The 56,694-nt window shown below is 71.5% G+C and carries 54 protein-coding genes, 1 tRNA gene and 1 other RNA gene (1 of these 56 only partly in view); 36 read left to right on the top strand and 20 right to left on the bottom strand.

The genetic code is table 11. The features are described from left to right. The 3 genes in view from C1A17_RS08000 to C1A17_RS07990 are tightly spaced (at most 7 nt apart) and all read left to right on the top strand, a layout consistent with a single transcriptional unit that may run on beyond the window. Window positions 1–529, top strand: partial view of a recombinase family protein gene (locus C1A17_RS08000; protein WP_101652504.1) — the 3' portion only. It extends 68 nt beyond the left edge of the window; 529 of the gene's 597 nt are visible here — the last part of the coding sequence; the start codon falls outside the window, past its left edge; its stop codon occupies window positions 527–529. Between the two features lie 7 nt (window positions 530–536). After that, a complete protein-coding gene (locus tag C1A17_RS07995; protein ID WP_101652502.1) occupies window positions 537–1,934 on the top strand; it encodes a Mu transposase C-terminal domain-containing protein in 1,398 nt (465 codons plus the stop codon). Beyond that, window positions 1,931–2,749: an AAA family ATPase gene (locus tag C1A17_RS07990; protein WP_037161208.1), complete on the top strand. Its 819-nt coding sequence runs from the start codon at window positions 1,931–1,933 to the stop codon at window positions 2,747–2,749. Before C1A17_RS07995 ends, C1A17_RS07990 begins: the two co-directional genes overlap by 4 nt. 172 nt (window positions 2,750–2,921) lie before the next feature. Here C1A17_RS07990 and C1A17_RS07985 read toward each other — a convergent pair. After that, a protein-coding gene (locus C1A17_RS07985; protein WP_245873581.1) for an IS5 family transposase occupies window positions 2,922–3,807 on the bottom strand; the annotation gives its coding sequence in 2 pieces (ribosomal slippage) (window positions 2,922–3,458 and window positions 3,460–3,807; 885 coding nt in all). 208 nt (window positions 3,808–4,015) lie between these two features. On the opposite strand from C1A17_RS07985, the gene tgt reads away from it, so the two are divergent. After that, a complete protein-coding gene (gene tgt, locus C1A17_RS07980) occupies window positions 4,016–5,233 on the top strand; it encodes a tRNA guanosine(34) transglycosylase Tgt (protein WP_245873805.1) in 1,218 nt (405 codons plus the stop codon). A 33-nt stretch (window positions 5,234–5,266) separates the two neighbouring features. Here the strand turns inward: tgt and C1A17_RS07975 are convergent, their stop codons facing one another. The 3 genes from C1A17_RS07975 to C1A17_RS07965 form a co-directional block, all read right to left on the bottom strand. Then, the gene (locus tag C1A17_RS07975; RefSeq protein WP_245873580.1) at window positions 5,267–5,890 is read right to left on the bottom strand and encodes a queuosine precursor transporter; all 624 of its coding nucleotides are present in this window, start codon (window positions 5,888–5,890) and stop codon (window positions 5,267–5,269) included. Between the two features lie 167 nt (window positions 5,891–6,057). Next, entirely contained in the window at window positions 6,058–6,528 is a 471-nt protein-coding gene (locus C1A17_RS07970; protein ID WP_101652498.1) for a YbaK/EbsC family protein, read from the bottom strand. A gap of 1 nt (window position 6,529) precedes the next feature. After that, on the bottom strand, window positions 6,530–8,701 hold the full coding sequence (locus tag C1A17_RS07965) for a M3 family metallopeptidase (protein WP_101652496.1): 2,172 nt from the start codon (window positions 8,699–8,701) through the stop codon (window positions 6,530–6,532). Between the two features lie 50 nt (window positions 8,702–8,751). Here C1A17_RS07965 and C1A17_RS07960 point away from each other — a divergent pair, with 50 nt between their 5' ends. From C1A17_RS07960 to C1A17_RS07945, 4 genes are all read left to right on the top strand, one after another. Beyond that, a complete protein-coding gene (locus tag C1A17_RS07960; RefSeq protein WP_101652494.1) occupies window positions 8,752–9,996 on the top strand; it encodes an MFS transporter in 1,245 nt (414 codons plus the stop codon). A gap of 321 nt (window positions 9,997–10,317) precedes the next feature. Then, complete coding sequence (locus C1A17_RS07955; protein WP_245873579.1) at window positions 10,318–11,709, top strand: APC family permease; 1,392 nt, start codon at window positions 10,318–10,320, stop codon at window positions 11,707–11,709. A 96-nt stretch (window positions 11,710–11,805) separates the two neighbouring features. Next, a complete protein-coding gene (locus C1A17_RS07950; RefSeq protein WP_101652489.1) occupies window positions 11,806–12,387 on the top strand; it encodes a peroxidase-related enzyme in 582 nt (193 codons plus the stop codon). A 458-nt stretch (window positions 12,388–12,845) separates the two neighbouring features. Beyond that, window positions 12,846–13,253 carry a DUF779 domain-containing protein gene (locus tag C1A17_RS07945; RefSeq protein ID WP_101652487.1) on the top strand — a complete coding sequence of 136 codons (408 nt, stop codon included), beginning with the start codon at window positions 12,846–12,848 and terminating at the stop codon, window positions 13,251–13,253. An 81-nt stretch (window positions 13,254–13,334) separates the two neighbouring features. Here C1A17_RS07945 and C1A17_RS07940 read toward each other — a convergent pair whose 3' ends face one another. The 4 genes from C1A17_RS07940 to C1A17_RS07925 form a co-directional block, all read right to left on the bottom strand. Then, window positions 13,335–14,702, bottom strand: coding sequence for a L,D-transpeptidase (locus C1A17_RS07940; protein ID WP_101652485.1), 1,368 nt, complete (start codon window positions 14,700–14,702; stop codon window positions 13,335–13,337). 253 nt (window positions 14,703–14,955) lie between these two features. Then, window positions 14,956–16,371: an MFS transporter gene (locus C1A17_RS07935; protein ID WP_101652483.1), complete on the bottom strand. Its 1,416-nt coding sequence runs from the start codon at window positions 16,369–16,371 to the stop codon at window positions 14,956–14,958. 81 nt (window positions 16,372–16,452) lie between these two features. Further along, window positions 16,453–16,547: signal recognition particle sRNA small type (gene ffs / locus C1A17_RS07930), an RNA gene on the bottom strand. Between the two features lie 103 nt (window positions 16,548–16,650). Further along, window positions 16,651–17,184 carry a type 1 glutamine amidotransferase domain-containing protein gene (locus C1A17_RS07925; protein ID WP_101652481.1) on the bottom strand — a complete coding sequence of 178 codons (534 nt, stop codon included), beginning with the start codon at window positions 17,182–17,184 and terminating at the stop codon, window positions 16,651–16,653. Window positions 17,185–17,324: 140 nt separating this feature from the next. Here C1A17_RS07925 and C1A17_RS07920 point away from each other — a divergent pair. The 3 genes from C1A17_RS07920 to C1A17_RS07910 all read left to right on the top strand — a co-directional run bounded on the left by C1A17_RS07920 (window position 17,325) and on the right by C1A17_RS07910 (window position 19,555). Continuing rightward, a tRNA-Ser gene (locus tag C1A17_RS07920) sits at window positions 17,325–17,409 on the top strand. A 261-nt stretch (window positions 17,410–17,670) separates the two neighbouring features. Further along, the gene (locus tag C1A17_RS07915) at window positions 17,671–18,051 is read left to right on the top strand and encodes a DUF4190 domain-containing protein (RefSeq protein ID WP_101652479.1); all 381 of its coding nucleotides are present in this window, start codon (window positions 17,671–17,673) and stop codon (window positions 18,049–18,051) included. Between the two features lie 265 nt (window positions 18,052–18,316). Beyond that, window positions 18,317–19,555, top strand: a complete 1,239-nt coding sequence (locus C1A17_RS07910) for an FAD-dependent oxidoreductase (RefSeq protein ID WP_101652477.1) — start codon at window positions 18,317–18,319, stop codon at window positions 19,553–19,555. 76 nt (window positions 19,556–19,631) lie between these two features. Here the strand turns inward: C1A17_RS07910 and C1A17_RS07905 are convergent, their stop codons facing one another. The 7 genes from C1A17_RS07905 to C1A17_RS07875 form a co-directional block, all read right to left on the bottom strand. Further along, window positions 19,632–20,084: a flavodoxin family protein gene (locus C1A17_RS07905; RefSeq protein ID WP_101652475.1), complete on the bottom strand. Its 453-nt coding sequence runs from the start codon at window positions 20,082–20,084 to the stop codon at window positions 19,632–19,634. A gap of 95 nt (window positions 20,085–20,179) precedes the next feature. Beyond that, the gene (locus C1A17_RS07900; protein ID WP_101652473.1) at window positions 20,180–21,898 is read right to left on the bottom strand and encodes a SpoIID/LytB domain-containing protein; all 1,719 of its coding nucleotides are present in this window, start codon (window positions 21,896–21,898) and stop codon (window positions 20,180–20,182) included. A 78-nt stretch (window positions 21,899–21,976) separates the two neighbouring features. Further along, the gene (locus C1A17_RS07895; RefSeq protein ID WP_101652471.1) at window positions 21,977–23,560 is read right to left on the bottom strand and encodes a polyamine aminopropyltransferase; all 1,584 of its coding nucleotides are present in this window, start codon (window positions 23,558–23,560) and stop codon (window positions 21,977–21,979) included. 20 nt (window positions 23,561–23,580) lie between these two features. Then, window positions 23,581–24,006, bottom strand: coding sequence for a DUF350 domain-containing protein (locus tag C1A17_RS07890; RefSeq protein ID WP_180953247.1), 426 nt, complete (start codon window positions 24,004–24,006; stop codon window positions 23,581–23,583). An 80-nt stretch (window positions 24,007–24,086) separates the two neighbouring features. Then, window positions 24,087–24,668 (bottom strand): hypothetical protein, encoded by a 582-nt coding sequence (locus C1A17_RS14365; RefSeq protein ID WP_219618260.1) that lies wholly within the window; start codon window positions 24,666–24,668, stop codon window positions 24,087–24,089. Beyond that, window positions 24,665–25,333, bottom strand: coding sequence for a DUF2617 family protein (locus C1A17_RS07880; protein ID WP_101652469.1), 669 nt, complete (start codon window positions 25,331–25,333; stop codon window positions 24,665–24,667). Before C1A17_RS07880 ends, C1A17_RS14365 begins: the two co-directional genes overlap by 4 nt. A 1-nt stretch (window position 25,334) precedes the next feature. Then, window positions 25,335–25,952, bottom strand: a complete 618-nt coding sequence (locus tag C1A17_RS07875) for a DUF4178 domain-containing protein (protein ID WP_101652467.1) — start codon at window positions 25,950–25,952, stop codon at window positions 25,335–25,337. A gap of 191 nt (window positions 25,953–26,143) precedes the next feature. On the opposite strand from C1A17_RS07875, the gene C1A17_RS07870 reads away from it, so the two are divergent. Beyond that, window positions 26,144–27,022, top strand: coding sequence for a Sir2 family NAD-dependent protein deacetylase (locus tag C1A17_RS07870; RefSeq protein WP_101652465.1), 879 nt, complete (start codon window positions 26,144–26,146; stop codon window positions 27,020–27,022). A gap of 52 nt (window positions 27,023–27,074) precedes the next feature. Next, on the top strand, window positions 27,075–27,707 hold the full coding sequence (locus tag C1A17_RS07865; RefSeq protein ID WP_101652463.1) for a TIGR03085 family metal-binding protein: 633 nt from the start codon (window positions 27,075–27,077) through the stop codon (window positions 27,705–27,707). 95 nt (window positions 27,708–27,802) lie between these two features. Here the strand turns inward: C1A17_RS07865 and C1A17_RS07860 are convergent, their stop codons facing one another. Next, on the bottom strand, window positions 27,803–28,057 hold the full coding sequence (locus C1A17_RS07860; protein WP_101652461.1) for a hypothetical protein: 255 nt from the start codon (window positions 28,055–28,057) through the stop codon (window positions 27,803–27,805). Beyond that, complete coding sequence (locus C1A17_RS07855) at window positions 28,050–28,844, bottom strand: DUF1707 SHOCT-like domain-containing protein (protein WP_101652459.1); 795 nt, start codon at window positions 28,842–28,844, stop codon at window positions 28,050–28,052. The genes C1A17_RS07860 and C1A17_RS07855 overlap by 8 nt, the downstream gene beginning before the upstream one ends. Before the next feature lie 91 nt (window positions 28,845–28,935). On the opposite strand from C1A17_RS07855, the gene C1A17_RS07850 reads away from it, so the two are divergent. The 12 genes from C1A17_RS07850 to C1A17_RS07800 all read left to right on the top strand — a co-directional run bounded on the left by C1A17_RS07850 (window position 28,936) and on the right by C1A17_RS07800 (window position 42,213). Continuing rightward, complete coding sequence (locus C1A17_RS07850) at window positions 28,936–32,028, top strand: DNA polymerase III subunit gamma and tau (RefSeq protein WP_101652457.1); 3,093 nt, start codon at window positions 28,936–28,938, stop codon at window positions 32,026–32,028. 5 nt (window positions 32,029–32,033) lie between these two features. Continuing rightward, window positions 32,034–32,630 (top strand): recombination mediator RecR, encoded by a 597-nt coding sequence (gene recR / locus C1A17_RS07845; protein ID WP_101653583.1) that lies wholly within the window; start codon window positions 32,034–32,036, stop codon window positions 32,628–32,630. A gap of 290 nt (window positions 32,631–32,920) precedes the next feature. Next, window positions 32,921–33,550: a hypothetical protein gene (locus tag C1A17_RS07840; protein ID WP_146000603.1), complete on the top strand. Its 630-nt coding sequence runs from the start codon at window positions 32,921–32,923 to the stop codon at window positions 33,548–33,550. A 1-nt stretch (window position 33,551) separates the two neighbouring features. Beyond that, a complete protein-coding gene (locus C1A17_RS07835) occupies window positions 33,552–33,773 on the top strand; it encodes a helix-turn-helix domain-containing protein (RefSeq protein ID WP_101652453.1) in 222 nt (73 codons plus the stop codon). Window positions 33,774–33,994: 221 nt separating this feature from the next. Continuing rightward, complete coding sequence (locus C1A17_RS07830; protein WP_101652451.1) at window positions 33,995–35,296, top strand: aspartate kinase; 1,302 nt, start codon at window positions 33,995–33,997, stop codon at window positions 35,294–35,296. Continuing rightward, on the top strand, window positions 35,293–36,348 hold the full coding sequence (locus C1A17_RS07825; protein WP_101652449.1) for an aspartate-semialdehyde dehydrogenase: 1,056 nt from the start codon (window positions 35,293–35,295) through the stop codon (window positions 36,346–36,348). The genes C1A17_RS07830 and C1A17_RS07825 overlap by 4 nt, the downstream gene beginning before the upstream one ends. A gap of 98 nt (window positions 36,349–36,446) precedes the next feature. Next, window positions 36,447–37,274 carry a metallophosphoesterase gene (locus tag C1A17_RS07820; RefSeq protein WP_101652447.1) on the top strand — a complete coding sequence of 276 codons (828 nt, stop codon included), beginning with the start codon at window positions 36,447–36,449 and terminating at the stop codon, window positions 37,272–37,274. Between the two features lie 88 nt (window positions 37,275–37,362). Continuing rightward, window positions 37,363–39,702, top strand: a complete 2,340-nt coding sequence (locus C1A17_RS07815; RefSeq protein ID WP_101652445.1) for a transglycosylase domain-containing protein — start codon at window positions 37,363–37,365, stop codon at window positions 39,700–39,702. A 65-nt stretch (window positions 39,703–39,767) separates the two neighbouring features. Continuing rightward, window positions 39,768–39,923, top strand: a complete 156-nt coding sequence (gene sp36, locus C1A17_RS14170; protein WP_175406797.1) for a Sp36 family protein — start codon at window positions 39,768–39,770, stop codon at window positions 39,921–39,923. Between the two features lie 22 nt (window positions 39,924–39,945). Then, on the top strand, window positions 39,946–40,425 hold the full coding sequence (locus tag C1A17_RS07810) for a RidA family protein (protein ID WP_101652443.1): 480 nt from the start codon (window positions 39,946–39,948) through the stop codon (window positions 40,423–40,425). After that, window positions 40,412–41,383, top strand: coding sequence for an NUDIX hydrolase (locus tag C1A17_RS14165; RefSeq protein WP_180953246.1), 972 nt, complete (start codon window positions 40,412–40,414; stop codon window positions 41,381–41,383). The genes C1A17_RS07810 and C1A17_RS14165 overlap by 14 nt, the downstream gene beginning before the upstream one ends. Before the next feature lie 104 nt (window positions 41,384–41,487). Continuing rightward, window positions 41,488–42,213 (top strand): MBL fold metallo-hydrolase, encoded by a 726-nt coding sequence (locus C1A17_RS07800; RefSeq protein ID WP_245873578.1) that lies wholly within the window; start codon window positions 41,488–41,490, stop codon window positions 42,211–42,213. A 252-nt stretch (window positions 42,214–42,465) separates the two neighbouring features. Here the strand turns inward: C1A17_RS07800 and C1A17_RS07795 are convergent, their stop codons facing one another. Further along, window positions 42,466–43,143 (bottom strand): Crp/Fnr family transcriptional regulator, encoded by a 678-nt coding sequence (locus tag C1A17_RS07795; RefSeq protein WP_101652439.1) that lies wholly within the window; start codon window positions 43,141–43,143, stop codon window positions 42,466–42,468. Between the two features lie 191 nt (window positions 43,144–43,334). Here C1A17_RS07795 and nth point away from each other — a divergent pair, with 191 nt between their 5' ends. Together nth and C1A17_RS07785 are read left to right on the top strand one after the other, a co-directional pair. Then, window positions 43,335–44,117, top strand: coding sequence for an endonuclease III (nth, locus tag C1A17_RS07790; protein ID WP_101652437.1), 783 nt, complete (start codon window positions 43,335–43,337; stop codon window positions 44,115–44,117). Further along, window positions 44,114–44,818: an NUDIX hydrolase gene (locus C1A17_RS07785; RefSeq protein ID WP_101652435.1), complete on the top strand. Its 705-nt coding sequence runs from the start codon at window positions 44,114–44,116 to the stop codon at window positions 44,816–44,818. The genes nth and C1A17_RS07785 overlap by 4 nt, the downstream gene beginning before the upstream one ends. 81 nt (window positions 44,819–44,899) lie before the next feature. Here the strand turns inward: C1A17_RS07785 and C1A17_RS07780 are convergent, their stop codons facing one another. Both C1A17_RS07780 and acs read right to left on the bottom strand, forming a co-directional pair. Continuing rightward, window positions 44,900–45,307, bottom strand: a complete 408-nt coding sequence (locus tag C1A17_RS07780; RefSeq protein ID WP_101652433.1) for a phage holin family protein — start codon at window positions 45,305–45,307, stop codon at window positions 44,900–44,902. Window positions 45,308–45,442: 135 nt separating this feature from the next. Next, the gene (acs, locus tag C1A17_RS07775) at window positions 45,443–47,413 is read right to left on the bottom strand and encodes an acetate--CoA ligase (RefSeq protein WP_101652432.1); all 1,971 of its coding nucleotides are present in this window, start codon (window positions 47,411–47,413) and stop codon (window positions 45,443–45,445) included. Window positions 47,414–47,832: 419 nt separating this feature from the next. Between acs and C1A17_RS14160 the strand changes: the two genes are divergently transcribed. From C1A17_RS14160 to C1A17_RS07725, 9 genes are all read left to right on the top strand, one after another. Further along, window positions 47,833–50,349 carry a hypothetical protein gene (locus C1A17_RS14160; protein WP_180953245.1) on the top strand — a complete coding sequence of 839 codons (2,517 nt, stop codon included), beginning with the start codon at window positions 47,833–47,835 and terminating at the stop codon, window positions 50,347–50,349. Between the two features lie 2 nt (window positions 50,350–50,351). Further along, window positions 50,352–51,194, top strand: coding sequence for a Fic family protein (locus C1A17_RS07765; protein ID WP_101652430.1), 843 nt, complete (start codon window positions 50,352–50,354; stop codon window positions 51,192–51,194). A gap of 137 nt (window positions 51,195–51,331) precedes the next feature. Beyond that, a complete protein-coding gene (gene ssd / locus C1A17_RS07760) occupies window positions 51,332–52,486 on the top strand; it encodes a septum site-determining protein Ssd (RefSeq protein WP_101652428.1) in 1,155 nt (384 codons plus the stop codon). Further along, a complete protein-coding gene (locus tag C1A17_RS07755) occupies window positions 52,483–53,640 on the top strand; it encodes a TadA family conjugal transfer-associated ATPase (RefSeq protein ID WP_101652426.1) in 1,158 nt (385 codons plus the stop codon). Before ssd ends, C1A17_RS07755 begins: the two co-directional genes overlap by 4 nt. Beyond that, complete coding sequence (locus tag C1A17_RS07750; RefSeq protein ID WP_101652424.1) at window positions 53,637–54,320, top strand: type II secretion system F family protein; 684 nt, start codon at window positions 53,637–53,639, stop codon at window positions 54,318–54,320. Before C1A17_RS07755 ends, C1A17_RS07750 begins: the two co-directional genes overlap by 4 nt. Before the next feature lie 323 nt (window positions 54,321–54,643). Continuing rightward, the gene (locus C1A17_RS14155; protein WP_180953244.1) at window positions 54,644–55,066 is read left to right on the top strand and encodes a type II secretion system F family protein; all 423 of its coding nucleotides are present in this window, start codon (window positions 54,644–54,646) and stop codon (window positions 55,064–55,066) included. Between the two features lie 429 nt (window positions 55,067–55,495). Continuing rightward, window positions 55,496–55,759: a DUF4244 domain-containing protein gene (locus tag C1A17_RS07735; protein WP_101652422.1), complete on the top strand. Its 264-nt coding sequence runs from the start codon at window positions 55,496–55,498 to the stop codon at window positions 55,757–55,759. Window positions 55,760–55,763: 4 nt separating this feature from the next. Further along, window positions 55,764–56,114: a TadE family type IV pilus minor pilin gene (locus tag C1A17_RS07730; RefSeq protein ID WP_101652420.1), complete on the top strand. Its 351-nt coding sequence runs from the start codon at window positions 55,764–55,766 to the stop codon at window positions 56,112–56,114. Further along, window positions 56,111–56,545 (top strand): Rv3654c family TadE-like protein, encoded by a 435-nt coding sequence (locus C1A17_RS07725; protein WP_342750303.1) that lies wholly within the window; start codon window positions 56,111–56,113, stop codon window positions 56,543–56,545. Before C1A17_RS07730 ends, C1A17_RS07725 begins: the two co-directional genes overlap by 4 nt. Window positions 56,546–56,694: the final 149 nt, after the last annotated feature.

The raw sequence follows: 56,694 nt of genomic DNA, 5'->3' as shown, positions 1-56,694 counted from the left end.
CGGACTCGCGGCGTTCGGCGTCGATCCCAAGCGCATCTACGTCGATCACGGGCTCACGGGCCGCAACGCCGACCGTGAGGGCCTGCGGCAGGCGCTGGCTGCCTGTCGGGACGGCGATACGTTCGTGGTCACCAAGCTCGATCGGCTGGCGCGTTCAGTCCGTGATGCCCACCAGATCGCCGACGACCTCGCGGCGCGGGAAGTGAAGCTGAGCATCGCCGGATCGGTGTACGACCCGACCGACCCGATGGGGAAACTGTTGTTCAACGTGTTGGCGATGGTCGCCGAGTTCGAAGCCGACCTCATCCGTGCCCGCACCCGCGAGGGGATGAAGGTCGCCAAGGCCAAGGGCCGGCTGCGCGGGAAGTCACCGAAACTCACCCCCCGGCAAGAAGCTCACCTCGTCCAGCTACATGCTGCCAACGAGCACACCGTGGGCGAGCTGGCCGAGCTGTTCAGCGTGGGCCGCTCCACGGTCTACCGCGCCCTTCAGCGCGCCGAGCGCGGGCGCGAGAACACCTTGCAGTAGGTGCGTCGTGGACGCTCGAGCGCGGTGGCGAATCCTCAGGCTCCACGTCGAGGACCAGGTGCCCCTCGCGCGCTTAGCTCGCGAGACCGATGTAGGGCTGCGGACCCTGGAGCGCTGGCACGCCCGCTACCGCGCCGACGGCTACGCCGGACTGGAGACAGCCTCACGGGCGGACGCCGGCTCCCGCCGCCTTCCGCCCGACCTCGTCGACCTGATCGAGGGCCTGGCACTGAGCAAGCCGCGGCCGGCCATCGCCACGATCCATCGCAAAGTCACGGGCATCTGCGCCGCCCGGAGGTGGCCGGTCCCCTCCTACTCGGTGGTGTGGGACATCGTGCGGACCCTGGATCCCGGCATGGTCACCCTCGCCCTGGAGGGCGCAGCGTCCTACCGCGACAAGCACGAGCTGGTGCTACGCCGGCAAGCAGAGCTGCCCAACGCGATGTGGCAATCCGATCACACCATGCTCGACATCCTGGTGGTGGGCACCGACGGCAAGCCCGCACGGCCATGGCTGACAACGATCCTCGACGACTGCTCCCGGGCGGTCTGCGGCTACACAGTCTTCCTGGGCGCATCGTCGGCGATGAACACCGCCCTGGCGCTGCGCCAAGCGATCTGGCACAAGACCGACCCGGCCTGGCCGATGTGCGGCCTGCCCGACGTGCTCTACGTCGACCACGGCAGCGACTTCACCAGTGACCAGCTCGCCCACACCGCCGTCGACCTCCACATCCGACTGATCCACTCCACCGTCGCCCGACCCCAGGGACGGGGCAAGATCGAGCGGTTCTTCGGCACCATCAACACCGAGCTACTCGCCACCCTGCCCGGACACATCACCGAAGGGCACCCCTGGCCGACACCGAAACTGTCCCTGGCCGCCCTCGATAGCGCCCTGGAGGCGTTCGTGGCCACCTACAACGACCGCACGCACAGCGAGCTCGGAACCTCCCCGCGCAGCGCGTGGATCGCCGATGGCTGGCTGCCCCGAATGCCCGAGAGCCTGGAAGACCTCGACAGACTGCTGTTGACCGTCGCCAAGACCCGCGTCGTGCGCCGCGATGGCATCCGCTTCCAGGGCCTGCGCTACGTCTCGCCAACTCTGGCCGGCTACGTCGGACGCTCGGTCGTGATCCGCTACGACCCCCGCGACATCACCGAGATCCGCGTCTTCGATCACGACGAATTCGTCTGCAAGGCCGTCAACCAAGAGCACCACGACCAGAAGGTCAGCCTCAAGGAGATCCACGCCGCGCGCAACGCCCGCCGCCGGGCGCTGCGAGCCGGCATCAACGAACGCATCGCCCTCGTGGCCGCACCTACCGAGACGCCACGGATCACCGAAGCACCGGCTCCGGCGCCGAGGTCGGCGTTGAAGATCTACAAGGAGGACCTCAGGTGAGCCAGCGCTTCATCGTCACCAAGGAGCACCGCCGCTTCACCGAGTTCGCCGACGCCGTGCGCCGCGGGCACACCATCGGTTTGTGCTTCGGATCAGCCGGCGTAGGAAAGACACTCTCCGCGCGCCGCTACGCACACTACGAGAAGGCTCATGACCTGCTGACCTACTGGGGGCCGCGCTCCGACAACGACGCCAAGATCTACGCCGCCTTGAACCGGAGCCGCACCGTGCTCTACACCCCCAGCGTGCTGACCACCCCGCGGACCCTGAAGGACGAGCTGACCCAAGCCATCACCCGCACCAACATGTGCATCGAGCAGCACCTCGTACCTCCCGGCACGGCCACTCCCGAGGCCTGGGGATGGCGACACGGCAGGAACTACGTGGAGCTGATCATCGTCGACGAGGCCGAACGACTGCGTCCCGCCGCTCTGGAACTGCTGCGCGATCGCTACGACCGCGACGACATCGCCCTGATCCTGATCGGCATGCCCGGCCTGGAGAAGCAGTTCAGCCACTACCCCCAGTTCTACAGCCGAGTCGGCTTCGCCCACCAGTACCGGCCCCTGGGACAAGACGAACTGCTGTTCGTCCTCGAGCGACACTGGCGATCCCTCGGCAAGACCCTCGACCCCGACGACTTCACCGACGCCCAAGCCATCGCAGCCATCGCACGGATCACCCGCGGCAACTTCCGGCTCCTCGAACGCCTCTTCCCCCAGATCCAGCGGGTCCTGAAGATCAACGAACTCGACACCATCACCAACGACGTCATCGAAGCCGCACAGAGCACCCTGGTCATCGGTGTCACCTGACCCCGCCACGAAGCGACCGAAGAACCCCGCCATTCAGCAGACGAAGTCACACCGAATCGGCAGTTTCGTGACACATCTGCGCCGTGGGGTATAACCAACTGGGCCGTTTCTCGATCACTTTGCGATCCCCTTCATCGGCCGCCATCCCGCCACTGGCCACTAGGGCGTGTTGTCAAACTTTGCTGGTCAGCCAGTGGAGGGTCGCGGCGAGCGAGATGGCCGCGGCGTAGCTGCGGGCGGTCTTGCAGGTGCGCATCGCGATGCCGCGCCATTGCTTGAGCTTGGCGAAGCACCGCTCGATCACGTTGCGTCCACGGTAGACCTCGGGGTCGAAAGCGGGCGGGCGTCCGCCGGCTGAGCCGCGTCGGCGCCGGTGCGCGGCCTGGTCTTGCCGGTCGGGGATGGTGGCCTTGATGCCGCGCTCGGCGAGCCAGGCCCGGTTCGCGCGGGAGGGATACCCCTTGTCCGCGAGGACCCTGTCCGGGCGGGTGCGGGGCCGGCCAGGGCCTGGCCTGGGGACCCGGATCTGGTCCAGGACCTCGGGGAGCAGGCTCGTGTCGGCGGCCTGGCCGCCGGTGAGGACGAAGGCGAGCAGGCGGCCCTTCCCGTCCGAGACGGCGTGGATCTTGCAGGTCAGGCCGCCTCGGGAGCGGCCGATCGCGTGGTCGCCCGGCTCAGGCCCGAGATTCTTGTAGTTCGATGGGCCCCCCTGTGTGGCGGGGAAGGGTCGCGGCGTGCTGGTGGGCGCGCACGATCGTCGAGTCGATCGAGCACACCCAGTCCAGCTCGCCCTGCGCGTCGGCGGCCTGCTGGGCGCGCTCGAGCGCGCACGCCCACACGCCGGTCTTGGCCCACCGGTCGAAGTGGCGGTAGATCGTGTTCCAGTTCCCGAACCGCCCCGGCACGTCCCGCCACGGCGACCCGGTCCGGAACTTCCACGCGACCGCTTCCGCGACCAGCCGCCGATCCATCGGCGGCCGACCCGTCGCCTTCGGCGCGGGGAAGCACGGCCCGATCAGCGCCCACACCTCGTCCGTGATCACATCTCGATCGCTCATACCGAAAGGGTGCCCCGCCGATGGCGGGACACCCTTTCACAACACACCCTAGACTGGTCCGGTGACTTCCAGCCAGCCCGCTCCCGCCCGCACCCCTGCTCCCGCCGGCTCTGCACCCGCCACCGCCGCATCCACCGCCGTGTCCGCACACGACGGCACCCCGGTGAACGACACCCCGGCGGACGGCACCTCGGCGAATGACACCCCGGTGAATGACCGCTCCCGGTTCGGGTTCGCGGTCGAGGCGCGGATGGAGTCGGGCGGACGCGCCGGGCTGATCCGCACCCCTCACGGCGACATCCCGACCCCCGCCTTCGTCCCGGTGGGCACCAAGGCCACCGTCAAGGCCGTCAAGCCCGACGACGTCGCCGCGCTCGGCGCGCACGCGGTGCTCGCCAACGCCTACCACCTCTACCTGCAGCCCGGCCCGGACCTCATCGACGAAGCGGGCGGGCTCGGCGCATTCATGGGCTGGCCGGGCCCCACCTTCACCGACTCCGGCGGCTTCCAGGTGATGAGCCTGGGCTCGGGATTCAAGAAGGTCCTGTCCGAGGAGTTCTCCGGCGCCCGCAGCGACCAGGCGGTGGCGGCGGGCAAGGAGCGGATGGCGAACGTCGACGACGACGGGGTGACCTTCAAGTCGCACCTCGACGGCAGCCGCCACCGGTTCACCGCCGAGGTCTCCATGCAGGTCCAGCACCGGTTGGGCGCGGACATCATCTTCGCCTTCGACGAGCTCACCACCCTCGTCAACACCCGCGGCTACCAGGAGGAGGCGCTCGAGCGCACCCGGCTGTGGGCGCTGCGCTGCATCGCCGAGCACGAGCGGCTCACCGCCGAGCGCTCCCACCGCCCCTACCAGGCGCTGTTCGGCGTGATCCAGGGCGCGCAGTACGAGGACCTGCGCCGCAAGGCCGCCCGGGACCTCGGCGCGATGGACTTCGACGGGTTCGGGATCGGCGGGGCGCTCGAGAAGGACCGGCTCGGGACGATCGTCGGCTGGGTGTCCGAGGAGCTGCCCGAGGACCGGCCCCGGCACCTGCTCGGGATCTCCGAGCCCGACGACCTGTTCACCGCGATCGCCGCCGGCGCGGACACCTTCGACTGCGTCTCGCCCTCCCGGGTGGCCCGGAACGCCGCGGTGTACTCGCGCGACGGCCGCTACAACCTCACCGGGGCGAAGTACCGGCGCGACTTCTCCCCGCTCGACCCCGAATGCGCGTGCAGCACGTGCGCGACCTTCTCCCGCGCCTACCTGCGCCACCTCTACAAGGCCAAGGAGATGCTGTTCTCCACGCTCGTGACGATCCACAACGAGCACTTCATCGTCGATCTCGTCGCGGACATCCGGCAGGCGATCCTCGACGGCCGGTTCCACGAGCTCGAGGCCGAGGTGCTCGGCCGTTACTACGCGAAGCGGGGCTGAGCCGCTCCCACCGCCGCTGAGCCGGCCCGCGCCTCAGATGCGCGCGGCGGTCTCCTGGCGGAGCCGGTCGGTCTCGACCGAGTAGCTCTCCTCGCGCGCCTTGATCATGCGGATGACCTGGTACGTCACCGGCATGAGGAGCACCTCGACGGCGACCTTGTAGACGAATCCGAACAGCACGTAGCCGAGGAAATCGGTGCCGGGGATGACCCCGAGGAACGCGACCGTGCAGAAGATCACGGTGTCCGCGGCCTCGCCCACCCCGGTCGAGGTCAGTAGCCGCACCCACAGGTGCTTCTCGCCCATCGCGCGCTTGATCCGCACGAGCACGAAGGAGTTGAGGAGCTGCCCGACGACGTAGCCGGCGAGCGAGGCGAGCACGATCCGCGGGTAGAACCCGATGACGGCCTCGAACGCCTCCTGGTTCTCGTAGCCCGGCCCGGCCGGGGAGACCTGGACGAGGAAGAACACGCCCGTGGCGAGGATCTGCATCGCGAAGCCGGTGATCACGGCCTTGCGCGCGGCCCGGAAGCCGTACACCTCGCTGAGCACGTCGCCGAGGATGTAGGCGATCGGGAAGAGGAAGGCGCCGCCGTCGGTGACGATCGGGCCGAACCCGATGACCTTCGTGGCGGCGATGTTGGAGATGAGGAGCACGCAGCAGAACACTGCGAGGAGGACGGCGTAGTAGGCGCCGCGGGTCGAGGCGAAGGCCGCGAGGTGGGCGCGGTGCTCCGGGTGCCCTCCGACCGCCCCGCACCTGGGCAGCCGGGTCGCTGGTGCGGCCCGGCTGCCCAGGTGCGGGGCGGTCGGAGGCGGTCGGGTCAGTCGGGTGCAACGGAGATCTCTCTTCCTTCGGTGACGGCGAGCAGTTCGTCGAACGTCAGCGGGACCATGGTGTCGGGGGTCCCGCCGGCGGCCCAGATTACCGGATGCCCGCGCAGCGCGGTGTCGACGAACGTGGTGAGCGGGGCCGGGTGCCCGCACGGGGCGACCCCGCCGATGATCTGGCCGGTCGCCGCCTTGACCATCTCCGGCTTCGCCCGCCCGATCCGCGTGTAGCCGAGCGCCCGGGCGGTGTGGTCGGTGTCGACGCGGTGCGCGCCGGAGGTCATGATGAGGATCGGCTCGTCGTCGGCCGCGAACACGAGGCTGTTCGCGATCGCGCCGAGCTCGACGCCGAGGTGGTCGGCGGCCTCCTGCGCGGTGTGGGCGCCGGTGTCGAGGTCGCGGACCTCGGAATCGATGCCGCGGGCCCGCAGGTCGCGGATGACGGCTTCGGTGCGTGCGTGCATGTCAGTCTCCTCGGGGGTCGGGGGCGACGCGCTCGGCGTCCTCGTCGTCGGGCGAACCGGCGCCGCTCGTGTCGACCTCGGGCACGGCGCCGGCCTCCGCGGCCGAGGTGCTCTCCGCCGCCGCATCCGCGCCGGACTCCGCCGCGTCGAGCCCGCGCCGGCGCAGCAGGGCGTCGATCGGCGGGACGCCGCCGAAGAAGTCGATGATCGCCGTCATCGGGTGCACCGCGTTGCCCGGTGCCAGGATCTCCCGGCGGAACGCGGAGCCGGCCTCGAAGTCGAGCCCTCCCTGCGCCTCGAACCACTCCGCGGCGTGGGCGGCGAACACCTCCGACCACAGGTAGGAGTAGTAGCCGGCGGCGTAACCGTTGCCGAAGATGTGGGCGAAGTACGTGGTGCGGTAGCGCGGCGGGACGAGCGAGTCGAGGCCGGTGGCGGCGAGCACCTCGGCCTCGAAGGCGAGCACATCGGTGACCTGGTCGCCCGGGTCGAGCGAGTGCCAGCCGAGATCGAGCAGCGCGGCCGCGAGGTACTCCACGGTGCGGAACCCCTGGCCGAGCGTGCGGGCGCGACGCAGCCGGTCCGCGTCCTCGACCGGCAGCGGCTCCCCGGTGCGCACGTGGACGGCGTAGTTCGGCAGCACCTGCGGATGGAACGCCCACATCTCGTTGAGCTGGGAGGGGAACTCGACGAAGTCGCGGGGGACGGCGGTGCCCGACAGCGAGGGGTAGGTCGAGTCCGAGAACAGTCCGTGGAGGACGTGGCCGAACTCGTGGAACAGGGTGATCGTCTCGTCGGGGCTCAGCAGCTGCGGCCGCCCGGGTGCGGCCTGGGTGAAGTTCGTGCTCAGGGTGATGATCGGCTTCTCACCGGTGCGACCGTCCTGGCTCACGAGCTGGGACATCCACGCTCCGCCGCCCTTGCCGGGCCGCGCGAAGGGATCGATGCACACGAGGCCGATGACCCGACCGTCCTCGAACGCCTCGAACACCCGAACGTCGGGATGCCAGCCGGGCATGTCGCGGCGCTCGGAGAAGTCGACGCCGTAGAGGGCGGTGGCGGCGTGGAAGACCCCGTCGTCGAGCACCCGGTCGAACTCGAAGTAGGCGGCGACGGCCTCCGCGTCGAGGCCCGTCTCGTCCTCGGCGAGGCGGTGCATCCAGTGGGCGACGTCCGCCGCATCGAGGCGGTCCGGGGAGAAGCGCTCGCGGATGAGCGCGAGCTCCTGCTCGCAGCGCTCGCGGGCGGGCTCGAGCAGCGCCGAGAGCAGCCCGCCGGCGGTGTCGGGGCTCTGGGCCGTCTGCGCATCGATCGAGTAGTCCGCATACGAGCGGTACCCGAGGAGGCCGGCGAGGGCGGCGCGGAGCGCGGTGATCTCGGTGACGAGTCCGCGCAGGTCGCCCGGGCCGCGCTCGGTGCCGCGGGCGAGCGAGCGGGCGAGCAGCGCGCTCCGGGTGTCCGGATCGGTGAGCGCTTCGAGCGCCGGCTGCTGGACGGTGTTGACGAGGGGGATCACCCAGCCGTCGACGCCGCGCTCCTCCGCCTCGCGCTCGGCTGCGGCGAGCGCCGCCTCGTCGAGGCCGGAGAGCGCCGTCGGATCGGTGACGTGGAGCGCGCGGTCGGCGGACTCCTGCCGGAGGACGCGGGTGAACGCGCTGGTCAGCGATTCGATCTCCGCGCTGAGCGCCCCGGCGCGGGAGCGCGAGTCGAGGTCGAGGCGGGCTCCCGCCCGCACGGCATCGCGGATCCGGAGCTCGTGGAGGCGCCGGTCGACCGGGTCGAGCCCGGCGGTCGGGACGCGCTCGAGGCGGGCGAACAGGCTGCCGTCGAGGAGCACGTGGAGCCGGGCGCGGAGGATGAGCTGGGAGACCTCGGCGACGACCTCGCTGAACTCCGGGGTGAGGAGGTTCGCCTCGATGACGTCGACGAGCGCCTCGAGCCGGAACAGCGGGTGTCCGGCCTCGCCCACCCGCAGGGTCGTCGAGGCGAAGGTCGGGTCCTCGGGTGCGGAGCGGATGAGGGCGATCCGCTCCTCCTGGAACTCGATCGCCCGGCGGCAGGCGTCGCGCAGGTGGTCGGGGGTGAAGGCGGAGAAGTCCGGGAGGACGAGATCGGTGGGCTCCGACACGAACTCCCAGACGGGGTTGGCTGCTCCACGCTGTTCGGTCTGCACTGCGGACTCCTCGGTCGGGCGGCTGCGGGCGGCGCGTAGGGTGGTGGTCCATGAGCGACTTCGAGGGCTACCGGCACGGTGACCCGATGACGCGGCGGATCGAGGTCGGCCTGCTCATGGCCGGACTCGCGACATTCACCCTGCTCTACAACACTCAAGCCATCCTGCCGTATTTCACCCGCGACTACAGCATCGGTCCCGCGGTCGCTGCGCTCTCGGTGTCGTTCGCCACCGCCGGGCTGGGGCTCGGGCTGCTCGTCGCGGTGCCGATCTCCGAGCGGATCGGGCGGGTCCGCCTCATCCGCTGGTCGCTCACCCTCGCTTCGCTCCTCGGGGTGGTCGTCGCCCTCGTCGACGACTGGAACCTCTTCCTCCTCACCCGGTTCGTCATGGGGTTCGTGCTCGCCGGTCTGCCGGCGACCGCGGCCGTCTACCTCAAGGAGGAGATCCACCGGTCGTACGCGACGACCGCGACGGGGATCTACATCTTCGGCACCACCCTGGGCGGGCTCTCGGGGCGGATCGTGTCGACCGGCATCATCGACGTGCTCGACCGGTTCGGGCTGACCGAGCGGATGCCGCTCTCGCCCTCGCACATGGCGCTGCTCGGCACTGCGGTGCTCGCGATCGGGTGTGCGATCGCGTGCTGGTTCCTCCTGCCGGAGTCGCGCCGCTTCGTCGCCCACCGCGACCGTCCGGCGACCCTCGTGCGGAAGTTCGGCCGGGCGTTCCGCGACCCGGTGCTCCTGGGCCTCTACATCACCGGCGGGCTCGGGATGGGGACGTTCGTCGGGGCCTTCAACGTGCTCGGGTTCCGGCTCGAGGCCGAGTCGTACCTGCTGAGCATCGGCGCGATCGGCCTCCTCTACCTCATCTATCCGGTGGCCGGCTATGCGAGCGTGATCGCCGGCCGCGCCGCCGACCGCTACTCCCTGCGCGCCGTGCTGCCGTTCGGCTCGCTCGTCGCCCTCGTCGGCATTGCGATCATGGCTGCCCGGCCGCTCGTCCTCGTCGTGTCCGGGATGGCGGTCCTCGCGATGGGCTTCTTCGTCATGCACTCGCTCGCCTCGGCGTGGGTGGCGTCCCGGTCGACCGCGACGGTGGGGGTGCCCGCGCAAGCCGCGTCGATGTACATGCTCTTCTACTACGCGGGCTCGTCGATCAACGGCAATCTCGCCCCGCTCGCCTGGGAGGCGCAGGGCTGGTGGGGCGTCACCGTGCTCATCGGCGTGATGATGGCCGCGGCGTTCGTCATCGCCCTGCTGCTCCGCCGCTCCCGCCCCGCTCTCACCTGAACGAGCAATTTCCGAAGGTTCCTGAAAGCGATTCCGCCGTTCTTCGCAATCTCAACCGCGCCGGATTCGGCAGGGGTGCGATGGCGCGGCGACGGAAACTGCAGTGCCCGGGGCGGGGATGCGACGGAAACTGCGATGGCTGCCGGAAACTGCAGTGCCCGGGGCGGGGATGCAACGGAAACTGCAGTGGCGGCCGGAGCCTGCGCATTCTGCGCCCGCCACCGCAGTTTCCGTCGCACTTCCGGTGTCGCACCGGATCGGACAGGCGGATTCGGCGTGCTGTTCACCTCGGCGTCGGATGGTTCTGGTACAACGGCTCGTGTGACCTCTCCGCCTCCGCCGCCGCCGGACTCCTCACCGGACCGCTCGTCGCAGCCTCCGCAGCCGGACTGCCCGTCGCAGCCCCCGCAACCGGCCCCGAGGTCGTCGCCGGCGGGCGCTGCGCTCTCGCGCTCGCTGGGGCTCGGCGATGCGGTGGTCATCGGGCTCGGCTCGATGATCGGCGCCGGCATCTTCTCCGCTCTCGCGCCGGCCACCGCCGAGGCGGGAGCCTGGGTGTTCCTCGCGCTCGGCCTCGCTGCCCTCGTCGCTTACTGCAACGCCACCGCCTCCGCGCAGCTCGCCGCCCAGTACCCGACCTCCGGCGGGACCTACGCCTACGCCCGAGCACAGATCAGCCCCGGGCTCGGCCTCGTCGCCGGCTGGGGGTTCGTCATCGGCAAGACCGCCTCGACCGCGGCGATGGCGCTGACCTTCGCCGCCTACGCCGCGGGGGAGGCCTGGCAGAAGCCGCTCGCGATCCTCGCGCTCGTCGCGATCACCACGGTCAACTCGCTCGGGATCACGAAGACGGCGCGGATGACGCGGTGGATCGTCGCGGCTGTCCTCGCGATCCTCGCCATCGTGCTCGTCGTCATCACCGTGAGCGGCGAGTTCTCCCTCGGGGTCATGGGTTCGGCAGCTGCGCGCCTCGACGACTCCGGTGAGCTCGCGGTGCCCGCCGGATTCGACCTGTTCGGTGTGCTCCAGGCCGCCGGCATCCTGTTCTTCGCCTTCGCCGGCTACGCGCGCATCGCCACCCTGGGGGAGGAGGTGCGCGACCCGCGGCGCACGATCCCGCTGGCCATCGTCACCGCTCTCGCCATCACCGCGGTCCTCTACGCGGTGGTCGCGGTCGCGGTGATGGGAGTCCTCGGGCCGGGGCAGCTCGCGCAGAGCACCGCACCCCTCGCCGAGGCGGTCGGCCGCACGCCGTGGGCGCAGGTGCTCGTCAGGATAGGGGCGGTGCTCGCTTGCCTCGGTGCACTGCTCGGCCTGGCAGCCGGGCTCGGACGGACGATGTTCGCAATGGCGCGAGACTCCCGGCATTTCGGCTTCCTCGCTCACGTCGGTGAGCGGTTCCGGACCCCGGCGCGCGCCGAGTTCCTCGTCTGCGCGGCCGCGATCGTCCTCGTGCTCCTCGGCGACATCCGGCAGGCGATCGGCTTCTCGTCGTTCGGCGTCCTCGTGTACTACTCGATCACCAACATCACGGCGTTCACCCAGACCGGGGAGCACCGCCGCTACCCGCGTGCCCTCCAGGTGCTCGGCACTCTCCTCTGCCTGCTCCTCGCGTTCACCGTCTCCGGCCGGGCGGTGCTCGTCGGAGCCATGCTGTTCGTCATCATCACGGTGGTCGTCCTCGTCCTCCGCAGCCGGTCGCGCGAGGACTGAAACCCGGGAGCGCGGCGGAACCCGAGCCTCCGGCATCCGCTGCCGAGCCCCGGAACGACCCTGGACCGCAGTCGGGGCGGGACCTACAGTGGGTGCATGAGCGACGACGACGTCCGATACCCGCCGGTCGAGCTGCGCGACCTGCCCGACGACATCCGCGAGATGATCGAGGCCCAGGCCGAGCGCGCCGGATTCATCCCGAACGTGTTCCTCTCCCTCGCGCGGAGGCCCGCCGAGTTCCGCGCGTTCTTCGCCTACCACGCGGCCCTCATGGACAAGGACACCGGTTCGCTGACGAAGGCGGACCGGGAGATGATCGTCACCGCTACCTCGGCGGCCAACGACTGCCTGTACTGCGTCGTCGCGCACGGGGCGCTGCTGCGGATCTATGCGAAGGATCCGTACATCGCCGACGCGGTGGCGGTGAACCCGCGCTCGGCGAACCTGCCGGAGCGTCAGCGGGTGATGATCGACTTCGCGCTCAAGGTGTGCCGGACCCCCGGCGAGATCGACGAGAGCGACTTCACCGCGCTCCACGCCCAGGGGTTCGACGACGAGGACATCTGGGACATCACGGCCATCACCGGGTTCTACGGTCTGTCCAACCGGATGGCGACGGTCGCCGGGATGCGCCCGAACCCGGAGTTCCACCTCCTGGGCCGCGTGCCCCGGAGCTGATCGGGCGCCACTTGGACGACTGCGGGGTCGCACGTCCGCGCCCCGGAACTGACCGGGTGGCGCCCGGACGACGGGCCCAGGGCCGTGCGGGCGCGCCCTGAAGATGACCGGGCCGCACCCGGTCGCCCGGTCACGGGGGCCGCGAGGCCGGGGCTCGGAGCTGACCAGGAGGCACCTGGGCGACCGGTCCCTGGGTCGCGCGGGCGCGACCTGGAGACGGGTCCAGGGATTGCGGGGGCGCTCCCCGGAGCTGACCAGGCGGCACCCGAGCGACCGGTCGAGGTGGCCGCGTGGCCGAGGCTCGGAGCTGAGGTGCCGGCACCCGGGCGAGCGACCTCGGGGGACGCGACCTCGGCGAAGCCGGTGGCGCCGGACCGTTGAGCCCGGCGCTCGTCCGTCCTAGGCTGGATGGTGCGCCGCTCGCATCACGCGCATGTCTCGATGAGGAGAGTGACACCATGAGTGCCGACCCCGCGATCCTGGAATCCGCCCCCGCCATCACCGGGGAGACCGCGTCCCGCGTGGCGCTCACCCCGGCCGCGGTCGACTTGCTCCGGGAGCTCATCGCTCAGCACGGGGACCTGATGTTCCATCAGTCGGGCGGCTGCTGCGACGGCTCGACGCCGATGTGCTTCCCCACCGGTGAGTTCCTCACCTCGGACGCCGACGTCCTGCTCGGCACCTTCGAGGTGCCGCTCGAGGACGGGCGGACGAGCCCGCTCGAGTTCTGGATGTCCGCCGAGCAGTTCGAGTACTGGAAGCACACGAAGCTCACCATCGACGTCGTCCCCGGTCGCGGTGCCGGCTTCAGCGTCGAGTCGCCCACCGGCAAGCGGTTCCTCATCCGGTCCGCGCTCATGGAGTGATCGGGTCGGTGGACTGAGATTTCCGGTGCCCGCGCCCATGGACCGAGAGGTCCGGTGCCAGTGCTCAGTCGGCGAACGCACTCAGTCTGCGTCCGCGAACGCGCTGAGCTCCTGCCATTCCTCCCACGAGTAGACCCAGTCCGCGACCTCGCCGGAATCGACGGTGAGATCGACCGATGACCCGGTGATCTCGACGGGATCGCCGTAGATCGCCGAGTCGTAGTACTCGCTCGCGCGCTCGGTGGTGAGATTGATGCAGCCGTGCGACACGTTCGCCGACCCCTGGGACCCCGCGGACCAGGGCGCCGCGTGGATGAACTCGCCGTTGTTGTGGATCCGCACGGCGTGCGTCACCGGCGTGGCATAGCCCCACTGCTCCGAGGTCATCGTGTAGGTCTCCGCCTTCGACATGACGATGTGCATGCCGTTGTACGACGGCGAGCGCGGGGCGCCGAGCGATGCCGGGAAGTCCATGACCTCCTCGCCGTCGCGGGTGACGGTCATCCGGTGGGTCTCCGCGTCGGCGACGGTGATCTGCTCGCGGCCGATCTCGAAGTCGAGGGTCATGTCCTTGCCGCCGTGTGTCGAATCGGAGAACGGCACGTCCTCGAGGGGGAGATCGACGGCGACGGATGAGTGCGCGGGCCAGAACTCGGCCGGACGGTAGTGAATGCGGGAATGGCCGTCGATGTTCGGCAGCCAGGCCCAGCCGCCCTCGACCTCGCGCGGCGCGCCGTCCTCGTCGGCGACCTCGACGCTGAGCCGCTGCTCGACCTCGTCCCGGAAGTCCTCGTCGACGGTGCCGCCGAAGTTGATGATGATCGGTGCGCCGACCCCCACGGTGTCGTCGTCGGCGATGACCGAGCGCGCCCGCTGCGGGCTGCCGGCGGGAGCACTCGTGTCGAAGGTGCCGGATGCTGTGTGCTCCGAGCCGTCGGGAGCCGTGGTGGTGGCCTTCCAGGTGTAGGAGGCGCCGCCGGCGAGCCCGGCGCGCGCCTGCCAGGTCGTGCCGTCCTCGCTCACGGAACCGGTGTCGGCCGGGACCGCGTCATGGTCGGCGTCGAGGAGCTCGACCTCGGTGAACGTCCCGCCGGACACGGTGAGGGCGAAGGTGTCGCCGGGGGCGAAAACGATGTCGGCGGCGTCGGGTGACGTGCTCGGGGCATCCGAGGCGGTCGGGCCCGAGGCGTCCGGGCCCGAGGTGCCGGTCGCGGCCTCCGTGGGTGCGGCGGTGTCCGTCCCGTCCGTGTCGGTTCCGTCCTCGTCCGCGGGCACCTCGGCGGGATCGACGATCTCGACCACGGGTGCGGCGGCCGCAGCCGTGGTCGACTCCGTGGGAGCGGCCGGCCGGGTGTTCGGACCCGAGGCGCCGTCGGTGCCGGCGGCGCAGGAGCTGAGGAGGAGGACGGCGGTGAGGGCGCACAGGGGTGCGAGCGGACGACGGACCACGACGGGGATCTCCTGGGAACGAGGCGGGCGGAGCGGGTGTCGAGCGGCGGGACGCGGCGGCGGATCGCACGGCGCTCGATGACGTCTTCTCAGGATAGTGCGCGCACTGTCACGATCTGCCGACGATGATCACCGGGTGCGGCCGGGCGCTTCCTCGGATACGCCGCTGACCTGCAGGTTCGTCTGACACGGATGTTGCACGATTGTGACAGCGGCTCCGTGGCTCCGCTCATCCCGCCTGCGGGCGGCCCGCTCATCCCGCCTGCGGGCGGGGTCGGACCAGCCGGGTCGCGATGAGCCCGAACGTCAGCGAGAGCGCTACGGCCACGACGAGCACCCACCCGAAGGCGGTGCGCGCGGGGAACACCGCGAGGAGCACGGTGAACAGGCTCGACAGCGTGGCCACGCCGATCCCCATGCCCGCCTGCTGGGCCGTGGCGATGAGGCCGCCGGTGAGGCCCGCGACGCGGTCGGGCACGTGGTTCATCACGACCGCGATGAGCGGGCCGAACATCAGACCCTGTCCGCCGCCGATGAGGATGCCGACGAGCTGCAGCCAGAGGAGGAACGGCTCGGCGCCGAGGAAGGAGACGACTGCGAGCAGGCCGAGGCCGAGGGCCTGGAACCCGGCGCCGATGAGGAGAATCTTCGGCCCGATGGAGTCGAGCAGCCGGGTCGCCACGGTCGACGATCCGACGAAGGCGACGGCGAGGATGAGGAGCGCGAGGCCGGAGTGGAGGGGCGACCAGCCCATGCCCTGCTGAGTGAGGATCGCGAAGTTGTACATGAACGACGACATCATGAGGAAGAACAGGGCCGCGAGGACCATCCCGATCTTGACCCCGGGCTCGATGATGACGTGGAGCGGCAGCACCGAGGGCCGCTGGGACAGCTCGCGGTTCTGGAGGTGCCGTCCGAGGACGAGGAACCCCACCGCCGAGGCGATGAGGAGCCCCACCGTGAGCGCGATCATCCCCGGGGAGGAGAAGGGGTCGAGCGGATCGACAGCGGCGGCGTTCGTCAGACCGGTGATGAGGCAGAGGAGGGCGAAGGCGACGAGGGCGGAGCCGGGGAAGTCGAAGCCCTCGGGGTCGGGGGAGCGGGATTCGCGCAGGTATCCCGTGCCGGCCCAGGCGATCGCCGCGATGACGGCAATGCTCATGAACGCCGCGCGCCACCCGTACTCCTCGGGGAACAGACTGTTGATCGTCCCGCCGAAGATGTTGCCGCCCACGGTGCCGACCCCGGCGAAGATGCTGTAGCCGCTGATCGCACGCGACCGCGCCCGCCCCTCGAGAGTCGCCTGGATGGTCGAGAGGATCTGCGGGGTGGTGAGGGCAGCCGCGCACCCCTGGAGGAGGCGACCGAGCACGAGGAGCTCGACGGTGGGGGCGAGCGCGGTGAGGATCGCGCAGACGAAGATCGCCGCGATCCCGATGCGGAACAGCCGCCGACGCCCGAAGGTGTCCCCGAGGCGTCCGCAGATGATGAGGCCGGCGGCGAAGGACACCGAATAGGCCCCGATGACCAGGGTCGTCCGTGATCCGGGGAGGTCGAGTGCGGCCTGCATCCCGGGTACGGAGATGTTCGCGACGGCGAACACGTACGTCGATAGGAACGTCGCGAGATACAGCGGCCAGACCCGGGGTGAAAGCGACGATGCTTCCATGAACTGAACCCTAGCGTACGTTCGGGTCTATTGAAACGGTCAGGGGTGACCGGTGCCGGGCGGGCGGGTCGGAGGCTGAATGTCAAGGACTCCCCGTGCACCCGCCAGAGCCTTCTTACCCTTGCTACCTTTCGGTCCTGGGGGATTCGCAGGATGACGCCACACGGAGAGCCGCATCCCAGTGTAGTGCAGACCCCGGGAGACGATGAAATCTCCCGGGGTCTGCATGCGGCGTCGGCGCCGTTCCCGCCGCAGAGCGGTGCGAGCGGCCGCTCGGACTCAGCTCAGGGCGTCAGCGATGGCGCGGTTGAACGCCTCGAGGTCGCCCGGATTGCGCGAGGTGATGAGGTTGCCGTCGACGACCACCTCGGAGTCCTCCCATTCGGCGCCGGCGTTGACGAGGTCGGTACGGGTGGAGGTGTACGAGGTGAGCTTCCTGCCGCGGGCGACGTCGGCCTCTGCGAGGATCCACGGGGCATGGCAGATCGCCGCCACCGGCTTGTCCGCCGCGAAGAACGCCTTGACGAGGGCGACCGCGTCGGCGTCGGTCCGCAGTGCATCCGCGTTGAGCGTGCCTCCTGGGAGGACGAGCATGTCGTAGTCGTCCGCCGAGGCCTCGCTCACCGGGACGTCGATGTCGAAGGTGTCAGCGTGATCCCAGTCGCCCTCCATCGCCTGCAGGGTGCCCTCGGACGGGGAGACGATCACGGTGGTGGCTCCGGCCTCGTCGAGGGCGGAGCGCGGGTCGGTGAGCTCGATCTGCTCGACGCCGCGGGTGAGCAGGAATGCGACCTTCTTGTCGGACAGTGCCATGGTGCTGCTCCTTCGTTCGGAAGACGTGTACTCGGAGGGAACGGAGCGAGGGGGGAGGTGTATTCCGCTGCCCACGGCCGTGCCGGTCGGGGCGCGGAGGGATTGGCGCATTCACTCGCCGTTCGGGTAACGTTCTCTGCGGAGGATTCGCCTAGCGGCCTATGGCGCACGCCTGGAACGCGTGTTGGGTTAACGCCCTCAGGGGTTCAAATCCCCTATCCTCCGCAGTCGGAAGCCCCCGGGACCACCCGGGGGCTTCCCGCATTCAGCGCCGGGAATCGGGTCGGGCTGCTGCGGTCAGTCCGCCCGGACCGGGTCGGATCCGACCCGGTCCGGGCACCGAAAGCACTGCTTCTCCCAGCGTTGTGGCGGAATTGGAACAGTGTCGCGATTCATCCCTGCGGCGGACCCGCTGAACTATGAACCTGGCATTTCCCTGTACCCACTCCGGCCCCGGTCGGACCCCAGCACACCAGGAGGTCGTTCGTGAGCGATCAGTACAACCCCCAGCAGGCCGGCAACTCGTCCTACTCCAACCAGAACGCGTCGTACTCCGATCAGTACTCGCAGCCGGCCGGAGCGCCGGGCGCGGGTCAGCAGGATCCGGGCCAGACCCTGGGCATCATCTCCCTCATCGCCTCGCTGTCGACCTTCATCGGCTTCGCCGTGATCGGTCCGATCGTCGGCATCATCCTCGGCAAGATGGCGCGCACGAAGTCGCGTGAGGCCGGCCTCCCTGACAACACGCTCGGCAAGTGGGGCTTCATCCTCGGCATCATCTTCCTCATCCTCGGTCTCCTCGGCATCATCCTCGCCATCATCCTCGGGGTCATCGCCGCCGGTTCGGCCTCGTACTCCTCCTACTGATACCGGGATCGCGGCGCCGCCGCCATCCCCCTCCGCTGCGGGCCGGAGGAACCTCCGGGTTCCTCCGGCCCGCAGCGCATTCATCGCCAGGAGCGGGGTGAGCGGAGCTCCCTGCCCGCAGGGACGTGGGAGTCCACGGCTCGCCGGAAGACGGCTCGGAAACCGGCGTCCCGCGCGATCCCGGCCGCAGCCCGGCGAACGGACTACGCTGGATCACCGAGGCGCGTGCCGCACGGGGCGCGCCGACGCACGGAGGAGGGCCGTCATGAGCGAGGTCATCGTCGTCGGCGCGGGGCCGGCCGGACTGCGGGCCGCGACGCTCGTCGCCGAGGCCGGCCACACGGTCACCGTGCTCGAGGCCGCGGACCACGTGGGCGGGCGCGTCGGCGGCCGGGTCGTCGGCGCCTACCGTCCCGATCGCGGCTTCCAGCTCGTCAATCCCGGCTATCCGGCCCTGCAGGAGGCGCTCGACCTCGGGTCCCTCGACCTCGAGCCCTTCCCTGCGGGAGTGTCCGTGCGGACCGCGCGCGGCAGGCCCGTGATCGCCGACCCGTCCCGGGAACCGCAGCTCGCCTTCCGCACTCTCCGCTCCGGGCTCCTCTCCCCGCGCGAGATCCCGCGCCTCACCGCCCTGCTCGGCCGTGCCCCAGCGATCGATGTGCCCTTCGCCGACTGGCTCGACGACCACCGCATCACCGGACCGCTCCGGCACTCCGTCATCGAGCCCTTCACCTCGGGCCTCGTCGCGCAGGACGCATCGACCGCGAGCGCTCAGTACCTGCTCTGGCAGCTCCGGCTCCTCGCTTCGCACACCCCGTCACTGCCCGCCGGCGGGATGCAGGTGCTCGCCGAGGCGCTCGCCGCCTCCGCGCGCACCGCGGGAGCCCGCATCGAGACCGGGGTCCGTGTCCGTGCCGTCCATCGGGCCGGGTCGGGAGTGCGCGTCGACTGCGACGGGGGAGTCCGCAGCGCGGCAGCGGTCGTCGTCGCGACAGGTCTGGCGCAGCCGCTCCTGCCGGAGGTGCCGCCGGTGCGGACCCGCGGGATGACGACGTGGTGGTTCTCCGCTTCGGAGCCGCCGCAGCGTCAGCGGCTGCTGAGCATCGACGGACGGAGCCCGCGCGGCCCGGTGACCACGATCGCCGAGGTCACCGCACCGGCGCCGCGCTATGCGCTCGCCGGCGGGCACCTCATCGCGGTGAACACCGCTCTCGGGGAGACGGGCCCGGGAGGCGAATCGGAATCGGCGGAGCTCGGCGAGTCCGAGGTGCGGGAAGCCGCTGCCGACCTCTGCGGAAGCTCCGTGCGCGACTGGCAGGTCGTCGCCGTCGACCGGATCCCGCATGCCCTGCCGCTGTCCGGCGTCGGGGTCCTCGATCGCCGGGAGCCCGCGCTCGACGGACCGATCGCGGTCGCCGGGGACCGGTTCCGGACGAGCTCGCTCAACGGGGCGCTCGAATCGGGCGCGGCAGCCGCCCACCGGGTGAACTACCGGCTCGGGTGAGTCGGCACGGACCGAACCGCCGAGGAATGCGCCGACGAGAGATGCGCCGGCGAGGAATGCGCCGATGGAGCGCTGCTCAGGCCAGGGTGGTCGCCGCGACGGTGGCGGCCATCTCGGTGAGCGCGGCGGTGTGCTCCTCGGTCACCTCGCCGGTGAACACCACGGGAGTGCAGACCTTCTCCCAGCCGTAGCCGGTGGTGATCGACTCCATCGCGCGCTCCGCGCCGGTGGTGTCGTAGCCCCCGTGGATCCAATAGGAGAACGGGCGCCCGGCGGTCTGCTCCCGGGTCGCCGTGTACGTCGAGTCGAAGAAGTGCTTGAGCGCGCCGGAGATGTACCCGAAGTTCGCCGTGGTGCCGAGCACGATGGCATCCGCGGCGAGCAGGTCCTCGGAGGTCGCCTCGAGCGCCTGCTTCTCGACGAACTCGACCCCTTCGAGCTCCGGCATGGACAGCCCCGCGCGGGCCGCCTCGGCGAGCGCCTCGGTCGCGGGCGTGGGCGAATGATGGACGAGGAGGACGGTGCTCATGGGACCACTCTAGGCACGTACTCCGACGGCGTCGAGGGTCGAGGGCGGCCCGGCAGGGGGCGGGCCGGCACCGCATCCCGCTGCCCGGATGCGGCTCAGTCCGCGATCTCGAAGGTGGCCGACCGGAGCCCGAGCACCGTGCGCGCCTCGACACCGGAGAGCGCGGCGGTGCGGCCGTCGGCGGAGGTCGCGGTGACGGTGTCGACCATGCCGGAGCCGGTGCGGGTGAGGGAGATGTCGACGACATCCGGCAGGCCGAAGGCCCGGCGCATCGCGTCCTGGGTGATCGTCGCCGACCACGAGGAGTACGGATTGCCGGCGGCCGAGGTGTGCGCCGCGGAGTCGTCGCGCTCCTGGAGGTAGGGCACGTCGTTCCCCCACACGTCGGCCGCGCGGTTCGTCGTCCCGCCCGAGGACGAGGAGTACAGCGCGTCGATGAAACGGCCGTCGTGGGTGATGACGCGGGCGCTCGACACCGTGTCGCCGCTGCGGGATTGGGTGCCGTCGACGGCCCGCACCCAGTTCGCACCGCCGGGGCCGTTCTCGTGAGCCCAGCCGGCGAACACCTGGGACCGCACCTCGTCGTAGACGTGGCATCCGCACGCGCTCGACAGCGTCCCCAGGTTCCGGAAGGCATAGGTCGGCGCGGCGATCGCCTGGGCCTCGAGCGCGGGTCGCGCCCACCCGGTCGGCATCTCCGCGACCCCAGGAAGGTACTCGGTGTTGACCCGGAGCACGTTGACGACATTGAGCGAGGAGCCGAGCGAGGTCACCTCGATGCGGCCGTGCCGGTACTGGCCGGTCCCGCCCGCCCGGGCACCGTCGATCGCGACCGAGGTGGGGTTCGTTCCCGAGGGCCAGGCGCGGGTGTTCTGCCATTCGACGTCGATCCGGGTGCCGGTGTAGCTCGCAGTGCCGACGTCCGCGCGGACCCGCCCGTCTGCGGTCCGCGTGAGGGTGATCGGATGCCAGTTGTCGTCGACCGTGCTGCCCACGCGGACGCGGAGCATCCCGTTCTGGGGTGCGATCCGCACCGATTGCCGGCCGTGGAGCAGCTGGACGCGGATGTCCGCGTTCGCGGACCCCGTGCGCGACTCGACCCGTGCGGGCCGGTAGTAGTGCTCGAGGATCTGCGTCGACGTGTTCCCGGCGGCTGCCATGCCGCGGGCCCCGTACTGGCTCATGCCCACCCCGTGCCCCCAGCCGGAGCCGGTCAGGGTGAAATCAGCCGGAGGCCCGTCGATCTCGACCACGGCTCCGCCGCCGGCGGTCCAGCGGATCCGGCCGCCCTGGAAATCCTGGGCGACGCCGCTGCCCGACGGGTACTCCCCGCTCACGGGGTAGCCGAGCTTCCCGTTCTCCCAGCCGGTGGTGCGCCAGGCGGTGCGGATGGCGCACCAGGTGGGGTGGGCGCCGGTGGCGGGGGACCAGTGGATGGAGCCGCCCTGGAAGGTCTGGTAGCAGCCGCGGTCGGTGAGTCCGCAGCGCTCGTCGGTGGTGGGGTAGCCGAGCTTCCCGTTCTCCCAGCCGGTGGTGCGCCAGGCGGTGCGGATGGCGCCCCAGGTGGCATGGGCGCCGGTCGCCCGCGTCCAGTGGATGGAGCCGTCCTCGAAGCTCTGGACGCACCCGGCGTCGCGGAGCCCGCAGCGCTCCGGGCCCGTGGGTTCGCCGAGCCGCCCGCTCTCGCCGCCGAGGCTGCGGTAGTGGGTGCCGATGGCTCCGCCGACCGGGTAGGCAGCCCACACGGCGGTGCCGAGGAGGAGTGCGATGACGATGCCGGCGAGGACCCCGAGGCTGCGGGTGGAAGCGCGCATGGAGCGAGTATCACACTCCTCTGCGGAGCGCCCGCGCTCGGGATGCGGTTCCCCGGGAGGGACCCGCCCGGCTCGGTCTCAGTACCCGACCCAGGCCCCGCGCTGCTGGTCGATGACCCGCGGATGGAGGAGCGATGAGGGTTCGACCGTGCCCACGGAGCTCCGGTCGCGGTCGGGCGGGAAGACGAGCGCGGCCCGGGCGACATCCGGGGTGAGGAACCGGAGGTCGTCGGGCGCGTCCGCGGGGACCGCGACCTCGGGCGCCTCGCCGGTCGCGGCGAGGAAGTACCCCCAGTCGCCGAAGCTCGGGACGTCGACGTGGTAGGGGGTGGTGGCGAAGCCGGCCTGCGCGATGCTCTCCCCGATCCCCCAGTACGCCTCGGGAGCGAAGAACGGGGACCCGGCCTGCACGACGAGCCGCGCCCCGGGGTTCATCGCGCGCTCGACGAGCCCGTAGAACTCGATGGTGTAGAGCTTCGAGGTCGACACGTCGTCGGGGTCGGGGAGGTCGGCGATGACGACGTCGTAGGTGCGGGTGTTCTCCTCCCGCAGCCACGTGAACGCATCTGCGGCGATGTGCTCGACCCGACGGTCGTCGAACGCGCCGTCGTTGAACCGGGTGAAGGTGTCGTCCGAGCGGGCGAGCTCGACGACCGCGGGGTCGAGGTCGACGAGCGTGACCTCCTCGACGTCGGAGTACCTGAGCACCTCCCGGAGCGCCATGCCGTCGCCGCCGCCGAGCACGAGCACCCGGGTGCGCGGACCGTCGAGCACCGGGTGCACGAGCGACTCGTGGTAGCGGTGCTCGTCGTTCGAGGCGAACTGCAGGTCCCCGTTGAGGAACAGGCGGGTGTCGCCGGTGCGCGGGTGCCGGGTGACGACGATGTCCTGGTAGGCGCTGCGCTCGGCGGTGACGATCGGGTCCCGGTAGATCTTCTGCCGCGAGGTCACCTCGATCGCATCGGTGTACACCCAGGCGGCGGTGAGCACGCCGACGATGAGGACGAGGAGCAGCGTCAACCCGGCCCGCGCCCGCCGGGAGAGCTCGTGCCGGAAGAGCCACACGACGATGAGGATGCCGGTGACGGCGTTGACGATCCCGACGGCGAGCACGCCGCGGGGCAGGCCGAGGAGCGGCAGCAGCAGGAACGGGAAGGCGAGGCCGCCGATCAGCCCGCCCACGTAGTCCACCGCGAAGAGGTCCGCGACCGCCGCCGAGGCGCGCTGGGCGCGGATGCGCTGGATGAGCTCCATGAGGAGCGGGATCTCCGCCCCGATGAGGACGCCGATGACGAAGGCGATGACGATCATCGCCGCGGTGTAGAGGTCGAGGTAGGCGAACGCGAGGTAGAGGGCGAGGACCGACAGGCCGCCGATGATCCCGAGCGCGGCCTCGATGAGCGCGAACGACACCGCGGCGAGGTGGGTCAGCCGCTTGGTGAGGATCGAGCCGACGCCCATCGCGAAGACCATGACCGACAGCACGATCGAGGCCTGCACGATGGTGTCGCCGAGCAGGAACGAGCCGAGCGCGACGAGCGCGAGCTCGTAGACCATGCCGCACGAGGCGCACAGGAAGACGGCGAAGAGGACGAGGAACCGCGCCGGTCCGGGGCGCACCGGCAGGCGCAGGGACTCCTGATCAGCGGCGGCGGTGCTCACGGAGGACGCGGGTCAGCCGATCACAGGAGGGCGGAGGCCATGATGAGGGCGATGCCGAAGTGGGCGGAGGCGTTGACCCAGACAGCCGGGTGGATCGTCTCGGAGTGGACGATCTCGCCCAGGCGTCCGGGGGTGAGGGCGTCGACGATGAGGAAGCTCGCGGCCATGATGATGATGCCGATGACGCCGTAGACGATCGTCGAGATCAGGCCCCACACGAGGTCGCCGGCGCTCGCGCGGATCGCGACGGCGACGATGATCGCCACGCCGAGCAGGTTCGACGCGACGAGGATCGAGGCGTTCCGCGACTTCTCCGTCCACAGGAGCTCATGGAGCTTGCCCGGGGTGATGAGGTCGACGACGCCGTAGCCGACGAGCATGAGGAGCAGGCCCGCGACCGCGTAGGCGAGGACGACTCCGGATTCGATGAGCAGGGGAACGATCATGATGGGCCTTTCGGACGGTGGATGTCAGCTGAGGTGGTCGGGAGCGGGGGTGCCGGTCACGGCGGGTGCGGGGGCGCCGGTCACTTGCCGGTGCCCGAGCCGCCGCCGCGGTAGCCGGAGCCGCCGCCGTAGTTCGAGTCGGAGCCGGAGGAGCCGCCGCCGAAGATGAACGGGAAGAACCAGAAGCCCCCGCCGCCGGAGCGGGAGGAGGAGTCGCACCCGACGTAGGTGTAGTTCTCGCCCTGCTTGTCGTAGTCGCCGCGGTTCGGGGCGCTGACGTACTCGCCGTTGACGAGGTCGTAGTCGCCGCACTGCGCCGAGCCGGAGGTCGCCGAGCTCGAGCACGAGCCGATGAGCGAGAGCAGGAGGAAGAGGACGACGAGCAGGCCGATGATGCAGCCGCAGCCCTTGCCGCCGCGCTTGGCCGACTCGTTCTCGCCCGGCGTCCACGGCCGGTGGCCGCCGCCGGAGCCGCCGCGGCCGTTCTCCGCGTCGAAGTCGAAGCTCCGGCCGCTCATCGTCACCTTGGGGCGACCCGGGCCCGATGGGCCGCGACCGGGCTGTCCGGGGCCGGGCTGTCCGGGGCCGGGCCGGGCGCCGGAACCGGGCAGCGGGATGCGGTCGCCGGGACCGGGCTGCGGATTCGGGGGCGGGAAGGTCATATCGAGACCTCGCTCGGTCGAGCCGGGCACGGGTGGGCGCCGGCGGACGGACGGAAGGCGTGGGCGAGTCCGGTGAGGGTGGTGCGGGTGTGCACGATCTCGCCGTGCTGCGGGTAGCAGTGCCAGGTCCGCCACGACAGGGCATCGCCGGTCGGGTGTGCGCCGCCGGTGCCCGCCTCGGCGGCGGCACCCGCCTCGGCGTCGGTCTCTGCCGGGTCACCGGCCGTTGCAAAGGTGCCCAGGGCGAGCGCGGTGACGGCGCCGGGATGCCCGGGGAAGGACACGACGGCGTGGTGCTCGGCGCCGCGTGCGGCCCGGACGATGTCGTCGACCGCGGTGAGGAACCGGTCCGCCGCCACGTGCTCGACGCGGGAGCGGAAGTCGTGGACCCCGGCACCGGCGATCCCGGCGGTGAGCCGGCTGTCCGGCAGCGCCGGGGCGGAGCTCGGCAGACAGGCGAGCGTCTCGATGAAAGCGGTGCCGCCGCCGCTGACGATCACCTGGTGGGAGCAGCCGAGTACGGCGAGCTCCACCCGCAGCGCCCGCCCGGAGCCCGCGGTGAGGTGGGCGACGGTGCTGTGGACGGACGGGAGCCGGCCCTGCGTGAGGGAGAAGGTGAGGTCGGCCGCCGCGGTGTCGGCGAACGGGACTTCGACGGTGTGCATCTCAGCTGCCCGGATAGATCGTGAAGGAGCCGGGGGCCACCGGCTGCCCGGTGCTGACCTCCCAGCGGCCGTGGTCGAAGCGCTCGAAGGACAGATGACGGCCGTCACCGGCCTCGTAGTCGACGTAGTCGAGCGCGCCCTGCGGCCGCAGCCCGGTGGTGCCCTCGGAGCGGTAGGTCGCGGTGCCGTGCTCGACGAGCGTGTACGAGGTGCCCTCGAGGTCGATCTGCTCGGAGCGCGGCTCGATGTCGAGGTCCGGGCGGTCCTTCCAGATCGAGAGCTGGAGGTCGGGGTCCTCCTCCACGGTGAGCCACTGCCGCTGGGCGCTGCCGTCGGCCTGGAAGAAGTGCTCCGCCCAGGTGTAGCCGCCCTCCGCGATCCGCAGGGTGCCGCGCACGAAGTGCTTCTCCGAGCCGAACTCGAGGATGTCGCCGGCGTGGATCTTCAGCGGGTCCCCGCCGGTGTCCTGCCCGGGCGCGAACGGGTCGTGGGCGCGCGGGCCGGCATCGACGTGCACCGGGCGATCGGAGGCGCGCATCCGCTTGACGACGAGGATGATCACCAGCACGATCCCGATGGCGATGACGGCGGTGACAAGGGTGGAGAGGAAGTCTCCCATGACGGCTCCGGTCGGGTTCGGGGGCGGCTGACCGAACCAAGACTACCGTGCGGTGCGGACACGCGAGCGGGGTCGGTGTTGCGGTCCTGGAACGCGTGCGGGCAACCGCAGAGGCCGTAGGCTGGTCCGGGGTCCGCGAGGGCGGGATCCGGCGGCGTCGAGCGCCGCACCACGATGTGCGAGGAGGGTGCATGGGAGTCGTCCGGGACCCGCTGCGTGGACGGGTGCGACCGGAGCCGGAGCACACCGACGAGCAGATCGTCGCCGCCATGACCCCGATCCGCCCCGCACGCTGGGCGGTGCTCACCGGTGCCGGGATCAGCACCGACTCCGGCATCCCCGACTACCGCGGGCCCGGTTCCCCGGCGCGCGCCCCGATGACCGTGCAGACCTTCCTCTCCCATCCCGCGCAGCGCGCGCGGTACTGGGCGCGCGGGTGGATCGGCTGGAAGCGGATGACCGCGGTCCACCCCAACGCCGGGCACCGGGCGCTCGCCCGGATCGCACCGCTGGGCATCATCACGCAGAACGTCGACGGCCTCCACCAGGCGGCCGGGTCGGAGCCGGTGATCGACCTCCACGGGCGCCTCGACCGGGTGATCTGCCTCGACTGCGGGACGGTCATCGACCGCGACCGCGTGCAGGAGGAGCTCGATGCGCTCAACCCCGGGTTCCTCGACACCCTGGGGGCAGCGCCGGAGACGCTCGAGACCGCTCCCGACGGCGACGTCGAGCTCGAGGAGACCGCACACTTCCGGGTGCTCGACTGTCCGCGGTGCGGCGGCGTGCTCAAACCCGACGTCGTGTACTTCGGCGAGTCGGTGCCGCGCCCGCGCGTCGATGCGGCGTTCGCGCTCCTCGGCTCGGCCTCCGGGCTCGTGGTCCTCGGATCCTCGCTCGCGGTGCACTCCGGGCTCCGGTTCGTCCGCGCCGCGGTCCGGGAGGAGCTGCCGGTGGTCATCGTCACCGACGGACCCACCCGGGCCGACGAGCTGCCGGTGCAGCGCTCGGTGAGCCGTGTCGCGGACTTCCTCCGGACCTGGGAGGACGCGCTCGGCCGGGCGATCTGACCGCGTGCCCCGCGCATCGACACCGCACGGGGCGGCAGGGCAGACTGGACGCATGACGAACTTCGCGCGCTCCGAACGCCGGTCCCTCGCCGCTCTCCTCCGCACCCTCGGCCCCGATGCCCCTACCCTGTGCGAGGGGTGGGACGCCCGCGACCTGGCCGTCCACCTCGTCATCCGCGACCGGCGGCCCGGTGCGCTCATCGGCAACGCGATGCCGGGCCTCGCGTCCCGGTCGCAGGGCCTGCAGGATCGCGCGACGCAGGCGGAGGCGGAGCTCGCGGAGCTGCCGTGGGGCGAGCTCGTCGGACTCGTCGCCGAGGGCGGACCGCGCTGGAACCCGATGAGCTGGGGTCCGCTCGACCGCCTCGCGAACACTGCGGAGTTCCTCGTCCATCACGAGGACGTGCGTCGAGCGCAGCCGGACTGGGAGCCGCGCGACCTGGCGTGGGATCTCAACGCCCGGGTCTTCGCGATGGTGAGGTCGATGGTGCTGCCGGTGAGCCTCAAGGCCGGTCGGCACCTCGTGCTCGAGGCGCCCGGATTCGGCACCGTGTCCGCCGGGCGCACCGTCCACCCCTCGACGACGCTGCGCGGCACCCCGGTGGAGCTGCTCCTGTGGCTGTTCGGCCGGCAGGAGCACGCACGGCTCGAGGTCACCGAGCCGGGTCCGCCTCGCGAGAGCTGAGCCACGCGGGCAGCGCTCCCGAGGGCTGAGCGCAACAAGCAGCACCCCGCCGAGGCTCGAGCGACGGGGCCGAGGCCTGCGGAATCCGCCGGTCCTCAGAACCGCGGGCGGCCGTCCGGGTCCTCGTGCGGCTCCTCCGGCCCCTGCGGCGAGCCGCCCGGGGTGTCGTCGTTCGTGTCGTCGTCGACGAAGTGGGTGGTCGAATCCTCGGCGGCGTCGCCGGGCAGGTGCGCGCCGATGTAGGAGCTCGGGCGATTCATCACACGATAGATGAGATACCCGCCGCCGAACAGCGTCACCGCGAAGAACGCGATGACGATGAGGACGACGAGGATCTGCGGCTCATCCACGCCCGTTCGCCTCCAGGCGCTTGCGCTCGAAATACCCGGCGTGGCGGGCGGTGAATGTCCCCATGCCCACCGACCCGTGGACGCGGACGAGAGGACGGCCCGGCTGGGGGACTGCCGCGACCTTCGACCTCACGGTGCCCCAGCTGGTGCCCAGGCGGTCGACGTTGACTCCCCAGTCCTCGGGGACGACGACGACGGCGCTGCCCATGCCGCCGGAGACCTCGACGTCGATCTCGGGCAGATCGGTGGTCGCCTCGAGGAAGTTGACCTCGGCGGTCGCTCCCACGGATTCGAGCCGGATGAACGGCGGGGGAGCCCAGCGGCCCCGGCGCTGGGCGTTGTCCCAGGACGCGCGGAGGACGAGCGGGTCGAACGGGTGGTGCCCCGGTTCGTCGCTGTCCTGCGGCAGTCCGACGCGTGTGCGTCCGGCGGCAGCGCGGACCCGGTCCGAGGGCGGCGGCACCGGGAGGTCGGCGACGACGGCGTCGAGGTCGACATAGACCTTCGCCTCAGCGGTGCGCTCGATGCGCTCGGTGAGCTCCTCGGTGGTGAGGCGGCCCTCGGCCGCCGCGTCGCGGAGCGCCTCGATGACCTCGTCGCGCTCGGCATGGCCGATGCGCAGGGTGCGGGCGGGGTCGGCGGGGGCTCGGTGGTGAGGCGGCCCTCGGCCGCCGCGTCGCGGAGCGCCTCGATGCCCTCGTCGCGCTCGGCATGGCCGATGCGCAGGGTGCGGGCGGGGTCGGCGGGGGAGTTCTCGGGGGAGTCCTGCGGGGGAGTCGTCATGCATCCATCCTGCCCGACGGCCCGGTCCGCCTCAACACCCATCCCGCCGCGCGATCCGGTGGGCCGTGTCCGCGGCACCCAGTAGGGTGGTTGACGTGTCCACCGCTCTCTATCGCCGCTACCGCCCGGAGTCCTTCGACGACGTCATCGGACAGGACCACGTCACCGGGCCGCTCAAGGCCGCCATCGACAACGGCCGCATCAATCACGCCTACCTGTTCTCGGGCCCCCGCGGCTGCGGCAAGACGACCTCGGCGCGCATCCTCGCGCGCTGCCTCAACTGCGAGCAGGGGCCCACTCCGCGCCCGTGCGGCGAATGCCCCAGCTGCCGCGACCTCGCGAACGGCGGACCCGGCTCGCTCGACGTCGTCGAGATCGACGCCGCCAGCCACAACGGTGTGGACGACGCCCGCGATCTGCGCGAGCGGGCGGTGTACGCGCCGGCTCGTGACCGCTTCAAGGTCTTCATCCTCGATGAGGCCCACATGGTCACCACGCAGGGCTTCAACGCGCTGCTCAAGCTCGTCGAGGAGCCGCCCGAGCACGTCAAGTTCGTGTTCGCGACGACGGAGCCGGAGAAGGTCATCGGCACCATCCGGTCCCGCACCCACCACTACCCCTTCCGGCTCGTGCCCCCGGAGATCCTCACCCGGTACCTCGCGGAGCTCTGCGATCGGGAGTCCGTCCCCGTGGGCAAGGGCGTGCTGCCGCTCGTCGTGCGCGCCGGCGGCGGTTCGGTGCGCGACTCGCTCTCGGTCCTCGACCAGCTCATGGCGGGTGCGACGACCGAGGGCATCGACTATCCCACTGCGGTGGCCCTCCTCGGCTACACCCCGGATTCGCTGCTCGGCGACATCGTCGACGCCTTCGCGGCCGGAGACGGCGCCGGGGTGTTCCGCGTGGTCGACCGCGTCATCGAATCCGGACAGGACCCGCGCCGCTTCGTCGAGGACCTGCTCGAACGGTTCCGCGACCTCGTGGTCATCGGCGCGGCCCAGGACCAGGCGGCCGCCTTCCTCCCCGAGGTCCCGGCGGACAGGCTCGAGCGCCTCGTCCAGCAGGCCCGGATCTCCGGGCAGGCAGAGCTGTCGCGCGCCGCGGACCTCCTCAACACCGGGCTGACCGAGATGTCGGGTGCGACCTCCCCGCGTCTCCAGCTCGAGCTCATGTGCGCCCGGATCCTGCTGCCCGGGGCGGAGAGCTCGCGGCGGTCCGCGCTGTCGCGCGTCGAACGCCTCGAGCGCCGCATCGGGATGACCCCGTCCGGCACTGTGCCCGGCGGCGTTCCCGCCGCGCAGGCCGCCGAACCCGCTGAGCACTCCGCCGGCCCCGGCCGGGACGGCGCCGCGGGACCGGCCGGTGAGCCGAACGGCGGGGCCGGTTCTGTGCCCGGAGGCAGCGGCTCCGCTGCGAATTCCCGCACTCCCGAATCGCCCGAGGGCGGGGCGCGAGGTCCCCGGGACCGCCGCGCCGCGGCAGCTCCTGCCTCGACTCCCGCCGCCCGCCAGGTCGACGAGGCCCTCGGCGATTACGCCGCCGCCGCTGCCGCGGCGGAGTCGCTCCTGGAGGAGGACTCCCCGTCGTCCGGCGCGACCGCCGGGCATCCCGGAGCCGGGACCGCCGCGCCGTCCTCCGGGGCGCCCGACTCCGGGACCCGGCGCCCGGACCGACCAGCTCCGGACGATCGGGTCGATATCGACCGCAGTGCGGCGCCCGGGTCCGGCGGGGACCGCGCCTCCGCTGCATCGGCGGCATCCGATCGCTCCCGCGATGAGGAGCCCCGCCCCAGCCGACAGCATTCTCCGGGCCGGAGAAGCGTGCCGTCCGATCGACCTGCGTCCCCCGACCGGGACGGGACCGCGGCCGGGCCGGTGGCCTGCGACGGGTCCGCTGCCGGCGCCGGGCCCGCGGTCGGAGCGGGGCCCTCGTCGGGAGCCGGGTCTGCCGCGGGTGCGGAGATCGATGCGATCCGGCGCTCATGGCCGGACATCCTCGAGGCGCTCGGCCGGCGCAGCAAGCTCGCCCGGGCGATCGTCAGCTCCAACGCCGTGCCGCAGGGCTACGCCGGCGGTGTCCTCACCCTCGGCTTCAACAACCAGGGGTCCGTCTCCGGATTCACCCGGGGAGCGAACGCCGCGAAGCTCGCCGAATCCGTCGCGGAGGTCCTCGGGATCGAGGCGCGCGTCGAGGTCGGTGAGGTCGGTGCCGCAGTCGACCGAGGGCCCTCGGGCTCCGGCGGCGGAGGATCGCGCGGTCCGGCACCGCGCCGCCCCAGCCGCGAGGAGGTCGATTCAGTGGTCGGCCCGCGAGCGGCGGACCGCGAACCGGTCGACCACGAGAAGTTCTGGCAGACTCCGCCGCCGTCGGGTGCCTGGAGCACCGACGCGCCCGCTGACGACGATGCGGAGGGCGACCCGACAGCTGAGCGTTCGGGTCCCCGCCCCGCCGATGACCGAGACGCCGGGCGCGGCGACGCACCCGCGGTCGACCCTGCGCCTCGACCGGAAGACGCGCAGGGGGCGGGTCGCGAGCCTCGTCCCCACGATGGGCCTCGTTCCCAGGACGGGCCGGTGGATGGCGATGCGGCTCGTGCGGAAGGCGCCTCGGACGCGGCGGATGCTCCCGATGCCGAGCGGGACCCGGTGTCCTCGACGAGCGCGGGGACGGGAGCGGTCGATGCCCCGTTCGTCGCGGTCCCGCCGCCCGCCGACATCCCCGACTACCCCTACGACGACGAGTTTCCCGACGACGGTGAGGACGGGTTCGGCGAACCCGTCGGCGGCGCCGACGGCGGACTCGACGGCGGCACCGGTGACGACCCGGGCGGAGGTGCGGAACTTTCTCCCGCTCCCCGTGCGGACGACGACCTCGACTTCCTCGGGGCCTACGCGGATCCGGACATCGCGTTCACGAGCAACGGGAACGGCGAACCCCCGCCGGCCGATCCCGAACCCCGGGACGCGCGAGCTGACCACCGCTTCGCGCACCTGGCGGCCCGCCACGGCACGGTCGGTCACCCGGCGGACGGGGGAGGGGCGCCGCCCGCGCCCCCGGAGCCGGACCCGGTGGAGAACTACGTCGACTACGACACCGAGGGTGACCTCGACATCAGCGAGGCACCCGAGTTCGGGGTCCCCGTGGTCGAGCGCATCCTCGGCGGAGTGGTCATCGAGGAGATCGACGGATGAGCATGCTGTACGAAGGCGCCCTGCAGGACCTCGTCGAGGAGTTCGGCAAGCTGCCGGGCATCGGGCCGAAGTCCGCCCAGCGCCTGGCCTTCCACATCCTGCAGAGCCCGGCGGAGGACGTCGAGGCGCTGAGCACCGCGCTGAGCGAGGTCAAGAAGCGCGTCCGCTTCTGCGAGACCTGCGGCAACGTCTCCGAGGACACCGAATGCGTGATCTGCAAGGATCCGCGCCGCGACCAGACCCTGATCTGCGTCGTCGAGGAGCCCAAGGACGTCGTCGCGATCGAGCGCACCCGCGAGTTCCGGGGTCTCTACCACGTGCTCGGCGGATCGATCGACCCGATGGCGGGTGTGGGCCCCGACGACCTCCGGATCAAGGAGCTCCTGCCTCGGCTGCAGTCCGGTGAGGTGACGGAGTGCGTCATCGCCACCGACCCCAACCTCGAGGGCGAGGCCACCGCGACCTATCTCGTGCGGCTGCTCTCGAGCGTCGGCATCACGGTGAGCCGCCTGGCGTCCGGGCTGCCCGTGGGCGGCGATCTCGAGTACGCCGACGAGGTCACCCTCGGCCGCGCGTTCGAGGGGCGCCGCGCGGTCGGCTGACCTCTCCCGGACTCGGCGCGCGGGCCGGTCCGCGGACGCGCCGTGCTCTCTCTCGGCGGAGGCTCCGGTTCCTCCCGCTGCGGCGGCGTGCCCTGACGCTCCTCGCCGCTCGGACGGGATCCCCCGGCATCGCCCGGACGCAGTTCTCCGCTCTCACCAGGGCTTTCGAGGCATATCGAAAATCAATATCCCGAACCCCAGACTCCCTATCGATTCTCGATAAACATATTGACTATCGATACATCGAGAAACGATATGTCGAAGTGTCCGACCCGATCGAAGGAGTCATCATGAGCACCCCCTCTTCCGCATCCCCGTCGCCCCGCCGCCGCGAGCCCGGTTCGCTGTCCGGCCTGTGGATCTACCCTCTCGTCGTCGTCCTCCTCCTCGCAGGCGAGCGCATCGTCGATCTGATCCGGCTCGCCGTGGAGCGCACGCTCACCGTGTCCCTCGAACTCCCCGCCGAGGAGCCCGTGGACACCGTGATCGGCGATGAGCGGATGCCGCTCGCCGGCGTCGTCGACCTCACCCTTCCGCTCGAGCGCTTCTCCCCCGCGGCGATCGTCTTCCAGGCGGCCTCCGCTGTCCTGTTCATCGTCGGTCTCGCGATCGCCTGCTGGTACTCCATCCGGGCCGTCACCCACATGACCCGGAGCACCCCGCTCGATCCGCGAGCTGCGCGTGCGATGACCGGCCTGTTCTGGACGGTCGTCGCGACCGGCATCGTCTCCGGCTTCGTCCAGATGCTCGGCGACAACCTCGTCATCCGCGACCTCGGTCTCAACGATCTGCCCGTCGACAACAGCATCACGACGACGATGATCTGGGTCTGGCTGGCCGTGGTCTCCGGCATCGGGATCATCCGCGCCCTCCTCATCCGCGGTGCCCGGGCGGAGACCGAGCTCGAAGGGGTGATCTGAGATGACCATCGAGATCGGCACCCGCAGCGTCCGCTGCCACCTCGACCGCATCCTCGAGGAGAAGTCGGTCACCCTCACCGAGCTCGCGTCGCGGGTCGGCGTCACCGTCGCCAACCTGTCCGTGCTCAAGAACAACCGCGCGAAGGCGATCCGCTACACCACGCTCGTCAGCCTGTGCGATGCGCTCGACTGCCAGCCCGGAGACCTCTTCTCCGTCGAGTGAGACCCCCTGCGATCCGCCCCTCGAGTCGCACCGATCCCCACCACCCGAGGCGCCCGCTCCCGATCCCCGGAGCGGGCGCCTCGGGCGTGCTCCCCGGCTGCCGCTCCGGAGGCGGCCCGGAGCGGGACTCCGCACCGGATCCGCATGGCGGGCGGGGCCGTCCTCCGCGGCAGGGCCGACCGTACAATGGTCGCGAACGCACTCCTACGAAAGTGACAGCCGTGAGCCTAGTCGTCCAGAAATACGGTGGTTCGTCCGTCGCCGACGCCGAATCGGTCAAGCGCGTCGCCCGACGCATCGTCGAGTACCGCAAGGCCGGTCACGACGTCGTCGTCGTGGTCTCCGCGATGGGCGACAGCACGGACGACCTCATCGATCTGGCCCAGCAGGTCTCGCCGATCCCGCCGGCGCGCGAGCTCGACATGCTCCTCACCGCCGGGGAGCGGATCTCGATGGCCGTCCTCGCGATGGCGATCGCCAACCTCGGCTCCCAGGCCCAGTCCTTCACCGGGTCGCAGGCCGGCGTCATCACCGATGAGTCCTTCGGCAAGGCGCGGATCATCGACGTCACCCCCGGCCGCATCCGGTCCGCGCTCGACGACGGCAATGTCGCGATCGTCGCCGGCTTCCAGGGCGTGAGCCAGACGACGAAGAACATCACCACGCTCGGCCGCGGCGGGTCCGACACCACGGCCGTCGCGCTCGCCGCCGCGCTCGATGCCGACGTGTGCGAGATCTACTCCGACGTCGACGGGGTCTTCACCGCCGACCCGCGCATCGTGCCCTCGGCCCGGAAGATCGACCGGATCAACTACGAGGAGATGCTCGAGATGGCGGCCTCGGGCGCCAAGATCCTCATGCTCCGCTGCGTCGAGTACGCCCGTCGCTACGGCGTCCCGGTGCACGTGCGCTCCTCCTTCTCCCAGCACCAGGGCACGTGGGTGACCGACGACCCCATCCCTGCCGCATTCCGCACCTCGACCCCAGAAACGGAAGAATCCATGGAACAGGCAATCATCTCCGGAGTCGCGCACGACCGCTCCGAGGCCAAGCTCACGATCGTCGGCGTCCCCGACGTGCCGGGCAAGGCGGCGGAGATCTTCCGGACCGTCGCGGGTCAGGAGATCGACATCGACATGATCGTCCAGAACATCTCGACCCGTGACCCGGGCCGCACCGACATCTCCTTCACCCTGCCGATGGCGGACGGCGCGAAGGCCATGGAGGCGCTCGAGGCCGCGAAGGACTCGATCGGCTTCGGCCACCTCCAGTACGACGACCAGATCGGCAAGCTCTCGGTCGTCGGCGCGGGCATGCGCTCGCACCCAGGAGTCACCGCGACCCTGTTCGACGCGCTCTCGAAGGCGCACATCAACATCGACATGATCTCCACCTCGGAGATCCGGATCAGCGTCGTGACGAGCGCCGAGCTGCTCGACGAGGCGGTCCGCGCGGCCCACTCGGCCTACGGGCTCGACGCGGAGGACTCCGAGGCGATCGTGTACGGAGGGACCGGACGATGAGCACCTCACTGAATGTCGGCGTCGTCGGCGCCACCGGCCAGGTCGGCGGCGTCATGCGCGACCTGCTCGCCGCGGATCCCGGATTCGAGATCGGGGAGGTCCGCTTCTTCGCCTCGGCGCGGTCGGCGGGCACCGAGCTCGACTTCGCCGGACGCCGGATCACCGTCGAGGACGCCTCCACCGCGGACCCGAGCGGGCTCGACGTCGCGCTGTTCTCCGCCGGCGGTGCGACCTCGCGCGCCCAGGCCGAGAGGTTCGCCGCCGCCGGGGTCACCGTCGTCGACAACTCCTCCGCCTGGCGCATGGACCCCGAGGTCCCGCTCGTCGTGAGCGAGGTCAACCCGGACGCCGTCGACGCGGCGGCCAAGGGGATCATCGCCAACCCCAACTGCACGACGATGGCCGCGATGCCGCCGCTCAAGGCGCTCCACGAGGAGGCCGGGCTCACCCGTCTCATCGTGAGCACCTACCAGGCGGTCTCCGGCTCCGGGCTCGCCGGGGTCGAGGAACTGTGCTCCCAGGCCGAGGCGGCGCTGCCGCGAGCCCGCGATCTCGTGCGCGACGGCGCGGCCGTCGACCTCGACCCCGAGATCTACGTCGAGCCGATCGCCTTCAACGTCCTGCCGATGGCCGGCTCCGTGGTCGACGACGGCGAGAACGAGACCGACGAGGAGAAGAAGCTCCGCAACGAGAGCCGGAAGATCCTCGACATCCCGGATCTCCTCGTCGCCGGGACCTGCGTGAGGGTGCCGGTCTTCACCGGCCACAGCCTGAGCATCCACGCCGAGTTCGCCCGTGAGATCACCCCCGAGCGTGCGCGCGAGGTGCTCGCCGCCGCTCCCGGCGTCGAGCTCGACGAGGTGCCCACGCCGCTCAAGGCCGCCGGTCGCAATCCCTCCTACGTCGGGCGGATCCGGGCGGACCAGTCCGCGCCCGCCGGCCGCGGCCTCGTGCTCTTCGTGTCGAATGACAACCTCCGCAAGGGCGCGGCGCTCAACACCGTCCAGATCGCCGGGCTGCTCGCGCAGAAGAAGGGCGGGTCGGCATCCTGACCCCCCGCTCCGGATCGGCCGCCCGCTCCACCCTCACCGGCCTCGGCATCGCCGCCGCCGGCGCCGCCGCTCTGGGTGCTGCCGGTGCGGTGTGGGCGATGGGCGTCGAACCGCACCTGTTCCGGATCCGCCGCCACCGGCTCGCCGTGCTGCCGGCCGGGTCGGTGCCGCTGCGGGTGCTCCACCTGTCCGATCTCCACCTCGCGCCGTGGCAGCGGCACAAGATGCGGTGGGTGCGGGGTCTCGCGGCGCTCGAGCCCGACCTCGTCGTCAACACCGGGGACAACCTGTCCGCCCCGATCGTGCCCGCCGTCGTCGACACCTACGGCGAGCTGCTCGACGTCCCCGGCGTGTTCGTGCTCGGCTCGAACGACTTCTTCGCCCCGCAGGCCAAGAACCCGGCGCGGTACCTGCTCGGCCCCTCGGAGATCGAGGACGAGCGGCCTCCGCAGCCCCTGCCCACCCGGGAGCTCGTCGAGGCGCTGTCGTCCCGCGGCTGGTCGCTGCTCGACAACCGGAACGCCGCACTCACCGTCAACGGCGTGCGGCTGTCGCTCTCCGGTCTCGGCGACGCCCATATGGATCGCGACGGGATCACCGCCGACCACCCCGCGTTCGACCCCGAGGCCGACCTGCGCATCGGCGTCACCCACGCCCCCTACCTGCGGACCCTCGACGCCTTCGCCCGGGCCGGGGCGGACCTCGTCTGTGCCGGCCACACCCACGGCGGGCAGCTCCGGATCCCCTTCTGGGGCGCGCCGGTGACCAACTGCGACCTCGACCGGACCCGGGCGCGCGGCGTGTTCGACCACCTCGGCGTCCCCGTCCACGTGTCCGCCGGGCTCGGCTTCTCGCCGTTCGCCCCGGCCCGGTTCGCGTGCCCGCCCGAGGTGACCCTCCTCGAACTCGTCCCCCGCACCGCCTGAGTCCGGGGGAGTCCCGGCCCGGGAACCCGCGAAACTGCTGGGCGCGGGCTGAAAGACTCCGCATGCCCGCTTCGCTATCATTGCGGGCATGGTGTCTCCTGCGTCAGATCTCCAGCAGAACAAGATCAGGGCCTGGTTCCAATTCATCGCGGTCAGCGTGATCGCGGGAGTGGTCGGGGCCGGTCTGGCGATCCCGTCCGTCGGCGTCGCCTCTGCCGGCGCGGAGACCGCGGTCGACGTATTCAACGCTTTGCCCGCCGAACTCGAGGAGCGTCCGCTCGCCGAGCAGTCGCGCATGCTCGCCGCCGACGGCTCGGAGATCGCGACCTTCTACTGGCAGAACCGCCGCGAGGTCGGGCTCGAGGACATCTCGCAGGAGATGCGCGACGCGACGGTGGCGGTCGAGGACGCCCGCTTCTACGAGCACAGCGGAGTCGACATCCAGGGCATCGCCCGCGCCGTCGTCCACAACCTCCTCTCCGACGAGACCCAGGGCGGATCGACGCTCACGCAGCAGTACGTCAAGAACGTGCTCGCCGAGAACGCCCACGCCGTCGGCAATGCCGAGGGCGTCGACGCGGCCAAGGAGAGCGAGGGCACCGCGGGCTACGCGCGCAAGCTCCGAGAGGCCAAGCTCGCCGTCGCGGTGGAGAACAAGTACTCGAAGGACGAGATCCTCAACCGCTACCTCAACATCAACAACTACTCCGGATCCCCGAACGTGTACGGCGTCGAAGCAGCCGCCTACCGCTACTGGGGCAAGTCCGCGAGCGAGCTGAACATCCAGCAGTCCGCGATGCTCGCCGGAATCGTCAAGAACCCCTCGGCATTCAACCCCGAGCGCTTCGAGGAGCAGACGATCGAGCGCCGCAACGTCGTGCTCGGCCTCATGCTCGACCAGGAGAAGATCACCCAGGAGGAGTACGACGAGGCGGTCGACTCCGGTCTCGACCTCGACATCCACACCACGCCGAACGGCTGCGCGGCCGCCGGCAACATGGCGTACTTCTGCGACTACGTGCAGCGGGTCATCGAGACCGACCCGGCCTTCGGCGAGACCGACGAGGAGCGCGTGAACTTCCTCCAGCGCGGCGGCCTGGAGATCCGGACGACCATCCAGCCGGAGATCCAGGAGGAGGCCGACAAGGCGGTCAAGAAGCGGATCCCGGTCGGCGACGCCTCCGGCGCCGGCCACTCGATCGTGTCGGTGGAGCCCGGCACCGGCCAGGTCATGGCGATGGCCCAGAACCGCAACTACACCGTGACCGAGGGCGAGAAGGGCTCGGACACCCAGATCAACTACAACGTCGACCGCAAGCACAACGGGGCCAACGGCTTCCAGGTCGGATCGACGTGGAAGCCCTTCGTGCTCACCGAGTGGCTCAAGGAGGGCAAGAGCCTCAACACCACCGTCAACGGCAGCAAGCGCGAGTACGCAGCCGGGTCGTGGAAGTACGACGGATGCGACAACAACGGCTCGACCTGGAACCCGAACAACGCCGGCGACGGCAAGGGCAACTCGAGCATGACCGCCCTCCAGGCGACGAAGAGCTCGGTCAACACCGGCTACGCGGCGATGGCCAACCAGCTCAACATGTGCGGGACCATGAAGACCGCCATGGACATGGGGCTCAAGTACGGCACCGGCGAGCCGCTCGACGCCACGACCGAGGACGGCCTCACCCTCGCGCTCCTGCCCTCCTCCGTGCTCGGCAGCGTCGAGGTCGCCCCGATCGACCTCGCGAGCGCCTACGCGGTGTTCGCCTCCGGCGGCACCTACTGCCGTCCGACGCCGATCACCGGCATCACCGACCGCAACGGCGAGGACGTCGAGATCCCGAACGCGGACTGCCGCGAAGTGCTCGACGAGAAGGTCGCCGAGGGCGTCGCCTACGCACTGACCCAGACCTTCAACGGCGGCACCACCTCGTCGCTGTCGATCGGCAAGCCGGCCGGCGCGAAGACCGGAACGACGAACTTCGAGGTCGGCCACACGTGGCTCGCCGGGTTCACCAAGTCGATCTCGACCGCGGTGTGGACCGGCCACCCGGACAAGAGCATGGACTGGCGGAAGAACCGCAAGGGCAAGGTGCGCGGCTTCGTCTACGGTGCGACGTTCTCCGGCAAGACCTGGCAGGCCTACATGCGCGAGGCCGTCAAGCACACCGAGGGCAACACGTCCTTCGCCCGTCCCGATCCCTCGATCATGCGCGGCGGCGGATCCGGCGGCGGCAGCGGCACCGAGACCCGTCCCCGCGGACGCTCCGGCGGCGGTGGCGGCGGAGGCGGCACGAGCAACAACCGTCCGGCACCCGACCGCGGCGGGAACGACGCACCCGCGCCGGCGCCCGAGCCCGAACCGGAGCCGGAGCCCGCACCGCCGGAGGACGAGGGGGACAACGATCTCGCCCCGGCCATCGGCGGCTGAACCGGCCGCTGGACCACCGCGCGGCTGACCGTCGCGCACACCCGACCGAAAGGCAGACCCGACCGATGCAGAAGTGGGAATACGTCACCGTGCCGCTCATCGTGCACGCGACCAAGCAGATCCTCGACCAGTGGGGTGAGGACGGCTACGAGCTCGTCCAGGTCATCCCCGGTCCGGACAACAACGGCCTCGTGGCCTACCTCAAGCGCCCCAAGCAGTGACGTCGACGAGAAGGAGACTCCCGTGACCCGCATCGAGACCCAGCTCACCGAACTCGGCCACACCCTCCCCGAGGTCGCCGCGCCCGCCGGCGCCTACGTGCCCGCCCTGCAGTCCGACGGCTACGTCTACACGTCCGGACAGCTGCCGATCGTCGACGGCCGCCTGGCCGTCAAGGGCAAGATCGGCGCCGAGGTCGACATCGACACCGGCTACGACGCCGCCCGGATCGCCGCGCTCAATGCGCTCGCCGCGATCAAGTCGGTCATCGGCGACCTCGACAACGTCGACCAGGTCGTCAAGGTCACCGGCTTCGTCAACTCGACCCCGGACTTCACCGACCAGCCCAAGGTCATCAACGGCGCCTCGGAGTTCCTCCACGAGGTGTTCGGTCAGCGCGGTGCCCACGCGCGCAGCGCGGTCGGCGTCGCGGCCCTGCCGATGGACACCCCGGTGGAGATCGAGCTCATCGTCCGGACCCGCCAGGTGGATGCCACGGTCTGAGCGGGAGTTCCCGGTCTCGGCGGAGCTCGAGCGACTGCTCACGCTGTTCGCCGCCGGAGACCGTCCTCCGCATCCCGACACGCCCACCCCGGCGGCCGCGGTCGTGCTCGTGCGCGATACGGCCGCCGGGGTGCAGCTCTTCGTCACCCGGCAGTCGGACGTCCGCGGCAACGTCGAGCGCAACCGCTGGTCCTTCCCGACCGTCGAGCTCTCCGCGAGCGACCTGCGTCGCCTGCCCCTCGCCGGGTGGTCGCCGGAGAAGTGCGCCGCCCAGCTCGGCATGAGCGCCGGCGGGCGCGCGCTCGGATACTTCGCGGCCACCGCCCGCGCCGCGCTCCTCACCACCGGGATCCTCCTCGCTGAGGACCTCGACGGCCGCGTGGTGACCACGGCGGACGCCCCCGATTGGGACGACGACCGCGCCGAGCTCGCCGACGGCCGGCTCTCCCTCCCTCAGTTCCTCGACGACCGGAGCCTGCGCTTCCGGCCGGACCTCCTCCACCCCTGGCTCCGCTGGATCAACACGCCCTGGCAGCTGCGTCGCTTCGACACGGTCTTCTTCGTCGCCGCGCTCCCGCACGTGCAGGCGCTCGAGTTCCGGTCGCGCAACGACTCGTGGGGCGGCTGGATGACGCCGGCCGAGGTGCTCGAGGCGACCGGGCCGTCGGCCTCGGACCACATCTCGGTCGCGACGCGCCTCGTGTGCGAGGGCCTCGCGGAGGTCCCCACAGTGGGGGCCGCGATGGCCCGGGTGCGCGATCTGCGTCCGGTTTGCCCGGAGATCGTCCGCCACGACGATGCGTGGTGGGTCACGGTCCGTCCGCCCGGTGAGCCCTCCGACCGCGAGGCGCTGCGCCCCCACGCGCCGGAGGAACCCGAACCCGAGACCGACGAGGATTCGGTGTCGCTCGTCGGGGACGACGAGGAGGAACCGGTCGTCGACGAGGCCGGCGCGTGAGACGTCTGCCCGGCGCACCCGCCGGTCGCTAGACTGGAACGCACCCGCGCCCGCCCTCGACGACGAGAAACACGATGCGAATCCAGGCCGACAATCCCTCACCCATGACCCTCGACGGGACGAACACCTATGTGCTCGTCTCCGCCGACGACACCAGCGCGCTGCTCATCGACCCCGGTCCGGAGCTCGCCGAGCACCGGGAGGCGTTCCTCGCAGCGATCGGCGACCGCGAGCTGCGCGCGATTGTGCTCACCCATCAGCACGCCGATCATTCGGAGATGCTCGGATCGATCGGCTCCTGGGCGCCCGAGGTGCCCGTCCACGCCGTGCTCGAGCGCTTCGCGCGGCACACCGCGCTCGTGGAGCACGGCGACCGGATCGCGTTCGGATCCGCGCCCGAGGACGCCGTCGAGGTCGTCGCCACCCCCGGTCACACCGCGGACAGCATCAGTCTGCTCCACGGCACGACCCTGTACTCCGGGGACACCGTGCTCGGACACGGGACCACCGTCGTCACCCATCCCGAGGGCTCGCTGCGTGACTACCTCGACAGCATCGCCGCGCTCCGCGGTCTCGTCGACGACGGCCGGGTCGAGGTCATCGAGCCCGCCCACGGGCCGACCATCGAGGATCCCGCCGCGGTGCTCGCGTACTACGCCTCGCACCGGCAGGAGCGCATCGACCAGGTCCGCGCCGCCCTCGAATCCGGTGCGAGCACCGCGGAGGAGGTGCGCGACATCGTCTACAGCGATGTGCCGGACAACGTCCGCGGCGCGGCGCTGCAGATCGTCCGGGCCCAGCTCGAGTACCTCGACCACCCACCCACCTGACCAACTGCCCTTGAATAGCAATTTCCGAAGGTTCCTGAGCGTGGAACCTTCGGAAATTGCTGTTTCAAGGGATCTCCCCGGAGCGCTCGCGGCGATCCGGCTCCGCGATCTCGACCGGTTACGCCGGGTCGGGGACCGCGGCCGTTCGGCCGAGGCGCGACGAAGCGCAACGGGGTAAGCGCCTCAGGCCGAGGCGCGACGAGGTGATCGCCTCATGCAGCGACGCGGAGGTACCGGCGCAGAGGCGGCGGCTCAGTGGGCGCGGTTGCGCAGCCGGTCGGCGTCGAGGATGACGACCGCGCGCGCCTCGAGGCGCAGCCAGCCGCGGGCGGCGAAGTCGGCGAGCGCCTTGTTCACCGTCTCGCGCGAGGCGCCGACGAGCTGGGCGAGCTCCTCCTGGGTGAGGTCGTGGGCGACGAGGGTGCCGTCGGGCGCCTGCTTGCCGAACCGCTCCGAGAGGTCGAGCAGGGACTTCGCGACGCGCCCGGGGACGTCGGAGAACACGAGGTCACCGACGATGTCGTTCGTCCGGCGGAGGCGCTGGGCGAGCGCGCGGAGCAGGTTCATCGCGGCCTGCGGTCGCTCCTCGAGCCAGGCCATGAGGTCGTCGTGCTTGAGGCTGAGCAGCTCGGTCTGGGACACCGCGGTGGCGGTGGTCGAGCGCTTGCCCGGATCGAACAGCGTGAGCTCGCCGATGATCTCCCCGGGACCGACGACGCTGAGCAGGTTCTCCCGGCCGTCGGGCGATTCGCGGCCGATCTTGAGCTTGCCGGTCGACACGATGTAGAGCTCGTCGCCGGCGTCGCCCTCGTGGAACAGCGCGGTGCCGCGGCGCAGGCTGCGCGGCTTCATGATCTTCACCAGCGCGCTGGTCGATTCGTCATCGAGCCCGTTGAACAGGCTCGCATTCCGCACTACTTCGATGTCCACTGGTCTCCTCCTGTCGGTGCCTTCGTCCTCAAATCTACAGGGTGGGACCGGAATCGGAAGGGAATCGGGCCGACCGGTTCGCCGCGACGCCCCGCGCTGCTCAGCCGGGGCACCCGCGCGCCGGAACTCCCCGGGGCGCTCCTACCGGATCCGCCGCGACGCCCCGCGCGCGGTGACCTAAGCTGGGGAGCGTGCTGACGGTTGCGGAGAAGAGCGCGCGGAGGTTCTCCCGGGAGACGCCCCTGGGTCGGACCCGCCGCGCACGGAAGATCGGGCGGATCCTCGCCGAGGCGCACCCCGACGCCGGGTGCGAACTCGACTTCGCGACCCCGTTCCAGCTCCTCGTCGCCACGGTGCTCTCCGCGCAGACCACCGACGTGCGGGTCAACGAGGTCACCCCCGCCCTGTTCGCCGCGTATCCGGACGCTCGCGCGCTCGCCGCCGCCGATCTCCCCGCCGTCGAGGAGATCATCCGCCCCACCGGGTTCTTCCGGGCGAAAGCGCGCAACATCGTCGCCCTGGCCCGCGATCTCGTCGAGGACCACGACGGCGAGGTGCCGGCCGACCTCGGCGCCCTCGTCGCCCTGCCGGGCACGGGCCGCAAGACCGCGCTCGTCGTCCTCGGCAACGCCTTCGGGGTGCCCGGTCTCACTGTCGACACCCACGTGGGCCGGCTGTCCCGTCGCCTGGGCCTCACCGCGCAGACCGACCCCGTCGCGGTCGAGCGCGAGGTCGCGGCCCTGTATCCGGCGCGGGACCTCACGATGCTCTCGCACCGCCTGATCTTCCACGGCCGGCGCATCTGCCATGCGCGCACCCCGGCGTGCGGGGCCTGCCCGCTCGCCCGCCAGTGCCCGAGCTTCGGCACCGGCGAACCGGATCCGGAGCGGGCGCAGACGATCGTGCGCACCGAGACCGCCGTCCAGGCCGCCGCGGCGCGGCGCTCGGCGAGCACCCGCGGAGGAGAGTCATGACCGCGGTCGAGCGCACGCCGGATCCCGCCCGCACCGCGCTCGAGGTGCTCCCGGGGTCGATGGGGAGCGAGCAGTGGCTGCGCCGCCGCCACGCCCAGCCCCACGAGATCGTCCGCGAGGCGTCGGTCCTCATGCTGTTCGGGCGCGGACTGACCGCGCGCACGGCGGCCGGTCGCGAGGAGTCGGCGCGGCTGGCCGAGCTCGGTATCGACGACGTCGACGTGCTCCTGCTCCAGCGCGCCTCGACCCTGCGCCACCATCCGGGCCAGGTCGCCTTCCCCGGCGGCGGACAGGATCCCGAGGACGCGGACGCGGTCGCGGCGGCCCTCCGCGAGGCGGAGGAGGAGACCGGGCTCGACCCCGCCGGGATCGACGTCGTCGGCACGATGGACCCGCTCTTCATCCCGGTCAGCCGCTTCGACGTCACCCCGGTCATCGCGTGGTGGGAGAACCCCTCGGACGTCCGCGTCGTCGATCACGGGGAGTCCTCCCGCGTGTACCGGGTGCCGGTGGCCGATCTCGTCGCACCGGCCAACCGCGGCACCTTCGCGCCCCCGGACCGGGCCTATTCGACTCCGGCGTTCGACGTCGGCGTGCTACGGGTGTGGGGATTCACCGCCGGGCTGCTCGAGTACGCCCTCGACGAGCTCGGCTGGGCGCGTCCCTGGGACCGCGACGCGTACATCCACATCGACTTCTGAGACGACGGAATCCTGCCGTCCCGAGGTGGGACGACAGGATTCTGCATCGGTGACGGACCCGCAGGGCGGGGCCGCCGGAGGTCAGTAGCGGGGGCCGCTCGGGTTGGTGAGCGAGCGCTTGATCGCCTCGACCGCGGACTTGCCGCCGTTGATCGCCGAGGTGGGCGTCGGGTTGCCCTTCTTGAACAGCGGGATCGCGATCGCGACGAGGATGAGCGCGATGAGCGCGAGGATGCCGAACACGATGAGGAAGCTGCCCCACCACGGCCATCCGAGGCCCTCGTGGAAGGCCGCCGCACCGGCGAAGACCGCCATGATCGAGGCGAGGAAGAGGAGGAATACCCCGGCCCCGGCGAGCCCGGCACCGATGCCGAGGTTCTTGGCGCCGGTCTGGATCTCCGACTTCGCGAGCGCGGACTCCTCCTGGGCGAGAGCCTGGGAATCCGCCTTGATGTCCTTGATGAGCTGGGAAATCGACCGCTCGGGCATGGAGGCTCCTTAGAATTCGGTGCGAACGTACGCAATGATCCTAGACTAGTCGCTCGCCCGGCCGTGCGACCACTCGGAGGGCCGGGCGGGCGCCGGACAGCCGTGCAGCCGCCCGGACAGCCGGGCGAGCGCGGGTCAGCCGGCGTCGGAGGACTTCTCCCCGGCGACCGAGTGGGAGATCGTGTCCATCACCGACGAGTCGGCGAGCGTCGTCGCGTCGCCCACCTCGCGGTTCTCCGCCAGGTCCTTGAGGAGGCGGCGCATGATCTTGCCCGAGCGCGTCTTCGGCAGCTCCTCGACGATGTGGACCCGCTTGGGCTTGGCGATCGGACCGATCTCGTGGCCGACGTGCGCCCGCAGCTCGGCCGCCGTGTCGTCCGACTGCGTGACCCCGCCGCGGAGGATGACGAATGCGACGACCGCCTGGCCCGAGGTCTCGTCCTGCGCTCCGACGACCGCCGCCTCCGCGACGGCGTCGTGCGAGACGAGCGCGGACTCGATCTCCGCGGTCGACAGCCGGTGCCCGGATACGTTCATCACGTCGTCGACGCGGCCGAGGAACCAGATGTCGCCGTCCTCGTCGTAGCGCGCGCCGTCGCCGGCGAAGTACATGCTCTCGAACCGGGACCAGTAGGTGTCCTTGAAGCGCTGTGGGTCGCCCCAGATGCCGCGGAGCATCGCCGGCCACGGCTCGGGGATGACGAGGAGGCCGGGGACGTCCCTGCCCACCGCGTTCCCCTCGTCGTCGACGATCTCGACCGAGACCCCGGGGATCGCCCGCTGCGAGGAGCCGGGCTTCGTCGCGATGACCCCGGGCAGCGGGGCGATCATGTGCGCGCCGGTCTCCGTCTGCCACCAGGTGTCGACGATCGGGCAGCGGTCGCCGCCGATGACCCGCCGGAACCAGGTCCACGCCTCGGGGTTGATCGGCTCGCCCACGCTGCCGAGGAGTCGGAGGCTCGACAGGTCGTGCTCAGCGGGGATGTCGTCGCCCCACTTCATGCTCGTCCGGATCGCGGTGGGCGCGGTGTAGAGGATGGTGACGCCGTACTTCGCGACGATCTCCCACCAGCGGCCGCGGTGCGGGCTGTCCGGGGTGCCCTCGTACATCACCTGGGTGGCGCCGGCGGCGAGGGGGCCGTAGGCGACATAGGAGTGTCCGGTCACCCAGCCGACGTCGGCGGTGCACCAGAACACGTCGGTCTCGGGCTTGATGTCGAACACCGTGCGCATCGCGAAGGCGTTCTGCGTGAGGTAGCCGCCGGAGGTGTGGAGGATGCCCTTCGGCTTGCCCGTGGTGCCCGAGGTGTAGAGGACGAAGAGCGGGTTCTCGGAGTCGAACGCCTCCCACACGTGGGTGTCGGGCTGAGCGGCGAGCGCCTCGTCCCACCAGAGGTCGCGCTCGGCATCGAAGGCGACGTCCTCGCCGGTGCGGCGGACGACGAGCACCTTCTCGACCGGGGTGTCCCCGGATGCGAGCGCCTCGTCGACCGCAGGCTTGAGGGCGGACGGGTTGCCGCGCCGGTAGCCGCCGTCGGCGGTGATGACGACCTTGGCCTCGACGTCGAGGATGCGGGAGTGCAGCGCGTCGGCGGAGAACCCGCCGAACACCACGGAGTGCGCGGCGCCGAGGCGCGCGCACGCGAGCATCGAGATCACCGCCTCGGGGATCATCGGGAGGTAGATCGCGACGCGGTCGCCCTGCGCGACGCCGAGGGCGGCGAGCGCGTTCGCCGCACGGCTCACCTCGGCCTGGAGGTCGGCATAGGTGATCGAACGGGTATCGCCGGGCTCGCCCTCGAAATGGATCGCGACCCGGTCGCCGTGGCCTGCCTCGACATGGCGGTCGACGCAGTTGTACGCGACGTTGAGCTTCCCGCCGACGAACCAGTGGGCGAAGGGCGGGTTCGACCAGTCGAGGGTGTCGGTGAAGTCGGTGTCCCAGGAGAGGAGCTCACGGGCCTGCTTCGCCCAGAATCCCAGGCGGTCGGCGGCGGCCTCGTCGTAGAGCGCGGCGCTCGCATTCGCCTGCGCGCTGAACTCCGGGCTCGGCTCGAAGGTCCGCTCCGTACCGTGCGGCTGGTCCTGCGATGTCGCGTTCGTCATGTTTCCCTCCGGCGGTGAGAGTGAGGCTGCGTGCGGAGCCGCGCTCACGCCCGGCGGCTTTGCCGGGCACGTTCGCACTGTACAACGATCACCGGCTCCGGGTTAAGCCCACCGGCCCGCTGCCGGGCCGGGTCCGATGGGTCGGGTTAGTCCCCGCGGGCCGGCGGCGTGCGCCCGCACTCCGCCGGGCTGGGTCGGCCTCGGTGGGCCGCGCTCGACCCGGTGACCGGGCTCTTCTCGGCCGACCGGGCCCACCAGGGTCGATCGAGTCCGCTCCGCAGGGACCTGGTCCGGGGAGGCGCGCGGGCAGGAGGAGCTTGGGATCGGTGTGCAAGACTCGGGTGAGTTTGTCAGGATGTGAGCGTGAACAGTCCGGTGCCGAACACGGCCGCCGGGAGCCTCCGAAGGAGTTTGGAACGATGAGCACCCCCTACCCGCCCTCCGGCTCCGAGCCGCAGTGGGGCCAGCAGCCCGGTCAGTTCGGCGGTTCCGGCGTTCCCCAGCCCGGACCCTACGGCTCCCAGCCCGGACCCTACGGCTCCCAGCCCGGACCCTACGGTTCGCAGTCCGCCGGCCAGCAGGACCCCGGTGCGCAGCCGGGCCAGGCATACGGCTCCCAGCCGGCCGGCCAGTATGGCTCGCAGCCGGGGCAGGTGTACGGCTCTCAGCCGGCCGGTCAGTACGGCTCCGGACCGGGACAGCCCTATGGTTCCCAGCCCGGCGCCTACGGCTCCCAGCCCGCCGTCCAGTCCGACCCGTACTCGGCGTCGCAGCCCGCCGCCGCGGCCGGGTACGGACAGTCCGGTTACGGCCAGCCCGGGTACGGACAGGCGCCCGCCAAGGAGAAGAAGCCCGGTGCCGGGATCATCGGTCCGCTCACCTTGCGCGACATCCTCCTCCTCGTCTCCGCGCTCTTCGCCTTCATCGCGATGGTGACCCCGGTGCTCGGCTTCGACTTCGGCTCCTCCTTCGGGATCGACTCCGGCAGCCGATCCTGGGTGTGGGGCTGGAGCGCCTTCTCCCTACTGTGGCTCGTCCTCGGAATGCTCACGATCCTCGCGGCCGGCGTCCTCACCCTGCTCAACAAGGTCGTCCGCGGATTCCCGCAGCGGATCGGATCGCTCAGCCCGGACCAGCTCATCTCCGTGCTCACTGCGGTGGCCTTCGCCACGAACTTCCTCATTCTCATCACCACGGTGCAGCACTTCCACGTCGGCGGATTCTTCGCCTTCTTCGGCTCGCTCATCGCTGTCTTCGCCGGGGTGTTCACGATGATCCCGTTCCTCGGCTCCGAGTTCACCTCCCGCGCCGAGGTGCCCGCGCACCCCAAGGCCCGCCCCGTCACCCGTAGCGCGTCGGCGGGTGCGGCAGCGGCGCACGGCCAGGGTGCCGGGCAGTACGGCTCCGCCCCGCAGGGGTACGGCAACGACGGCCAGGGATTCGGCTCCGCCCCGCAGGGGTACGGCTCTGCCCCGCAGGGGTATGGTGCCGCGGGTCAGCCCGGTCAGAGCGTCGGTCAGGACGCTGCGGCGGCCCAGGGCCACGGCTCGGCGCCGCAGGGCTACGGCTCCGGGCAGCCGGCGTACGGTTCGGCGCCTCAGGGCTACGGCTCCGGGCAGCCCGCGTACGGTTCCGCGCCCCAGGGCTACGGCTCCGAGCAGACGGGGCCGGAGTACGGCGCCCAGCAGCAGTACGGCTCCGCCCCGCAGGGCTACGGCGCGCAGACCGGCGACGACCGTCCCGCCGATGCCGCCGGCGCGCACGGCTCGACCGCGGCCGGGTTCGGCGCAGCCGCGGGGGCAGGGATGGCCGGTGCGGCCCTCGGTGCCGCCGCAGCGGGCGGATCGGATGAGCGCGACGCTGACGCCTCGCGCCAGCAGGTGTCGGGCGACGACCAGGCCTACCTCGGTCGCCGCAGCGCCGAGGCGCCGGCCCACGCCCAGAACGAGCCGACCCAGGCCTTCATGTCCGGCGGATTCACCCGCGACGCCGCCGTCGAGGACGATGCCGCCCAGCAGGCGCCCGCGTTCGGCGCTTCGGCCACCGACTCGACTGCGGAGGCCGACGGCGAGCGGACCAACGGCGATGACGCACGCAACGAGACCGGGCAGGTCGGCTCTGCTCATGCGGATGCGGATGCCGCGACCTCGGGCACGGCTGAGGGCACCATCGCTGAAGGCGCTGCTGCCGGCTCCGCGGAATCCACGACTGCGGAATCCACCACCGAGCAGGACGGCTCCGACGCCGCCGACGCGGACGCGACGACCTCGGGCACGGCCGAGGGCACCAACGCCGAGGGCGCTGCCGCCAGCTCCTCCGAATCGACGACCGCGGGGACCGGTGCCGACTGGGATGGCCTCGGCGCGACCGCCGAGGCACCGGTGGTGTCCGACGACCGCGACGCCGGCGAGGAGACGATGATGATGTCGGCCGCCGACCTCCCCGGTTCCGGCGCGGACGACCGGTCCGCCGGACCGGTCGCCGGGTCCGCCTCAGCCGGATCGGACGTCGACGCCGGCCGCGAGGGCTGGGAGAAGCCCGGCGCCTCGGGACAGGCGCAGCGCGATGCCGCCGAGGAGCCGACGCAGTGGTTCAAGGCCTTCGACTACTCGGAGAAGGGCTTCACCCGCATCGAGGACGCGGACGCGACCGGCGGATCCGCTGCGAACGCTGCGACCGCTGACCCGCAGGCGTCCGGTTCCGACGCGCACGGCGGGGCCCAGGGCGCGGCCCAGCCGGCCGCCCACCAGGCGTTCTGGTTCGCGGTCCCCGAGCCGCGCGACGCCGTCGATCCGGCGACGGGCGCCTCGGCGTTCACCGTCACCCCCGGCGAGTGGTTCCTCGCGCTGGCCGACCGCGGCACGGAGTTCACCGTCCGCAACAGCGACGGCCGCGAGGGGATCCTCCGCAACATCGAGGGCATCCAGCGTGGCTGAGCATGAGTGAGCTCGGCTCCGCGCTGCGCGCCCTGGCCGCCCTCGACCCCGTGGACGAGGCTGTGACCCGGGCGCGCAACGCGTGCACGGAGCTCCGCTGGCACAATGCGCTGCGCAAGCGCATGCCCGAGTGCCGCGCCGAGGCCACCGTGCGGGCCGCCCGCTCCTCGTCCGCGCTCGAGGGCGCGCGGTACCCGATCGCCTACGTCCGCGAGGTCATCGGCGCCGGGCGCGAGGTGCCCGACGACATGTCCGGGACCCAGCTGTCCGCCGCGGTCCGGGTGGCCGCGGTCGCCCAGGAGCACGCGGAGAAGCCCGATGCGCTCCGCGGCGGCACGGCCCACATCCTCTCGAAGCTCTCGCTCGCGGCGGGTGCCGGGCTCGTGCCGGAGGAACAGCTCGGCCGACCCCGGCTCACCGGGGAGGTCCCCGGCGACCTCGGCGGACTGCCTCCGGCACCCGGCCCGGAGGAGCTCGTCGACCGGCTCGGTCAGCTCGATGCGCTGCTCGCCGACCCCACGCTCCCCGGCCTCGTCGTCGCGGCGATCCTCCAGGGCGAGATCATCGCGCTGCGACCGTTCGTCATCGGCAACGGGCTCATCGCCCGTGCACTGTTCCGCATCCAGCTCGTGTCCTCCGGCGTCGACCCCACCGGGGTGGGCGTCCCCGAGGCGGCGTTCCTCTCCGACGTCCAGGGCTACGGCCAGGGCGGGGCGGCGTACACCTCGGGCACCGACGTGCCCGGGTGGATCGTCTCGTGCGCCACAGCTGTGGAGAAGGGTGCCGGAGAAGGCCGGATGGTGTGCCAGGCCGTCCAGTCCGGGAAGATCCCGAAGAACATCTGACCAGGGACGAAGGCCTGTCGGTCGTTCTCAGGTCACCGATCCGCGTCCTCAGGTCACCGGGTGGCCGGCCGACCCTCGTCATCCCCAGACCCGCATCCGATCCGTTCCGGTGAGGACGTGGGGCGCACCCTGGGGGCATGCCCCGCATCGCCCTGCTCACGCAGCTCCCCAGCCTCGTCGACCACTGCGCCGCGATCGCCGACAGCATCGGCATCACCCTCGATGTGCTCGCCCCGCAGTCCGGCGGCTGGCAGGGCGCGGTGCTCATCCTGCTCGGCGAGGACGTCGTCGAACCACCGCGTGCGGTCGGCGTCCCGACGGTGCTCATCGCCCCGGCCGAGGCCCACGACGCGTGGGCGAACGCCGCGCGGCTCGGCACTGACCACGTCGCGCTCCTGCCGGCGGCCGCCGAATGGCTCACCCAGCGGATGATCACCGCCGTCGAACCCCCGGCCGCCCCGGCGACCACCGTGGGCGTGGTCGCGGGATCCGGGGGAGCGGGCGCCTCGGTGCTCGCCTGCGCGCTCGCTCGGCAGGCGGCCGGGGACGCGCGACCCACCGTGCTCCTCGATGCCGACCCGCTCGCCGGCGGGCTCGACCTCGTGCTCGGGTGCGAGGACATCCCCGGGCTGCGCTGGCCGGCGCTCACCGCCTCGAAGGGCCGGCTCCGGCCGTCCACCCTCACCCAGGCGCTCCCGCGGTTCGACGACCTCGCGATCCTGTCCTGGGACCGCGACGGCCGGGAGGAGCTCGCCGAGGAGGTGTTCGACGCGGTGCTCACCGCCGCCCAGCAGGCCTTCGACCTCGTCGTCGTCGATCTGCCGCGCCACGCCCCGGCCGCGTGGGCGCGGGCCTGCCACCACCTCGTGCTCGTCACCCCCGCCCGCGTGCGCGCCGCGGTCGCCGCCGCCCGGGTGGCCCGGAGGCTGTCGGAGGTTCACCCGGCTGTGCGACTCGTCGTCCGCGAGACCGACCGCTCCGGTCTCGACCCGCACCTCGTCGCCGACACCATCGGGCTCGAACTGCTCGGCACCCTCGTCGACGACTCCGGCCTCGCGTCCCGGATCGACCGCGGCGAGGGGATCCCGGCCGGGCGGACGCGGCTCGCCCGGTTCGCCGACGGCCTCCTCACCGACCTCCTCGCCGCAGACGCCGGCGGCCCCACGCTCGGGCCAACCGGTCACGATTCAGGCGGTTTCGGTTCGACCGGGCGCGGGACGGTCGGCTTCGGTTCGAGCGGGCGCGGGGGAGCGATGGATCGGTTCCTCGCCGCGGACGGGGGCGCGCGATGAGCGAATGGATCGAACCCGCCCTCATCGCCGAGGTGCGCGACCACCTCCTCGAGAACCCGGGCCCGGTGACCGCCTCGGCCGTGGCGACCGCCGTGCAGCGCACGGGGCGGGTTCTCGGAGCGGGCGCTCTGCTCGAGCTCGTCGCACGGATCTCCGCGCAGCTCGCCGGTGCCGGGCCGGTGCAGCCGCTGCTCGACGCACCCGGCACCACCGATGTGTTCGTCAACGGTCCGCGCGACATCTGGGCCGACCGCGGCGAGGGTCTCGAACCGGTGCCGATCTCGCTCGGCACCGAGTCCGATGTGCGGGCGCTCGCCGTCCGGCTCGCCGGGCTGGGCGGGAGGAGGCTCGACGACTCGAGCCCGCTCGTCGACGTCCGGCTGCCCGACGGGGTGCGGCTCAACGCGGTCATCCCGCCGCTGTCGGGGGACACCACCGTGCTGTCGTTCCGCGTCCCGCGCGCGGCGGGGTTCCGGCTCGAGGAGCTGCTCGCCGACGGGTTCGTGCCCGCCGAGGTCCACGAGCTCCTCCGCGAAGTGCTGGCGCGGCGCGCGAACTTCCTCATCTCGGGCGGGACCGGGTCGGGCAAGACCGTCCTGCTCGGGGCTCTCCTCTCCGAGGTCGCGGCCGACCAGCGGCTCCTCGTGGTCGAGGACTCGCGCGAGCTCCTCATCGCCCATCCGCACGTCGTCCAGCTCGCCGCCCGGCAGAGCAACGTCGAAGGGGTCGGCGAGGTCGCGATGACCGACCTCGTGCGCAACGCGCTGCGGATGCGACCGGACCGGCTCGTCGTCGGCGAGTGCCGCGGCGCGGAGGTCCGGGACATGCTCACCGCGCTCAACACCGGGCACGAGGGCGGGTGCGCGACGATCCACGCGAACACCGCGAGGGCCGTGACCGCCCGGCTCGAGGCGCTCGGGGCGCTCGCCGGGATGAGTCCGGTGGCGGTCCGCTCGCAGATGTCGACCGCGATCGACCTCGTCATCCACGTGCGCCGGGATGGCACCCGCCGCCGGATCGATCAGATCGCGGTCCCCGTCGCCGATGCCGACACCCGGATCGACATGGTCGGGGTGTGGGACTCGGCGCACGGGTACGCCGACGACGGGGTCGCCACGGTGCGCGGCCTGCTCGAGCAGCGTGCGGCGTCATGACGTGGCTCATCGGGGTGCTCGTCGCCGCAGGTGCCTGGCTGCTCCTCGACTCGGCGCCCACCCGGCGCCTGCGCGCGCTCACGGCCCCGAGGACGGGGACGCCGGTTCCGCCTCGGCGGCGGTTGACCGACGAGGACCGGCAGGCCGAGGCGGTCGCGGTCGTCGACCGCGCAGCGGAGCTCCTGCGGGTCGGGATGCCGCCGGCAGTCGTCATGGGTCGGCTCGCGGAGCTCGCCGCCGACCCCGTGCTCGCCCGGACCCTCCAGCGGATGGGTCGCTCGCTCGAGCTCGGGGACCCGCCGCACGATGCGATCCGTCGTCACCTGGGGGATCTCCCGCCCTCCGCCGCCGAGGTGTTCGACGGGATGGCCGCCGTATGGTTCGTCGCGGAGACGGCCGGTGCCCCGGCTGCCGACATGCTCTCCCGCTACGGCGACACGTGCCGCGAGAAGTCCGACGCCGCGCGGGAGCGTGCCGTGGCGCTCGCCGGACCGGCCGCGACGGTGCGGGTCCTCACCTGGCTCCCGCTGCTGTCGCTCGGTCTGGGGCTTCTCATCGGCACCGATCTGGTCGCGCTCCTCGGCACCGTGCCCGGACTGGTGAGCCTCGGCGGGGGAGTCGTCCTGCTCCTCACGGGCCGAATGTGGATGCGGACCCTGCTCCGGAGGGCGACGGCATGAGCGTGCTCCTCGTCGTGGCGGCCGGGGTCCTCGTGGGCATCGGATGGTGGCTCCTCGATCTCGGCCCCGATGAGCGTCTCCGCGCGCTGCTGCCGGCCGGTCGGGGTCAGGTGCCTGGGGGAGGTCGGCCGACCGGAGTTGCGGCCGAGCGCGTGCCGGGTGGTTCAGCGATCGCGGGCGGTGCTGCGCCCCGGGGTGGTGCCGCGGACCGGCATGGCGATGCGGCCGGAGGCGGTGCTGCGACCTCCGGCGTCACGAGCAGCATGGTAGGTACGGGAGGTACGGCGATCGGGCATAACGCAGCTCGGCCGGGGACCGCGACGATGAGCGCGGTGGACGCGCTCGCCTTCGACCTCGACCTCGTCTCGATCTGTCTGCAGACGGGACTGCCGACCGAGCGCGCGCTCTCCCTCGCCGCTGCGGCGGGCGGGGACCGGACGGGGCTTGATCGGCTCGGCCGGTCGCTGGCGCTCGGGGAGATCGACGACTCGAACCCCGAGCTCGCTTCAGTGGGCCGGCTCGTGCTGTTCTCCCGGTCCACCGGCGTCGCCCTCGCTCCGCTGCTCCGCGGTCTCGCCGGCGACCTCCGCAGGTCCGAACATCGGCGGAGGCAGGTTGCCGCCGCGCGACTCGGCGTCGAGCTCGTCGTGCCGCTCGGGGTGTGCATCCTCCCGGCGTTCCTTCTCCTCGGTGTGGTTCCGGTGGTCCTCGGCCTCGTCGATGACATGTCTGTGCTGTTCGGATGACCGGGCCGACCGAGGTGCGGGTATGACGAGGTTTTCCCAGGTGGCGATAGCGGCCCGGCCGCGTTGTGGGTATCGCTGGGCCTCTCCGGCACTGGTCGAACAGGCGACGGAGCGCAGTTCCGGCCAGTCACGGCTCGCGGGCTCAGCTGCTCGCGAGCTCGTAGGCCCGGTTGATTGCAGCCCGGGTCTCCAGCACTCCGTTCGGACGCCGGTCGGCTGCTCGGAATGCATCGAGCGAGACATTCACGATCCGTGAATCGCGCCCTGCGTCGCGCATCCGACCGCCGACTGGTCACAGGGCAGACGGCCCGTGCGAGCGGTGTCCTGTGGACCGGGCGCGACCGTCAACAGCCCGGAACCCCCTCTGGTTCTGGGTGCGACTGCGGCAGACGATCGGATGACCATCGGCACTCATGGAAAGGATCCACGATGGACACCACCGCCCACACCCCAACGATCACCCACCCGAACGACCCGCACGGGGACGAGCGCGCTCCGGCCGCTGCCGGACCTGAGCGTGCGACCCTCGCCACCGCCCTGGCGGACGACCGCGGGGCGACGACCGCGGAGTACGCGATCACCACGCTCGCCGCCTGCGGATTCGCGGCGCTCCTCGTCGTCGTCCTCAAGTCCGATCCGATCCGCGAGGCGATCACCGGTGTGATCTCCACCGCGCTCGGAATGGGAGCCTGAGGTCATGGCCGCCGCCCGCGATGACCGCGGTGCAGCGACTGCGGAGTTCGCCATGCTCATGCCCGCACTCGTGCTCCTCATCGCGCTCATCGCGGGTGCCGGCACCATCGGCCTGACCCAGCTCCGCGCCCACGACGCCGCCCGGTCCGCCGCGCGGGAGGCCGCTCGCGGGGAACCGGAGCGTGAGATCCGCTCGTCCGCGGAGGAACGGGCGGGGGAGGGTGCGGCGATCGACATCCGGCACGAGGGCGGTTTCACCACCGTCGAGGTCTCCGTGCCGCTGCCGGACACCCTCCACCTCGTCCAGGAATCAGTGAGCGCGACCGCGACCGCACGGACGGAGGGAATCCGATGACCGCACAGGTTCGACCGGGGACGGAAACGGACCACCCGGCGCCAGGGATGCCACCGTGCACCCCAGGAGAGGGACTGCGGTGCGACCGCGGATCCTCGACCGTGCTCGCGGTCGCACTCGGCGCGGGTGCGCTCACCCTCGTGGGGCTCCTCGGCCTCGGAGCGCAGGCCTTCCTCGCCCACGCGCGGGTCGACGCCGCAGCGGACCTCGCCGCGATCGCGGCCGCCGACGCCGCCCGCGGCATCACTCCCGGAGACCCGTGCGAGGTCGCCGGGCAGACGGCTGAGCACAGCGGTGCGGAAGTCACCGAGTGCATCGCTCGGTCCGACCTCGGGACGGCGAAGGTCGTCACCGAGATCGATCTGCCGGCGCCCCTGGGGAAGGTCACCGCCACTGCGGTCGCCGGATCGCCGACGGGACAGAGCCGGTGAGCGGCGTGATGGCCGCGCGCCGGTCGACCGGGGTCATACTCGGGGTCAGGGCCCGGGCTTCACCTCAGGAAGGTAGCTCAGCCGGCGAACGTGGCTCGCCCGAGGAACGCGGATCACCCCAGGTGCGGGCCTCACCACCGGAACCTGGC

It is taken from the genome of Brevibacterium ihuae, from assembly GCF_900184225.1.
In the GTDB taxonomy this organism is placed as follows: Bacteria; Actinomycetota; Actinomycetes; order Actinomycetales; family Brevibacteriaceae; genus Brevibacterium; species Brevibacterium ihuae.
The sequence above is the reverse complement of the archived record's forward strand: the minus strand, read 5'-3'. Positions and strand labels throughout refer to the sequence as shown.

Coding starts and splice junctions, on each gene's coding strand:
- C1A17_RS07970 (WP_101652498.1), bottom strand. CDS start 6,528: ATGCACGCACGCACCGAAGCCGTCATCCGCGACCTGCGGGCCCGCGGC.
- C1A17_RS07960 (WP_101652494.1), top strand. CDS start 8,752: ATGAGCGACTTCGAGGGCTACCGGCACGGTGACCCGATGACGCGGCGG.
- C1A17_RS07950 (WP_101652489.1), top strand. CDS start 11,806: ATGAGCGACGACGACGTCCGATACCCGCCGGTCGAGCTGCGCGACCTG.
- C1A17_RS07945 (WP_101652487.1), top strand. CDS start 12,846: ATGAGTGCCGACCCCGCGATCCTGGAATCCGCCCCCGCCATCACCGGG.
- C1A17_RS07935 (WP_101652483.1), bottom strand. CDS start 16,371: ATGGAAGCATCGTCGCTTTCACCCCGGGTCTGGCCGCTGTATCTCGCG.
- C1A17_RS07925 (WP_101652481.1), bottom strand. CDS start 17,184: ATGGCACTGTCCGACAAGAAGGTCGCATTCCTGCTCACCCGCGGCGTC.
- C1A17_RS07910 (WP_101652477.1), top strand. CDS start 18,317: ATGAGCGAGGTCATCGTCGTCGGCGCGGGGCCGGCCGGACTGCGGGCC.
- C1A17_RS07905 (WP_101652475.1), bottom strand. CDS start 20,084: ATGAGCACCGTCCTCCTCGTCCATCATTCGCCCACGCCCGCGACCGAG.
- C1A17_RS07900 (WP_101652473.1), bottom strand. CDS start 21,898: ATGCGCGCTTCCACCCGCAGCCTCGGGGTCCTCGCCGGCATCGTCATC.
- C1A17_RS07890 (WP_180953247.1), bottom strand. CDS start 24,006: ATGATCGTTCCCCTGCTCATCGAATCCGGAGTCGTCCTCGCCTACGCG.
- C1A17_RS14365 (WP_219618260.1), bottom strand. CDS start 24,668: ATGACCTTCCCGCCCCCGAATCCGCAGCCCGGTCCCGGCGACCGCATC.
- C1A17_RS07880 (WP_101652469.1), bottom strand. CDS start 25,333: ATGCACACCGTCGAAGTCCCGTTCGCCGACACCGCGGCGGCCGACCTC.
- C1A17_RS07875 (WP_101652467.1), bottom strand. CDS start 25,952: ATGGGAGACTTCCTCTCCACCCTTGTCACCGCCGTCATCGCCATCGGG.
- C1A17_RS07870 (WP_101652465.1), top strand. CDS start 26,144: ATGGGAGTCGTCCGGGACCCGCTGCGTGGACGGGTGCGACCGGAGCCG.
- C1A17_RS07865 (WP_101652463.1), top strand. CDS start 27,075: ATGACGAACTTCGCGCGCTCCGAACGCCGGTCCCTCGCCGCTCTCCTC.
- C1A17_RS07855 (WP_101652459.1), bottom strand. CDS start 28,844: ATGCATGACGACTCCCCCGCAGGACTCCCCCGAGAACTCCCCCGCCGA.
- C1A17_RS07840 (WP_146000603.1), top strand. CDS start 32,921: ATGAGCACCCCCTCTTCCGCATCCCCGTCGCCCCGCCGCCGCGAGCCC.
- C1A17_RS07835 (WP_101652453.1), top strand. CDS start 33,552: ATGACCATCGAGATCGGCACCCGCAGCGTCCGCTGCCACCTCGACCGC.
- C1A17_RS07825 (WP_101652449.1), top strand. CDS start 35,293: ATGAGCACCTCACTGAATGTCGGCGTCGTCGGCGCCACCGGCCAGGTC.
- C1A17_RS07820 (WP_101652447.1), top strand. CDS start 36,447: ATGGGCGTCGAACCGCACCTGTTCCGGATCCGCCGCCACCGGCTCGCC.
- C1A17_RS07815 (WP_101652445.1), top strand. CDS start 37,363: ATGGTGTCTCCTGCGTCAGATCTCCAGCAGAACAAGATCAGGGCCTGG.
- sp36 (WP_175406797.1), top strand. CDS start 39,768: ATGCAGAAGTGGGAATACGTCACCGTGCCGCTCATCGTGCACGCGACC.
- C1A17_RS14165 (WP_180953246.1), top strand. CDS start 40,412: ATGCCACGGTCTGAGCGGGAGTTCCCGGTCTCGGCGGAGCTCGAGCGA.
- C1A17_RS07800 (WP_245873578.1), top strand. CDS start 41,488: ATGACCCTCGACGGGACGAACACCTATGTGCTCGTCTCCGCCGACGAC.
- C1A17_RS07785 (WP_101652435.1), top strand. CDS start 44,114: ATGACCGCGGTCGAGCGCACGCCGGATCCCGCCCGCACCGCGCTCGAG.
- C1A17_RS07780 (WP_101652433.1), bottom strand. CDS start 45,307: ATGCCCGAGCGGTCGATTTCCCAGCTCATCAAGGACATCAAGGCGGAT.
- acs (WP_101652432.1), bottom strand. CDS start 47,413: ATGACGAACGCGACATCGCAGGACCAGCCGCACGGTACGGAGCGGACC.
- C1A17_RS14160 (WP_180953245.1), top strand. CDS start 47,833: ATGAGCACCCCCTACCCGCCCTCCGGCTCCGAGCCGCAGTGGGGCCAG.
- C1A17_RS07765 (WP_101652430.1), top strand. CDS start 50,352: ATGAGTGAGCTCGGCTCCGCGCTGCGCGCCCTGGCCGCCCTCGACCCC.
- ssd (WP_101652428.1), top strand. CDS start 51,332: ATGCCCCGCATCGCCCTGCTCACGCAGCTCCCCAGCCTCGTCGACCAC.
- C1A17_RS07755 (WP_101652426.1), top strand. CDS start 52,483: ATGAGCGAATGGATCGAACCCGCCCTCATCGCCGAGGTGCGCGACCAC.
- C1A17_RS07750 (WP_101652424.1), top strand. CDS start 53,637: ATGACGTGGCTCATCGGGGTGCTCGTCGCCGCAGGTGCCTGGCTGCTC.
- C1A17_RS14155 (WP_180953244.1), top strand. CDS start 54,644: ATGAGCGCGGTGGACGCGCTCGCCTTCGACCTCGACCTCGTCTCGATC.
- C1A17_RS07735 (WP_101652422.1), top strand. CDS start 55,496: ATGGACACCACCGCCCACACCCCAACGATCACCCACCCGAACGACCCG.
- C1A17_RS07730 (WP_101652420.1), top strand. CDS start 55,764: ATGGCCGCCGCCCGCGATGACCGCGGTGCAGCGACTGCGGAGTTCGCC.
- C1A17_RS07725 (WP_342750303.1), top strand. CDS start 56,111: ATGACCGCACAGGTTCGACCGGGGACGGAAACGGACCACCCGGCGCCA.